This is a genomic window from Brevibacillus sp. M2.1A (genome assembly GCF_013284355.2).
Taxonomy (GTDB): Bacteria; Bacillota; Bacilli; order Brevibacillales; family Brevibacillaceae; genus Brevibacillus.
The window spans coordinates 1,705,001-1,761,181 of sequence record NZ_JABSUY020000001.1 but is presented as its reverse complement, the minus strand read 5'-3'; the positions used below and the strand labels follow the sequence as shown (position 1 = coordinate 1,761,181).

Below are 56,181 nucleotides of genomic sequence, written 5' to 3'. Positions count from 1 at the left end.
CTTGCTGTGTGAAAAAGCCTTCTGATTTGACATGCAGCTCGGCAACGGCTCTGCCGAATCGTTCGCTCAGTTCCTCGGTATCGATCTCCTGCTCCTTGCCACAGGCAAAAGTGAACAACACACCAAAGCGATTGCCCTCTGCTGCTTGCAGTCTCAAGACATGGTTTCCTGAACCGTCCGCAATTGGCACAGATACAGATACTCCTTGTCTTTTCAAATAGAGCAAGAGCTCCATCTCGAATGCGACAGCTGCTTCCTCTGTTCGCCAATCACTGCGATACAGCCTGAAGATTCGTTTTTGATCGATCGTCTGCACGAGGTACGTATCGTTCATGCCTCGAAGCATGTAGTGAACCGATTGTATTTGTTCGGTTGGATATGCTTCCTGAAGTACTTTCTGTAATGCTTTTTCACAGATGGTTGAGTAGACGACGGGTAAATGCATAGTCATGCTGCTCCTTTTTGCTAAGTATTGGTAAGTTATTATGGAAGACGTGTGAATGGGGAAAAGGACACAGCAAGAAAAAAAGACCTGGAAGGGCTAAAGGCCGATCAAGGTCTGACACAGGTTACAACGATTTGTCCCCTTTCATGAATAAGCTGTTCAAGGGATTGGGCAACATAAAGTCAAAAAGCGTTATTTCCTCACTTTTCCCTTGATTTCTCGCAATTCCTCGAGGATCAAATCATATTTGTCGCTGTATTTGTCCAGCAAGTCCTGCAAACGCCCCTCGCGTTCTCGATTTGCCTTCATAATATAAAACAACAACCAGACAAACAAAGCAGCAAATGGCCCTTGCTGAAGTAATACGGTTGTTACTTGGTCTTCCATGTTTGATCTCCCCTTTTGTCACTGTACAGAACGAGTGTTCCCGCATCGTCCTTATCAGTATTTTGTACAAAAGGCTTGTACATAATTCGTTGAAAACAAAATTTATATCCATACTTTTCTTTTTCCTTCTCATTTAGTACAATAAATTTGTACATCCTCACAGGAAGGACTGGCACGCTCATGCTATCTCAGCGCTTACGCACAGCTCGTAAGACAAAAGGTCTGACCCAGGAAGAGTTGGCAGAGCATGTCTGCACGACCAAGGGGACGATCAGTAACTACGAGAACAATCACAGCACACCACCGAATGACATGCTGCGGCAATTGGCTGATGTGCTGGACGTCACGACTGATTGGTTGTTGGGCCGCACAGATGAAGTCACGGCCTATATTCTCCCCGCATCAGGAGAGACAAATCAACGTTCGTTGGACGAGCTCTTGCAGGAAAAGATCGATGACCCGGACGACTACTATTTCCTAGACGGGTACCTAGACGCTTCAGAAGAGGAGAAAAAAGAAATTCGCCGCTACTGGTACGACTTGAAGAAACAGTGGAAAGTCCGTAGAGTACGCGAAGAAAGACCTCCGTCTTTGTTTGACATCACGGAAGACATCAAAAAAAAATAACCCCAGTGCGGGTTTTTCTTTTCAGCAAAAAACAGAACGTACGTTCCTTACTATTCATTTAGGAGGTCCTTGATGCTTCACTCCCTTTTGCAAGAAATCTGCGAACCGCAAACATGGCTCGAGAGTCGCGTGTACTTATTGCTTCAGCATCACGGCATCGATTCGCCTGAACAAATCGATCTGCATCTGCTGTGCGAGACGTACGGCATCGAGGTCCATCGTATTTGCGGCAGGAGTCGTGCACACGCGCATCCGTTTTCGCCAGGACGTTATATCATTGCGGTGGACGAGCGACTTGATCTGGCTACCCAGCGGGTAAAAATCGCGCACGAACTCGGACATTTGCTCCTTCATGAAGGCATTCAGCCCCAAAGCAGCGAATGGATGATTGACTGGCAAGAATCGCAGGCGAATCATTTTGCCGAGCATTTGCTGCTACCCATTTACATGATGAGCCCCCTTTTGGCCGATTGCTCGCGATACAACGCACCGGCGATGTTGGCTCAGCGCTTTCAGGTGCCGATGCCTCTTGCCCGTGCCCGTTTTGAGCGCATACTTAGCCGTATGTATGCCAAAGGTTTTCCCGTCTATGGGTAAATTACGACGCTATTTTTATGCAGGAGGGATACCTGATGAAACGAGTCTTTATTGCCGGTGATGCATACACGACTCATTTTTTTGATCTCGCCTTGGACCAAGACGAGGAGCTGTCGCTGTTGCCCTCTTTGCAGGTAGCCAGCTATCACGTGGCCCGCTTTGCCCTCATCATGCGAGATGACGGTCTTAGTGGTCTCGGTATTTTTCCTGGAGACGCCCTATTGATCTCAGACTTTTCGATGGAGCCCGTAAAAGACAGACCTGTGTTGATCCGACAAGAGGGGCAGTTCCTTGTGCGCATCGCAGCAGACGTCAATCCATTGGAATGTTTGTTTACAACCACACGCGAGCAAGATACGCCTATGCTGCTCCCCTCGGAAAACATTCGCATTACAGGTGTTGTATCCGGTATTATTCCACGTTCATCATCATGACATCATTAAGCAGCCAATCCTTGATTGCTGCCACCGTTTGCTGCCACTGCTCCTGAGGAGTAATGGCAGCGGGCTTGTCGCCCTCCTGCGATCCATAGCTTCCGAACTGGGAGTGGTTTCCCCCTTCTATGGACATGTACACCGTACGCTCCGGCAAATATTGCTTGCTCTCCAAAAACTTTTCCATATTAATCACTCCATCGCGAGATCCGAGTAAAGACAGCACCGGCAAATTCACCTTCTTCAAGTTCCCCTGACTGTTCGGATACGCTCCCAGTAAAAACACACCGTTGATTCGGTCCGGATGGTTAGCTGCGAATTCAGCTGCCATGGTACCACCGAGCGAATGTCCTCCGATGACAAACGTTTTATTTGGGTAGGCCTTCAATACTTGTGTCGCTCGCGTCATATCGCTTACGGCCAAATTCAGCGGCATTCGCGCGAGAAAAACATGGTAGCCGTAGCCTGCCAAGGCACGGGCAATCGGAGCATAGCTCTCCGGTTTGACCAGTGCTCCCGGATATAAGATGAGTCCCGGTTCGCGTGATTCCCCGCCTTGGAAGATAATCCAGTCATTCGTATCCATGACCGTAATCCCTTCACCGCCTTGCATGGCCGTTAACGCTGCCTGATCGGGCTGATATGGCTGCAAATACCATATAGCCAGACAAATCGCCCCTAGTGTCACCAATACCAGTGCCTGTAACCATTTTTTGCGTGTTTGACTCATCCTACCCACCTCATTTCCGTTCCCACGTATGATGCTACTTATTATGTCTCAAACACTCTGCACATGTGCATAACTTGTGAATCTCGACATTTTCGTGGTGTTGACGAACTAATCCTTTCATAGTAGTATTCAAACATACTACTTAATTTCTCGTGCAGCATATCGAGACTGAGACTGATTTTGGTCCTGAACTTGCTGAAAAGTATGGAAACCATTATGGAAACTACTCGATTTTTACCAAAAAGAGAAGGGATGAGAATTGTTATGAATCTACAAGATGTGCAATTTTGCGAGGAACTGGTAAGAAGTGTTGGAAAGGAGCTGCTAGTGGAATTTGAAAAAGGCGCGCCCTGCCACAGCAAGGAAGCAATGGCTAAACGCTTTGAAGAGGTAAATGCCGTGGTTGAAGCTCGATTGAAGCAATCATTATCCGAGCGTTTTCCCACCTATGAATTCTCTGACGCGGAATTCGATCTGGCTGCACAGGAACAGCCTGAATTCGCAAGTCCTTACTGGGTGATGGATGCAATCGATGGAGCAGTTCATTTTCTGCAAAATATGCCGATGTGGGCTACTTCCCTCTGCCTGATTGACGGAGGACGCACAGTTGTTTCTTTTGTCTATGATCCATGCCGTGATGAACTGTTTACAGCAATTGACGGGGGTGGAGCTTTTCTAAACGGACAAAAAATCAGTACCTCAGCCAAATCGCAGCTGAGTGAGTGCATTTTAGGTACACTCTTTGCTTCCTCCGAGCCAATGAACCACTTGGTCGGTAAGTATACAGCAAATTCCTTGACAAGAGTGATGCCAGAGGCTTTTGCCATCCGCATGCAAGGCGCAGTATCACTCCATCTGGCCTATGTGGCGTGCGGGCGACTCGACGGTTACTGGGAATATGGTGAAGGGGTGTATGATTGGCTGGCTGGTGCACTTTTGGTTCAGGAAGCCGGAGGCAAAATTACTGATACACAAGGAAACGATTTTTGCTGGAAAAGCTCAGGCATCGTAGCAGCAGGTTCGTCCATCTACCCTAAGCTGGTCCAATTGACCCCAGCTTCATAAATGAACAGATAAAAAGGGTGAGCTTTAGCGCTTCACCCTTTTTCCTTTTTCCGTTCACGAAAACGGCGGACCTTCATCAAGTTTCCGCACATTTTGTCATCACACCAGCGGCGCACCCGGTTGCGGCTTTCATCATAAAACACCCAGCGGCAATCCTCGTTGTCACATATTTTGATTCGCTCAAGATGCTGTGGGGCAAGCAACTCCGCGAAAGAAGCAGCAATTTGTGCCATCACGAGCGGCCAGCCCTCTGTTGAGCTAGATTGCTTTTGCCTGTAGCCGCCCTCCTCCTCTACAAACAACACCTGCCTATGAAATGGGGCGAGGGCCAATACTTTGTTCAATTCCACAAGGTCCTCCTCTTGGAATCGGTCCCCATGCACAACGGTTTCCAGCATACGTCTCAAACGTTCGCGCAACTGCAAAAGAGACGCGGCATACTCCTCATCCATAGGTAGCGGAGCGGTTAGCTTGTATGTTTGCAAAAAGGATGACAGCCATTCCTGGTTCTCCAGACGATTTTCCCAACGACCAGAACCGCGCCAATCCCTCCAATCACTATTTAAAAAATCGATACAAAGCCAGTCCATGGCATCATCTCTCCTGACGAAACCCTTCATTTTTCTCTCTTGTATGACCATACAGGATATGGTAATCTCTATTTGTAACCACCGTAATTAAATTAACTGGTTACACACTCATTTCTTACTGTTATTATAGCGTTTCATCAATCTGTTTCACAGACGAGGAGGAAGCGTATGAATCGGAAGGAATTGCTTTTGCACGGATGGGAATGTGCGTATGACAAGGAAGACTGGTATCCCCCCTTAAAAGAAGTGCTTTCCGGAGTATCAGCAGCGGAGGCTAGCTGGCGCCCTGTAGGAGAAGCAGCTAACACAATCTGGGAAAACGTCAGTCATCTTCTGTATTACAAAGAACGTCTGTTGCATCGTCTTTTGGACACCGAATTTCATGGCTCTGCCGAGACGAACGATGATACCTTCACCCCATCCGGCGGTCCTGATGACGAAGAAGCTTGGCAAGCTACCCTTTTGCGAATGGAAAGCGTCCATCGCAACATTCATGAACAGCTTTCCTTGCTGACGGATGAAGAGTTAAACCAGAAGGCTACCTATACACCGATTTACCAAAACGTCATGAGTCTTGTCTTGCATGATGCGTTTCATACGGGACAAATTGTCCAAATTCGCAAGCTGCAAGGCTCTTGGCCTGCCAGACGCTCATTTGAATAACAAAATTTCACATTGATTAATCCCGAACAATCCTTTATATTTGATGAATCACATAATTTCATACATGTTATCCTCATCTTTCACGGTGAGGATAGAGGTCGCGGCTTTTATATCATCCTGTACGAGATTCAGAGAAAATCAATGACTCCAGGTAAGGAAAATCCGCCGAAACTCATATCGCGTCTCTGTGCGATTGGGTTGGGGCTGTACTCGAAAGGGGCAGAACTGTCACGTTTGCATGCCAAGCAAACGTGGTGAGCTATCTTCAGTGAAGGCTTGGTGGGGATTGGATGATACCGCCCTATGCCATTTTTTGGCTATGGCGGTTTTTTAATTTCCGACCTTCCTTCTCAAAAATCAAGAAAGGTCGTGCAAGCAGCTTATGTCACAAAATCAATTGCAACGTGGTTTAAAAGCCCGACACCTGACGATGATCGCCATTGGCGGGTCGATTGGGACGGGATTGTTTCTCGCGAGCGGAGGCTCGATTCATTCCGCCGGGCCAGGTGGAGCGTTAGTCGCCTATCTCGCCATTAGTATCATGGTTTACTTTTTAATGACTAGCTTGGGGGAAATGGCCGCCTTCATGCCTGTTTCCGGTTCATTTTCGACGTATGCCACACGGTTCGTCGATCCATCTCTCGGCTTTGCTCTCGGTTGGAACTACTGGTACAACTGGGCCATTACCATTGCCGTCGAGCTGTCAGCTTCCGCACTCATTATGAAATATTGGTTCCCGGATACCCCAGCGATAGTGTGGAGCGCTTTGTTCCTCGGATTGCTGTTCGCCTTGAATCTCCTGTCTGTGAAAGCCTATGGAGAATCTGAATATTGGTTCGCCTTGATTAAAGTAATAACGGTTATCATCTTTATTATTGTCGGTGTGTTGATGATTTTTGGCATTATGGGCGGTCAAGCAGTTGGCTTCCAAAACTTCACCAAAGGCGACGCGCCATTCAATGGCGGCTTCATGGCCCTGCTCGGTGTCTTTATGATTGCCGGATTCTCTTTCCAAGGGACGGAGCTGGTTGGTGTCGCAGCTGGAGAGAGCGAAGACCCCGCCCGCAACATTCCGAAGGCCATCCGTCAAATTTTTTGGCGCATCCTGCTCTTCTACATCCTCGCTATTTTGATCATCGGGTTGTTGGTTCCATACGATAATCCAAATCTGATCAGTGGCGACCTGACGGATATTGCGATCAGTCCGTTTACGATTGTATTTGAAAATGCCGGATTTGCTTTTGCAGCATCCGTCATGAATGCCGTTATTCTCACGTCTGTATTGTCTGCTGGTAACTCTGGCATGTACGCATCTACACGCATGCTGTGGAACTTGGCGAAGGAAGGAAAAGCACCAAAATGGTTCGCAAAAGTAACAAGTAATGGCGTACCTATCAATGCCTTGATCTTGACTGCGCTCATCGGCGCCCTTGCTTTTCTGTCCTCTCTGTTTGGGGAAGGCGAAGTGTACGTATGGCTTTTGAATGCGTCTGGTATGTCAGGCTTCATCGCTTGGCTGGGAATTGCCATTAGTCACTACCGTTTCCGCAAAGCGTTTATCGCTCAGGGCCGTGACTTAAGCGAATTGCCTTATCGGGCAAAGTGGTTCCCGTTTGGACCGATTTTTGCCTTCATCATTTGCTGTATCGTTATTTTGGGGCAAAATTACTCCGCATTCTTGGGTGGAACGATCGACTGGTATGGCGTCGCGGTCTCTTACATTGGTTTGCCTCTGTTCTTAATCATTTGGCTCGCTTATAAAGTCACGCAAAAGACAAAGCTCGTCCCTCTTGAACAAGTTGACTTCAGCATGGATGAATACACGAAATAATCGAAGAAAAAATACGGACTTCCGTTATCTGAACGGGAGTCCTTTTTCATGCTAAACAGTATATTAATAATTGCCCGAAAAGAGCCGATAGTATAGAAAAGAAGCAATAGAGATCCGTTTCCTTCCGTTCTCGCAACTCATACTAGTCATCTGATAAAAGGTAACCATGATCTCCTGCCTTCACGACTGAACATGAATCCATGTGAGGAGAGTAGAACATGCACATCCAATCGAATAACCGCTACCTACCCCCCCAGCTATCCACTAACCAACTTGCACCCCAAATGGTGACAGGAACTCGTTTAGAATTGCCCAGATTGCCCGAGTACGATACAGTAGATCTTCGTTCTCACAAAGCACGCGAGCTCCCTGCTGATGCCATCGAACACCACAGCGTCCAATTTTTCTTTAGCACAGAGATTAACCAGCGCTTGGATAAAATTTTCGCAGATAAACCACCTGAAGCTCGTAAGGCCTTTGATCAGATCCTCGAACGTAATTTTTTCAACTCCCAATCCACCTACACGGATGAAGAAAGAGCTGCTTTGGTAGAGGTCGGATTAACCCAAGGCAAATATTTGGCAGACCAATACATGGCTGATGAAAAAAATGCTGCTGAATTTTTGGATACCCTCCATCTGCTCGCTAGCGTTGCCAAAACACGAAAAGTTGACCCTGCGACTGGCAGTGTCAGCTACGTAGAGCTTCCGCAAAAACCACATGGGGCGCCGGACGACTATGTCAATCCGTCCAAACTGATGGAACGATATGACCCGGAAGCCTACAAAAAAATGCAAGCGGCTACCACCAATCAAACAGAGAAAGTAAGCATGCTGATTCAATTCGTCAAAAAGCTGCAACATCGTCCAGACTGGATCGCACAATACCGGAACGAACAAGCTACACTTCTCTCTGATTTAAAAAATACTAAAATCACTAACCGTTTTGAGAATGTAAATACAAAGGACACCACGGAATTTGTTCGTCAAATGAATACGCTCGCTGAAAATGCTTCCTTTTCTTCCTTTACACCATTGCTTCAAACGAATCTTGCCTCTTTTATGAAGATCCTGTCCAAGAAAACGAGTTAACTGCACAAAGATGATCTACAGCCTCTGCCCGAGCTTCTCTGGGACTGGGGCTGTTTTTGTGTGCCGTTTCCTTTTCCAGTTTAGGAAATTGACAGGCAGATGGTGGACATACTAACCCGTAAAGGAGGAGACGAACATGGATGACAATCGCGAAAACGACCTGCCTGATTTTAAGCAACTGGATGACAGACTGATCGCTCAACCTCCAACTAGTCCAATCCTCGCGATCCGTACCAATCTGGACAAGGAACCAAATGACATCGACAATCCGTATGTGCAGCAAGACTCTACACCCACTGGACAAAATAAGGGGGAAGCAAATGACTGATCGTATCTCAAAAGAAAAGCCTGACATGGGTTATAACGGAAGCAATATGCATGGTTATTCCCTTACACCAAAGGAAGGGACATTGAACCAAACTGCCAAGTCGGCTGCGGAAAACAAAGAAAACAGGGACAAAGAATAGTTCTTTTCCCATTAGAAAAACAAATCCCCTTCTGGGAAACAGGCAGATGCTCCTTTTGCCTTTTCCGGAAGGGGATTCCTTTTGATTTCGACCAAGAACATGGTGAAAAACATTTTTTTATTGACGAAATTCAGTTGGAAATATATACTTTTCATGGATTTGATAATGAGAATCGTTATCAAATTCTTTTATATATGATCAGGAGGTTGCCCCATGAAATCCAGGCTCTTCAAACACATTTACAGTACAACATTAGTCACTTCTCTCCTCACAGGTGGCGCCCATTTGGCTCTGGCTGCTCCACTTGTGGCCACTGCTGAACAGACGGATGTTTCCCCTTTGTCGCTAGATTTCGCAGTCGAACAGGCAATAAAGAACAGCGTCGATCTGGAGCTGCTTCGGCTTGAATTAGATATTACGAAGTACGAAACCTCCATTACACTGAGAGAAAAAGAAGAAATCAAAAAAGCTGACATCATGACTCTGGCTGATGCCAAAAAGAAATTCGAAGACGCTGCCAAAGCGGTCAAAGAAGTGGTTGTCGATGAAGTCGCCCTGAATACGCAAAAAAACACCGTTCAATTGCAAGTGCAAAAAGCATTCTTCGAAGTCCAATCATTAGACGCCAAAATCAAAGCGCAAAAGAAAAGCTTGCAAAGACAGTACTGGTTGGACTCCCAAGAAACAGAAGCTCACAAAAATCTCGCTGCCCTTGAAGCCAGCTACAAACAAACATTGGCCAAGCTCAACGATTTATTGAACGAAAAAGCAGACAGACAATGGAAAATGATCTCCACTGATCTGACTCAGGACGAGCTGCTTTCCCTGGAGCAATGGCAAGCAAAAGCTTTTGAAAAACGTCCTGAGATGATCAAGGCACAAGCAGAAATAGACTTTGCCCAAGTTAGAATTGATTACACGGCAGAGTATTCCGCTCTCAGCACACATAAAGGTACAATCGCAAAAAATGAGCACAAAAAAGCAGAACTGCAAAAACAAAAAACACAGAAGAAAATCGGTCAAGAGGTAAGTGACAACTATACGAAGCTACTCGCAGCGAAAAAGGCATTAGAGGAAAGTACAACAAAGAAAGAAACCGCATTGGAGCGCTATCAGGCAACAATCGATCAATATAGATTAGGGAAAGCATCGATGAAAGAATTGATGGAAGACGAAGCAAACCTGTTTGACTCTGAAACAAAAGCAATCGAATCGGTTTACCAATACAATCTCGCTGCTGCCACCTTGAATCAGTCAACTGGCTATTAATATTTCGTATCACGAAAAATCTCATTTATTCATTTAAAATAAAGAAGGCTTCATCCCACAGGGTGAAGCCTTTACTCATTTAACAGCCTCTCAAAAACTCTCGGCATCACTAAACGCCCACCGTCTGCACCAAAATCCTCTATGAACCACCAAGCTGACAGCACACTGTGGCAATACGCCCATGCTAACACTCTCTCTTTTTGCAAGGACAGCGCCTTCGTCAGCCCATCGACCCGCTGTTTCATTACCTCTTCTAGCCCATCCTCTGGCAAATGGTTCAGCAAAAACGGAATCACCTCGTATTCCGTCTCCCCAATCAGTCCTTTCGGATCAATTGCCAGCCACGGCTCTCTTTCTGCACGCAAAATATTTTCATGATGAAGATCACCATGCAGCAAGCACGGTTCTTTTTGTGTGGGGAGAAGCTTTTTGTACCATTGCATGGCCTGCTCCACCATTTGCTCAGGAATTAGTCCTGTCCCCCCTTGGAAATGGGGGCGAATCTGTTCCAGTCCCACAGCCCAGTCTGCTATCGTCGGGAATCTCGACGCAAGCTTGCCAACCCTCGAAATGGGTGTATGCATTCTTTTGATTACGTCCGCCAAGCATTGAATTCGCTCGTCTTCGCTACTCAGCTTGTCCAGTGTCTCTCCTGGCATGATGCGCTCCAAAAGCATCATCCCTTTTTCCTCGTCAGCATCGAGAAGCTGCACCATTCCCCGCCCTGCAAAACCCCGAATCGCTGCCAGCTCTCTTTGCCATTCCACGCCAGGCACTCCCAGCTTCAGTACTGCGTTTGTTCCATCCTTCAACACAACTGGTGCGACAAAATTATAGGAGAGTGGAAATGGCTCTAGCACTTTTAATGACCACCGTGCTTCGCAATCTGCAATCAACTCATGAAAGGAATCCAGCCAGAGACGCCCCGCTTCTTTATGTACGCCCGTAATTATTTTGGTAAAATGGGTTGGCAGTGAAATCATTAGGAAAACCCTCCTCGAACAACCTTCAAAACATCCTTTTGCATTTGCTTTCAAGCTGTTCCCTTCCCACAGCCGCGTAAGAAGAAGCGCATTTCCAGTCAAGCGCCTCTGGAGCCCATCCCAGCCTTGGAAAAAATGGTAGGGAATTTCAGCTTCACCTATGAAACACTTCATCGAAACTTCTACGTTTGAAGCGCTCCCACCATTTTTTCCGAGGCGGCCAGTGAATCCCCCCTTGCGGGGCGTAGGCCGAAGCGTAGACTGGAAATGCGCTTCTTCCCCACCACAACCACTCGTAAAAAAAGGAGCAGCTTGAAAGCCGCCCCCCCTTTATTTCCCGGAAAATGTTAGGACAGTCGTCCCATCAAGCGCTCCATACGTTCCAGCGCCTTCTTCAACTGCTCCATCGATGTCGCATAAGAGCAACGGATATGTCCCTTTCCGCTTTCGCCGAACACATCTCCAGGTACAACAGCTACCTTTTCCTCCATCAGCAGCTTCTCCGCAAACTCAGAAGAGCTGAGACCTGTAGAAACAACAGACGGAAATGCGTAGAATGCTCCATCCGGTTCATGGCAAGTCAATCCGATATGACGGAATCCATCTACTACATAATTGCGGCGCTGACGGTAGCTCTCGATCATTCGTTCCATATCCGACCGTCCATGACGCAGGGCTTCCAATGCAGCCATCTGAGCCATTGTCGGAGCACACAGCATGGTGTACTGATGGATTTTCAGCATGCCTGCGAGCAAATCAGGTGACGCGCAGACATATCCCAAACGCCAGCCGGTCATCGCGAATGCTTTGGAAAAACCGGAGATCAGGATCGTCCGATCTTTCATCCCTGGCAGAGCTGCGATACTATCGTGCATGCGACCGTAGGTAAGCTCGGCATAAATCTCATCGGAGATCACCATGAGGTCGTGCTTTTCGATGATCGGCAAAAGTGTTTTCCACTCTTCAGCCGTCATAGTCCCCCCGGTCGGGTTATTTGGATAGCAGAAAATAATTGCTTTTGTACGTGCGGTAATGTGCGTCTCCAGCTCTTGCGGTGTCAGCTTGAACTGGTTTTCCATCGTCGTTTTCAGGAAAACCGGCACACCACCAGCCAAGCGAATAACTGGTTCATAGGAGACATAGCAAGGCTCCACGACCAATACTTCATCACCCGGATCGAGAATAGCACGCAGTGCGATATCAATCGCTTCGCTGGCACCGACCGTCACGAGAATTTCTGTCTCTGGATGATAGCTGACAGAAAAACGTTCTTCCAAGTATTTCTGAATTTCCACACGCAATGGCAGCATACCTGCATTGGATGTATAAGCTGTATGCCCACGCTCCAGCGAAGAAATCGAAGCTTCTCTCATGCGCCAAGGAGTAACGAAATCAGGCTCCCCAACCCCTAAAGAAATGACTCCCTCCATCGATGCTGCCAAATCGAAAAAGCGGCGAATGCCCGATGGCTTCAACGATTGAACTGTACTGGATAAACGGTTTTTGACTTTGACTTGTGTACTCACGGCGTAACCACCATCCTGTGATCTTCGTCACGATCTTCCAGCTCAATGCCATCGTGCTTGTAACGTTTCAAAATAAAATGTGTAGCTGTTGAGACAACCGAATCAAGAGTGGACAGCTTTTGCGAAACAAAAGTAGCTACCTCTTTCATCGTTTTGCCTTCCAAAATAATCGACAAGTCATAGCTTGCACCAGACATCAAGTAAACAGCCTTCACTTCTGGGAAACGGCAAATTCGCTCCGCCACTTCATCAAAGCCGACGTCGCGCTTCGGCGTCACTTTTACATCAATCATGGCGTTTACGTACGGATGATCGTCCACACGCTCCCAGTTCACCAGCGCTGGATATTTGACAATGACCTTTTCGGCTTCCAATGCTGCAATCGTCAGCTCAACGACCTCGGTTGGCTCACCGATCATTTTTCCGATTTGCTCAGCGCTCATGCGACTGTCTTCTTCCAACAGGTGCAACAGCTCTCTTTGCTTCAAGCGATCCATGCCCCACCACTCCAGTTTTCTCTTTATTTTTGTACATAAGTGCGTGTTCAAGTAGTCGACTTTTTGAACAACGTCATAAAAGCAAAAAACCCCAGCAACCAGACTCATGATTTCCATGAATCCGGTTGCTGAGGCGAAGGTATCGCGGTACCACTCAGCTTTTTTGCCTATCTCACAAAAGGCAAACTCGTGCTGTCTACGTAGACATGCGCCCCATAACGTGGGCCATCCGCTGCTTTCTACTTGGCATTTTCAAAAGCAGAGCTCCAAGGTGGCTTTCAAAAAGAGTTCGCGGCTGCCCTCTCAGCTAACAGGCAACTCTCTGGACGTCAAAATCCCTTTTTTACTTTCCTTTTCACGGCTGTGTTGGTTGTTTTATTGAATGTCTCAGATTATAAATGACGTTTTCTCTCATTGTCAACCAACAACTTCTGTCTTCTGAACCTCTTTCAAACCGTTAGGCAACCAGACGCGAAACACCGTGCCTATTCCCAAGCTGCTTTGGACGTCAATTTTACCCCGATGATTTTCTACGATGGATTGGGTGATCGACAGCCCCAGTCCAGCACCTCCGCTTTTGCGTGCGCGAGAGGATTCAATCCGGTAGAAACGGTCGAATACATGCAGGACATGCTCCGGTGCGATTCCGGCCCCATTATCCCTGATCGTCAGTTCAATCCCATTGGCAATCTTGCTCAATGTAAGCTCGATTTCACCGTTCACAGGGTCAGTATGCTGAACCGCATTTTGAAACAGATTGAGAATAACTTGCTTCATTCCGTCACAGTCGAAAGCAACCGTAACATTCGGTTCTACGCGGAAATGAACGTTTCGGTCACCGGCCAGCACCATGAGCTGCGATTCCATACTGTGCACGACCGCGTCCAGCTGCCCCTCTTGCAGAAGGAAAGCCGGTTCCCGATCCATCCGAGCCAGGTACAGCAAATCGTTGACGAGTTTGTTCAGTCGCTCTGTCTCGCCGTGCATGCTTTTCAATGCTTTTTGCAAATGTTCGGGATTTGCCGCCGCACCGCGCAACAACACCTCCAAAAAGCCATGGATGGATGTCAACGGTGTTCGCAACTCGTGCGAAGCGTCCGCTACAAAGCGCCTCATCCGCTCCCCTGCTTCCTGCTCAGTTTTAAAGGAGGTTTCCAACCGCTCCAGCATTCCGTTAAAGACCGCCGATAATTGATCAATCTCCATTTGGCCTTGATCCATCGGCAGTCGCTCATCCAAGTTACCCGCATTAATCCGCTCAATTGTAACCTCAATACGCGAAAGTGGGTTCAGCGTACGGCGGAGCACAGGCACATACGTTAACAAACCGATAAGCAAGGCGAGTGCAGATGCAGAAAAGAAAATGATCAACTGTGGAAACAGCACTTCTCGCATCGGGCCGACAGGGGTGCTCAGCTGTACAATTCCTTGCAGCTGATCAGGAGAACGAATGGGTGCCAGTACGACCAAATAATCCGTACCAGTACTGCCTTCCAAAATTTTGTATTTAAAAGTACATACGCCACTAGCCAAGATCTCACGGTATAGACTCTCCGGAAAGCGCGGGGAATACCCTTCGCTCGGATTCGCAAACAGCTCCGTCACGTTCGCGTCGTTGTCAATAAAGGCATACTTGATATCGGGTGTGCGCAAGGAGAGCAACGCGCTGACATACTGATCGTATTTCGGCAGTGTTTCCGTCTCCTCCAAGACTTGATAAGGAACAGTGACAGCCAGATTTAACAAACTTTCCGCTTTGCTGCGATACAAGAACTGCTCCATCAATAAGTATTGAATCATGCCGATTAGAAGTAGCAACCCGGATAAGATAAATAACGAACGAGACAACAGTTGATAACGCAAAGAGTTCGGTTCTAGGAAAGGAGCCCATTGATTGTTTCGATTCATCTTCATACAAAATCAACCCGATAGCCCGCACCGCGCAATGTGCGAATAATCCGATGCTGACGATCATTCAATTTATCACGCAGGGAGCGAATATACACCTCGACAATGTTCTCCTCCCCACCGAAATCATAGCCCCACACGTTATCCAAAATCATTGGTTTACTCAGCACCAAGCCGTGATTCGTCACCAAATATTTCAGCAACGAGTATTCCGTTGGCGATAGCTCCAGAAGCGTGTCCTCATAGGTAATTTCCTTTCGCCTGTCATCGATCTGGAATGGGCCGAGGTGTACCTTGGAGAGCAGATGTGGGTAATGATTACGAATGCGCGCCTGGATACGGGCAAGCAGCTCTTCAAAGCTAAACGGCTTGATCATATAATCATCGGCACCGAGCGTCAGCCCTTTTACCCGATCCTCCACGTCTTCCCTGGCTGTCAGCATGATCGTTGCTACATTCCGAATCTTTTTCAGCATCCGGCATACCTCGAAGCCATCCATGCCAGGCATCATCACATCGAGAATGACGACATGCGGCTGATGCTCCTTTACCATGGTCACCGCAGTCATCCCATCTTGTGCCGTCATTACTTGGAAGCCTTCATTTTCAAGACCCATCTCCAAAAACTGCAGGATGGTCGGTTCATCATCGACAAGCAATATTTTAATGCCTTTGTTTAGGCTCATTTCTTTCACCTCACCTCTATTTTACCTGAACAGGCCAAACGTAGCTGAATGTTTGCTGAATATGCCCTGAGTACGAGCTGAAAGCTTTTTGCAAAATAATAAACCAAAAAATGTAAATCGAATATATAAAACGTTGATAATTCTCTTACCATTGCGCTTTCAACAAACTTTCAGCCAGCTTTCAAGGCCCACTCAGCTTCCTCGCTCATAATGATCCTGCGAAGCCAAATACATACGACCAAGTCTGAACACTTCAAAAACATGGAGGTTATCCAATAATGAAAAAAAATTCGGTTATCCTAACTGCCTCAGTTGCCACACTCGTGGTTGGTATCGGAGGTTACATGCTCTATGACTATTTTGTGGGAAACCATGTAGAGATCCAGCCTGCAGCTGCGGCAACCACAGCCTCATCTACCGCTTCCTCAACGCCTTTGACAGCAGATCAACTGAATAAAAAATGGACGATCAATGACCAGTCCAAGGTCTATTTCTCCGTAACCACGTCAAAAGAAACGGTTAACTTTGAAATGGACGGTATTACTGGCAGTTGGGATGTGAACCTCTCTGCACCCGACCAAATGAAAGCAACGGCTTCCGCTGACTTGAATAATCTAAACTCCGGTAATGTAAAGCGCGACACCCATATCAAATCTCCTGATTACTTTGATACAGCCGTCCATCCAGCTGCTACCTTTGAAGCGAAATCCTTTGAGAACTGGCCATCCACATGGACAGAAGGACAAAAAGCTTCGTTCACCATCAATGGCGTCCTGACCGTAAGAGGAATTGCCAAAGACGTGAAAATTGATGCTGATGCGATTTATTCCCAAGGCAAGCTGCAATTGGAAGGAACATCTGTCGTTACGTTTGGTGACTTCGGTTTGACTAGCCCTCATACGATCGTGGCCAAAACGGAAGAAAACATTAACATTACATTGCGACTTGCGCTGGATGCTGTTTAATCCTTTTCGCGCGAGCTGCTTCGAGAGACGTCTGATACTCAAAGACGTCTTTTTTCACAGATTTTTACATTGTAATATTGACATTGTTAAAACGATACCATAATATAAAAGTATGAGAACAGACTCGAGCAAACGGAAAGGATGATTTTGTGAGTACGTCTCCCCTTCGAGCCAAACGTATCCACTTTCGGACCAAAAAGTACCGCTCGCCGGATGGACTTCCTACAGATATTTGCCTCTTTACGATCCTTTCCATCCCGCGCCAAACGAAAACCAAATCGCTCCCACTCAAGCAATTGGCCGTTCTTCTGATCAAGCGAAAAAGCGATACATTTGCAGAGCAATGGGCATTGCCTGGCGGTTTTTCCCATGAATCGGAGACACTGGATGAATGTGCCTATCGTGAGTTGAAAGAAGAGACGAATATTGACCGTGACGTACACATCGAACAGCTGAAGACCTACTACAAGCCGGGAAGAGACCCTCGTGGTTGGATCCCGAGTGTTGCCTATGTCTCCCTCGTTCATGAAGATTTATTGAAGCACGCACAGGCAAATGACGATGCATCAGACGCGCAGCTGTTTCCAATCGAGGAAGCTTTTGCCCTCAACCTTGCTTTTGATCATCGTGAAATTTTGACTGACGCCTTACAGCGCGTTCGGGAGCAAATGCTGCAAACGACAATCGCCAAAGCGTTTTTACCAGATGAGTTTACCTTGAGTGAACTGCTGCAAGTGATCGAGACCGTCGTTCCATCCTTTTCAGCAAAGGATCGCGGTAATTTTGAGCGGCGCCTGCTTGCGACAACCAGACGGCAAGGACTTCTCGAGCCAGTTCTATCTGCTGACGGACAGCCTGTCTACTCGACCGAGTTTTCGAATTCGCCAGCCAAGCTCTATCGCTTTACCGGCTTTACGCCAACTGCCATGATTTACTGATGAAATCCACATTCAGGAGGTTTATGCCATGAAAGCTTTGATTGTGATCGACTACACGAATGATTTTGTCGCGACAGATGGTGCATTGACTTGTGGAGAGCCTGGTCAGGCTATTGAGGGACGCATTGGAGAGTTAATCCGCGACTTCCTTGCAGAAGGCGACTTTGTCGTCATGGCAGTCGACGCTCATCGCGAGCAGGACCCGTACCATCCTGAGACTGGACTCTACCCACCACACAACATTATCGGTACGGCTGGCCGGAATTTGTATGGCAGCATTCAGGAGATTTACGAGGAATTCGAAGATACGATTCACTGGATGGATAAGACGCGCTACAGCGCTTTCCAAGGCACCGACCTTGCCCTATTGTTGCGCACAAGAGGTATTACCGAGATTCATCTGGTAGGTGTCTGCACAGACATTTGTGTGCTGCACACAGCAATTGAAGGCTTCTATAACGGCTTTTCTGTCGTCATCCACGAGGATGCTGTAGCGAGCTTTCTTCCCGAAGGTCACAAATGGGCTCTCGGTCATTTTCAAAACCAGCTTGGCATGACTGTTCAAAAGAAATAACAGGTTCATGACGATAGGAGGCAATTTTTATGCGAATCGGCATTTATGGCAGCAGCTTTGATCCCATCACGTACAGCCATTTGTTCACGGCTGCGACCGTCGCTCACCGAAGACGACTGGACAAAGTCATTTTCGTACCATGCTCTTCAAAGCGTCATGACAAAAAATTGCAGACAGAGGACGTCCATCGCTTGCATATGCTCAAACTGGCTTTGGCTGGCAGTACACACAAAACAAACAAAGATGGCGAACCTCTTTTCGAGATTTCAACAGTTGAAATGGATGCCTTGCCAGGTGAAACCTATACGTACGATACGATGATGCACATGAAAAGGAAGTACCCGAACGATGAGCTCTTTTTCATCATGGGATCGGATTTGTTAGAGGGACTCTCGAACTGGGGCAACGCTGAAAAGCTGGTCGCAGGCTTCAACTTCATCGTGATGTCGCGCGAAGGCTATCCGACCGCTGACCTGATTGCAGAGGACGCGCTGCTGCGCAATCATGACGAGCATTTCCTCATCATGAGCAAGGGCATCAACATGGGAATCAGCTCTACCTACATCCGAGACGAAATCCGCAAAGGTGGCGACCCCAGCTTCCTGTTGCCTGATGCTTGCCTTCAGTACATTTATGAAAATGGAATCTACAAAGAGCCTTACCTATAATCCCAAAAAGGAAAACAGCCGCAACTGTGAAGTGTCGGCTGTTTTCTTTGTCGTTTCCATCAGCGATTGAGATGATTGGCAATTGCAGGCTGTCGTATCTTTTTCTGATAGTTCACCAAGCAAATACTGCACACGATCAATACCAGTCCGGCGATGAGCGAATACGTAACCGGCTCGTCCATAAAAATAGTGCCAGTGACGACTGCGATGAGCGGCACGAGAAACGTAAAGGCGGCCACCTTGCTTGCTTCGCCTGCATTCACAAGCCCAAAGTAAATGACAATGGCAATCGGCACACCAAATGTAGCACCGTAGCTGAGGCCGATCAAATAAGGTACATTCCAGACAATGTCGGACCAGCTTTCTACGCCTGTCCCCAAAAGAGTTAAGGCCGCGCCACCAATGATGCATTGCATGGCAACCATCCAAAGCGAATCTACCTTGGCACTGACTTTTTTCACATAGATCACGCCCATCGCCCACGTCAGAGCCGTCAACAAGCCTAAAATGACGCCCACGATGGAAACCTGTCCAGTCAGACCATCTGCACTGACCGCAAGTATCCCGAAGAATCCCATGATCAGCCCAATGATTTTGAGCACTGTCATGCTCTCACCCAGCCACAACCAGGCAAAGAGTCCAATCAGGATTGGCTGGAAGTACACCAACACAGAGAATAATCCACCTGGCAAATACACGAGTCCAACCGTCTGAATGCCGTAAAAGCACAATGTATTCAGAAAGGCAGATATACAATAGCTCAACCAGTTTTCACGCCAGTTGATCTTTTTCCATTTCGGTAAAATGAATAAAGCTAGCAGAAGTCCGCCAATCAGCGAACGCATTCCTGCGAATAAAATCGGTGGAGTATAAGCGAGTGACATTTTGTAAATCGACCAGCTTAATCCCCACATCAACACCAAACTTGCAATAGCGACTACAGTCTTACCCGAAAACTTTCCCACGAGGGGCCTCCCTTTCTAGCTGCACACTTGCACTTATGTTTTTGTCCGCCTCCTATAGTACCACACAAAAGAAACAGCCGGATGTTCTCACCCGGCTTTGCTTCCTGCCATTTTATTGCTGTTCTTGACGCAGGAACTGATCGAAATCATCTGTCGGAAGCGGTTTGCTGAACAAATAGCCTTGACCGTGGTCACAGCCATTTTCCTTCAATGCCGCTACTTGATCATGGAGTTCAATTCCCTCAGCGATGACATTCATATTGAGACTTTGTGCGATCGTGACAATCGCTTTTACAATCGCTTGACTCTCCTGATTGTGATGAATGTCGCGAATAAATGAGGCGTCAATTTTGATTGTATCGACTGGCAAGCTTTTAATATAACTAAACGAGCTATAGCCTGTCCCAAAATCATCAATCGAAATTTGGATGCCGATTTCCCGAATCTGTTGCAGGACTGCCGTCGCCTCTTCCATTTTGACAAATATGCTCTCCGTAATCTCGAGCTCCAGCCAATTAGGAGATAGCTTTGTTTCCTGAAGAATATCCTTGATCATCTCGACCAGATCTTTTTGATAGATCTGTCTCGCTGACAAATTCACAGAGACCTTCAGCGTATATCCTTCATCGTGCCAGATTTTATTTTGTTTGCACGCCTGTTTCAAAATCCATTCCCCAAGCGCCAGGATCATCCCTGTCTCTTCTGCGATTGGAATAAAGCGATTCGGCGGAATGATACCCAGTTCTGGATGCACCCATCTGACGAGCGCCTCCATGCCTGTCATCTCGCTTGTCGCGATATCAATTTTGGGCTGGTAGTAAATTTGGAACTGCTCTTGTTCAATGGCTTTCCGCATCTCATTTTCCATCAAGATACGCTCCAGCGACTTCGCCTCCATCGTAGGATCGAAAAAGTCATAGCCATTCTTCCCGCGTGATTTCACGGTATACAACGCTGTATCGGCCCGTTTCAACAAATCTTCTGGATTGTCCCCATCCTGTGGATACAAGGCGATGCCGATGCTGCACGACACGTTGAACACATGACCATCCAATTCAAACGGCCGCTGCAGCTGATACATGATCTGCTCCGCCAGCGCAGTTGCTTCATTGCGATCTTGCAGCTGGTTCTGCATAATTGTAAATTCGTCTCCACCCAACCTGGCCACGACATCTCCTGGCTTCAGACATGCCTGTAGACGCTTTGCTGCTTCGATCAGCAACATATCCCCTACATCATGACCGAACGAATCGTTCACATCCTTGAAACGATCCAAATCTAAAAACAGCACTGCCAGATTCGATTGGAAACGCTTGGCCTGCATCATTTCCTTGCTGAGCTGTTGGACATACATCCGTCGGTTCGGCAGATCTGTCAACGCATCGTGATAAGCCAAATGGTGAATCGTCTCTTCGGACTGTTTCCGGTCTGTGACGTCACGGGTAACGAGGAGGAGCTTGGTCACATTTCCTTCTTCATCCACAATCGGATTGATTTTACTCTCAGTCCAGATCACATCGTTTCTTTGGGTATTAATCCGGCATTCTACCATGTACTCTTTGCGCGTAGAGAAGGCATGCTGAATCGCATAAGCAAAAATATCCCGGTCATCCTCCACAATCCACTCGAACAGGTTATGGATTTCCTCATCCGGAACGGTATGCTCCCATACACGCTTGTGAGACGGGGACAAGTAAAGAAATTCCCCATCCAGGTTGATGATGCTGATGATATCCGACGTGTTTTCCGCGATGATACGATACTTTTCTTCACTCCGCTTTAGCTCATCTTCCATCTGCTTGCGAGCTGTGATATCACTGCGAATGGAAAGGTATTGATAGATTTCGCCCGCTTGGTTCTTAAATGGCACAATGGTGGTATCAACCCAATAATAGCTGCCATCTTTTGCGCGATTGCGAATTTCCCCCCGCCAAACCTGGCCAGATCGAATACAGGACCACATTTCTTTAAAAAAGCCTTTCGGATGGTAACCCGAATTAAGAATACGATGGTCCTTTCCAATCAATTCGCTTCGTTCGTATTTCGATATGCGGCAAAATTGTTCATTTGCCCGCAAAATAATCCCCTTATGGTCCGTAATTGCCAAGATCGTGGATTGGTCCAAAGCGTATTTGACATCTGCCAGCTCATTCACAACCATGTTCAGCTCACCATCTTTTTCGCGTAGTAGACCAGCCCAATCTTGGGGTGTCAGTGAAGATATCATTTGGTTTTTCATTTTCCATCACCTGCTTTGAATACAGTCAAAAAAAATGATCCTTACAGAAGGATCGTAACGTTCTGAATACAAGTTCGTTCCATTTTACCATGTTTTACCGAAAGATCAACGAGAACAACTGCGATAGATACAACATTTTTGCGAAAAAAATGAACCAGTGCATGTAGCCTGGCTCACTTTTTTAACAATGGATATGAACCGGCTGCTTTGCTTACAACCGGGCAAGAATGCTGCGATTGAGGTCTGCGACAGAATTGCTGCCAGACAGTGCCATTGCGACGTCAAATTCATGGATGAGTGTATCTAACACACTCGCTACGCCTTGCTCTCCGGCAACAGCCAGTCCATACAGAAATGGGCGACCAATCAAAATGGCATTGGCCCCTAAAGCAATCGCTTTAACGACATCTGCTCCTGTACGCACGCCGCTATCGAGCAATACAGGTATTTTGCCAGCTACTACCTCGGCAATCGCCGGCAATGCATCCAGCGTAGAAATAGCGCCATCCATCTGCCGCCCACCGTGATTGGAGACGATGATTCCATCTACACCATGCTCTAAAGCAAGGCGCGCATCATCCGGATGCAAAATGCCTTTTACCAAAATCGGCAGACGAGTATGCTCACGCAAAAAGGCGATGTCGTTCCAATTCAGCGCTGGATGATAAATGTTTTTCAACACTTCCTCCACTGCATTCTCCGGCGTTACCTCAGGGAGTCGCGAACAAAAAACAGGGTCTGTCAAGTAATTCGCCAGTCCTCTTCCTTCGCGCAGTGGCGAATACCCGTTGCGGAAGTCTCTGCGCTTCCACCCTAGCATGACGGTATCTACCGTGAGGACAATGGCAGAATAACCAGACTTTTCCGCTCGTCTGACCATGCTCGCAGAAACCTCTCGATCATTCGACCAATAGAGCTGGAACCAGCGATAGGCATCGCCCATCACTTCGGCAATCTGTTCGAGTGAATGAGCAGATACCGTACTGGCTACGAAAGGCACTCCGGCTGCTGCTGCCGCCTTGGCAGACGCCAGCTCTCCATCGGGATGTGAAATCGTCTGCATGCCTACAGGAGCCAAGAAAATCGGTGTGCGCAACGCTTGATTGTACATCGAAATACCGAGCGTGCGATTCGTCACATCCCGCATCATCCGCGGAATGATTGCCCAACGGGAAAAAGCTGTCCGGTTTTCTACGAGCGTTTCCTCTGCCCCTGATCCCCCGGCAACGTAATCAAATGGCCCATCAGGCAAAACCTCTCGCGCCTTTTTCTCCCAGTCTTCAATGGAAATCGGCAGTGCCTGCGTATCCTTGTTCACACGAGTAAATAAGAGTGATTCCTGATTTGTTTTCGTCATTTGGTTTGCTTCCTTTCTGCGATCGTCTTTCATCTTTTTTATCTCAATTCACATAAATTCGCAATAGTCTTAATCTCAACTCTATTATCGAGCTTGTCCACTTTCACACATGGCCTTTTTCAAGGCTACTTTTTCTTTTTGCCTTTTCGGGCTGCACGACGGACCCGTTTCTTTGCCTTTACTGTCTTCATCGTCTTCATTCCAGCGGCTCCTGAACCCACCCATGTATTGGTTTGGCTATTTTCATTGATGACCTTCACTACGTTGCCGCTATTGTTTCCACCCGAACCGGAGAACGATTTGGTTACGCTTTTCGGAGAGTTGTTTGCCGTATCGCCAAAGTTGATATTCCCGACATTATTGGTAATGGTCACCTTGCCCACAAAAGTCGGCAAAACTCCTCCCTCCCCGTTGCGTAGTCGCTTATTCCCATCCTATTCGAACGGTTTTGCGCCCGCTTGGACGATGGTGTAGGGCATTTGTCCGATGTGGTCTTGCAAAAAAAATCTCCCCGTGTAGACAATTCTACGCGAGGAGAAAGACATTTTATTGCGCGGTATAACCGCCATCGACCAGCAAGCTTGTCCCTGTGACGAAGGAAGCATCGTCGCTGGCAAGGAACAGAACAGCCTTGGCGACTTCTTCTGGTTTGCCCAAGCGTCCCATTGGATGCAACCCAATCAGGTGCTCATTCAAAGCTTCATTGCGCCCAGCAATCAAGGGTGTATCGATATAGCCCGGGCAGACCGCATTGACACGTATCCCTTGCTTGGCATACGTCAGTCCCAGTGTCTGGGTCAGGAGCTTCACGCCACCTTTGGCGGAAGAGTATGCTGTCACGCCCGCTTTTCCGGCATGGCTATGAATCGAGCCGCAGTTGACAATCGCGCCGCCAGTCCCTTGCGCTAGCATTTGCTCGATGACGTATTTATCACACAAGAACACTCCAGTCAGATTGATATCAATCGTTCTTTGCCAGTCATCCACGCTCAACAGATGACCAGGTGCGTCTTTCGCGATACCTGCGTTGGCAAACAAAATGTCTACCTTTCCGTACTTTTCTACAGTGGCGCTCACCATGTTTTTCACTTCGTCTTCTTTCGTTACGTCTGTTTTCACGAACAACGCGTCGAAGCCCGCTTGCTTCAGCTCTTCCGCCAATTCAGTTCCATGTGGGGAAAAGTCTGCAATCACTATTTTCGCCCCTTCTTTTGCGAAGAGACGGACAGTCGTTTCTCCGATTCCGCTTGCTCCACCTGTTACGATCGCTACTTTATTTTCCAATCTCATGGATAACTCCTCCTATTTTCGAAAATGGTATTTGTACCGTTTTATCGCGCTGTTGCGCCGCCATCGATGACGAATTCCGCCCCTGTGACATGGGAAGATTCGTCAGAAGCAAGGAACAGCACCATATTGGCTACATCCTCGACAGTTCCAAGTCGACCTGTTGGAGTCGCCTGTGCCAACTCTGCTTTTGAATGCTTTGTCGTTTCCGAAGCATAGGACACCATGTTTGTATCGATATACCCAGGGTGAATCGAATTCACACGCACACCTTGTGCTGCGTACTCCATAGCTGCATCCTTGGTCATGATGCGAACCGCTCCCTTGCTCGCTCCGTACAAGACGTGACCCGGCGCACCAAAAAGCCCGGCGATGGAAGACGCATTGATAACAGAACCACCTTGTTGTTTTGCCATGAGTGGCATCACATGCTTCATTCCCAAAAAGACACCCGTTACGTTAATCGCCATGAGACGATTCCATTCTTCAACGGTAATCTCCGCCAACGGTTTAATGATATAAATGCCTGCGTTGTTGAACAGGATATCTACTTTCTCGTATTGTTTTACGGTGGTTGTCACTACTTGCTGCCATTGCTCTTCACGGCTTACATCATGCGCAATCGCGATGGCTTCTCCACCGGCATCCTTGATTTCGGCTACCGTCTGGGAGGCACTTTCCAGATTGATATCCGTAACGACTACCTTGGCACCTTCCTTGGCGAAACGAATCGCCGTTGTTTTCCCGATTCCTGTTCCGCCACCGGAAATGATCGCTACTTTCCCTTCGAGTCTCGCCACGGTAAACGCCTCCATTGATGATGTCTCTTGTACCTGATCTCTTGCCTTGCTTTCATTATAGGACTCTTTTATATTTAAAAATATGTAAACATACTTACCCTTCCTTAAGCACGACTAAAGGATGTGCTGTTACCAAATGCATCTGGAACAACTGGAATATATCGTAGAAATAGCAAAGGCAGGCTCCTTGACCAAAGCCGCTCAGAACAAGCATGTCACACTCTCGGCGATCAGCCAGTCGCTCTCGAGTCTGGAAGCAGAGCTGGGCGTTACTCTGTTTACACGTTCGCGTCTTGGCGCAGTACCGACCCCTGAAGGGCGCATTATCATCAAAAAAGCGTTTGAAGCCTTGGGAAAGATCCAGGAAATTTGGGAGGAAGCACAAAACTATACGAACACGTTGAGTGGAGAGCTGCGACTGGCGACCATTCCCGGTCCCATGAATCTTCTGGTCGATGCCGTCGCGAGCTTTAAAAAAGATTATCCTTACATCCGTACCGAAATTGCAGAAAAAGGCACACAGGAAATATTAGAGGACATTCTTCAGGACAAGCTGGACATTGGTCTGGTCATTATCCATGAGAACCTGCTCAAAAAGAGCGAAGGCCTCGGATTAGTGTTCGAACCGTTACTAGAGGGAAAAATGGTTGTAGGTGTAGGCAAAAACTCGCCACTTGCCTATCAGGATTCCGTCACACCTGAAGAGCTTCGCAAGCAATCCTTCGTCCTGTACAACGACGACTACGTCAAATGGTTCGTAGAGGATTTTGCCGCGACTTATGGTCCCGTCGACATTTTGTTTACGTCGAACAACACAGAAGCGCTCCGCAATGCAATCCGGCAAAATCTCGCGGTAACCATCGGACTGGACTACTCTTTTGTTCATGAACCTCATTTGCAGGACTCCGATTCAATTACGCTTGATTTGGATATTCCTTATCAACAACCCGTCTATTATGGGTGGGTTCGCTCGGAGGAACGGCATTATTCCCGTATTTCCATGAATTTCATCAATCGACTTCAATACGATTTGAAAAGCAAGAAATACCCACTCACTCCTTAGAAGAAAAAAGGCTGCCGCTTCATTTTCGCGGACAGCCTTTTTCAAATCGTTCTTACTGCGCTGGAGCAAAGAAGGTTTGTTTATCGTTTCCGTTCTTAATCAGCGCTGATCTGGCCTTCACCACTTGCCCCTCGTACGTGAAATCTTGCTTAGAGAAATTGACGATCACTTGCAGATCATCCCCGTAAACCGACTTCTGCACGAGCCTGTCTTCGGACAACACGCGATAATCCGTCATTTCCTGTTGCACAGCTTTTTTATGGAAAGGAGACCATACCTTCAAATAGTTTGTGATCAATGATTGGTTTGCATCCCACATCTTTTTATCCAAATGATAGAGCGGCGGTACATTGTAAAGCAGCTCCTTGAGCATACGAGTGCCGACTTCCCCCTTGATCTTCAGGCTGCTCCACTCCCAATGATGGCTCGTGATTACCGCGTTATTGTACACCAGCTTGTACAGTGGCAACGAATAGGCAGGATCAATGTATACATGACGATACTCTTCCTTGATCGGAACCTGTTTGGCATATCGTTCTGGGATCTCTCCCGCCGGGGACCAGTAGCCTCCTACATAATACGGGCTTTGCTTGTTTTTTCGCATGTCCGAATCTGCCCACTTGATGACAGGCGTTTCAATGCCATGGGCAAAGGCGATACTCCGGCTGGCAAAGTCATTTCCAGTCTCAGACCCGATGACCAATTTCTTTTCATCGCGAATGTAGTCCATACGCGCAAGCTTCGCCTTCATATCCTCTGCCTCAGTCGTCGTGTGCTGCGGCGAATAATCATCGTTGAAATCCCCTGCTGCATCCACGTCAATAAACCACGAATTAAAAGCGACATCGTTACTCATAATGTCATCCATGCGCTGTTTGACACTTGGTAGTGAGAGCGTTGGATTCAGCAATCTCCCCTGCTGGAGAAAACCAGCTTTTTTCTCTCCATTTTTCTTCGAGATCGTCGCGTTCTCATACAAGCTCTTATCCTTGAAAATAGCCGTATTCCAATCCGGATTTTCCTCCTGATGAATCGAGTGGTAGGAATCGTAGCTGGCGATCAAATAGCCTGTCTCATTCGCCTCTTGAATGAATGCTGGCTTCATGTAGGCAGCCGTCCAATCCGGCAAACCGATCCATGCCTGATCAATCCCAGCCGCTTTCATTTCTTTCAAGAGATCAGTAGAGTCGACATTCCCCCATTGTTCCACAGGTGGAACAACATCCTGCAGCACACTTTTCAGCAGCTTTTTATTCAAGTCGTACAGCTGTGATTCCGTCAACGAGTCGATCCCTTTTCCAAACGATTTTTTTACCTCTTCATCGACATGTGGAAATCGCTGCGGATTGTAAAACTCACGGGAACGCAAAGCGTCATTCAACCCGCTGAGTATCGCTTTCTTTTGATAATCTGCGACGTAATCCTGCTTCTGAATCTCGCGGAATTGCTGGATGCTCTCTTTTCCGTCCACTCCATTGGAAGTCAAGATTTTCTCAAGTGCCCCGATGAAGTTCTCGTTTAGTTTCGTTTTCAGCGCGTTCCAACTCACATCGTCGACCGATAGGAAGCTCTTATTCCACAAGTAAAAATGAGGAGCACCGTAAAGCTTTTCGATATTCGGATTGGCTCTGGCTTTTTCAGCCAGGGTTAGCAGTTCTCCCTGCTCCTTGACATATTGCTTGTAAACATCTGCTACGCTAACCGGATCGTTGTCTGTGACGTACAAGCGGAACCCGTAGGTCTTGTCCGGATTAATCGTCGGGAACTCGTGCGAAAACGTAAACGCAATCGTTGGATCAACGGCAAAATCGACAGTGTTGTTAAACAAATTGTCCACGACGTACATCAGCGCATACTTGCTCTTGTTCACAGCAAAAAAGCGCATGGCAAAAGACTCCGCAAAGCTAAGACTCTCTTCTTTTAAAAATGACTGCCACTTGCTGTCATCCGCAGGAATCCATTTTCCTTCTCCCAAGGGCACCATGTAGCTTGCTCCTTTTACTGTCGGCCAGGAAAAGCTATCTGTTCCTGTGGAAGTCAGGGTGATTTGCAAATGATCCTCTTTCTTTGTGATCGAGACATCCAGCTGATCGTCCGGATAGCTCCAGGCAATCTCTTGTTCACCTTTCCGTACATTCATTACCTTGCGCGCAGGCATCGGCTCCGAAGCACTTTCCTTCACACCGTCTCTCTCGACAAATACTTCGAAGGTCTCCGGCTTCACATCAAAAGTAAAATCTGCATGCTGCTTTGGCTGCACCTGCTCGATAGCAAGGTTGTTCTCACAACCAACGACTACTTGGAGCATCAGTACAAATACCAGTAGTAAAATTCCTGTTTGTTTCATGAAATCCCCCTAAATTGAATCACTATGTATATCGTATCACGATGTTTTTGTGTAAAAAAAGCCAAAGCCTTTGCCAAGGCCGCCTCACATCTGTGCGACCTCGCTAAATCAGAAGGCTTTTTCGACTCTGATTCTGTTGTTACGACGTTGCAGACAAATCATCATCGTATGGGATGCTTTTCCGTCGCCTGTAGATGAGAGCCGCTCCTAATCGGAACATTCCGTAGCCAATGAGTCCCCCGAGTACGTTTAGCAGCAGATCATCGACATCAAAACTGCCTAACGATAACAATAGTTGCAGAGTTTCAATGATGAGACTGACAAAGAGCGTGAGAAAAAATACGCGATGAATGTTTTGGAATCTAAGGAAAAGCAGTGGTACCAGCAACCCAAGCGGCACGAACAAGATGACATTTCCAGCCAGATTGAACACCAATATATCAATGTTGTATTTGTCATAACGGTATACGTAATCCACCAATGTATGAAATAGGTTCGTGTTTAGAAACGGCTGACTGTACTGCGGAGCGCCATATGCAAGCATCCTTTCCTTCCATTCAACCATAAAAGCTCTGCTTTCCCATCGCTCAGGCGACAACAACAAGTAATAGCTGAGGACGGCTACATACATACAGAATAAGCTCATGACCCATTTGCGGAAATATTTATCAATGAGCGGCATGGATTCAGACAGTTGCCGACTGATTGCTCCCGTAGGCCCGAATCGTTGAAGGGTCAAAGATACTGCTTCCTTTTCTTCATAGCCTTCTTCAACGAGCTCACTTTTCATGCTGTTCAAATGATCCATCAGCTCATCTTTGACATCCCGCTTTTCCCATTTCGAGCACGGCAAGCGACTGACAACCTGCTCTGCATATTCTTCGAGCTTCATTTGTTTACTCACTTCCCTTATTGCACAGCATAATGAGTCGGCTTAAGCTCTGCCAATCCTTCATCTTGTCTTGAAGAAGGCCCTGGCCGGTCTTGGTAATCCGATAATATTTGCGGCGTCCGCCTTCGTTGGCTTCCCCCCAGTAAGACTCCACTGCCTTTTGCGTCTCCAGTCGCTTTAGGGCAGGGTATAGTGTGCCTTCACCGATTTCATACAGTTCATCGCTTTTATCGCGAATCTTCTTGGCCAACTCATAGCCGTACTGATCTTTCTGTGCGATCAGCGAAAGAAGCAATAGATCAATGCTTCCTTTCAACAACTCCTTGTTCATAAAAGCATCTCCTTCCCGTGACATGCCTAGAGATTATCACACTATACCTCGTGATACAAGGTAATTTAAAAAAGAAATTCGCGGAATGTCATTTTGGTTCTATGTAATTATTGACAATAATAAAATAGGTAATATAGACTATATTCGACAACGTTTTTCATGAAATTACATACTTTCGGATGATCGTTTTTTCTATACGCATCCAGATGATAGGCCCATAGAACGAAGCAAAAAGAAGATTTTCACTTTTTTGGAGCGGGTTACTTTCAATTCGTGACTTCATTCTCTCTAACAGGAGGCACTTACATGCTTGCCGACTTTTCGATGATCGTTCTGAATACGGTTCTCTTAGCCTATTTTGCAATCGGTGTGCTATTTTTGTATTCCGAATCCAAATTTTTGCGTAAAATGAAGACTCGTAGAAATAGATAAGCCGATTTTTAGATAAAGGAGTTTGCAGATACATTGAGATCTTTTTTCCGCCAATTTCTGCCACGTCAGAATCACCCCCAAGAAATTACCTACAAGGAACTGGATTCGAAATTGATCAAAGCTGCTCGGTACGATCTGGCTGCAAGCCACCTCTACATCCGTTTTCACGATGGACGCGAGCTCGTTTACTGTCGGGTCACTCCTTACGCCTACAATGCGTTTTTAAATGCTGACTCGTTCAGCGATCATTTTCATTCGTTCATCAGCCAACGGTACTTGAACTACCAGGTGATGTAGCCTGTCTATACAAAATGCCCTCAGTCTGTCTTCTCGACACTGAGGGCATTTATTGTTGATCATACTATTTTAAGGCGCGATGCAAAAAGGATTTGGTCCGCTCAAATTTAGCGTTTGTAAACAATTGCTCAGGTGTCCCCGACTCTACGAATTCCCCTTTGTCCATAAACATGATTTGGTTTGCCACCTCGCGTGCGAATCCCATCTCATGCGTCACCACCATCATCGTCATATGCTCCTGGGCAAGCTGCTTGATGACTTGCAGGACCTCACCCGTCAGTTCGGGGTCGAGAGCAGACGTAGGCTCGTCAAACAACAAAATTTGGGGGTTCATCATCAGTGCTCTGGCGATCGCCACACGCTGCTTCTGTCCGCCTGAGAGCTTCGCCGGATACGCGTCAGCCTTATCAGACAGGCCGACCTTTTCCAAGAGCTCTGCACTCTTTCTTTGGATGTCCTGTGCCGCCTCACCTTTGACTACGCGTGGCGCGATCTCCAGATTTTCCTTCACCGTTAGATGAGGGAACAGATTAAAATGCTGAAAGACCATGCCCATTCTCGCTGTGATCTGCTTGATTTCCTGGTTGCTGGCATAAACGCCGTCCTTCACCAAATAATCATCCTGTACACGAATACTGCCACCATTCACCTGCTCCAGATTGACCAAGCTGCGTAGCATCGTGCTTTTGCCGGAGCCAGAAGGCCCGATTACTGCCACGACTTCGTTCTTTTTCACCGAAAACGAGACATCTCGCAAAACTTCTTGATTGCCAAACGATTTCTTTAGATTCGATACTTGAATGATATCCATAATGCGCCAGCCCTTTATTCGAATTTAAACCTTTTTTCCAGCCACTTAAAGAACAATGTCAACAATAGCGTCATTAACAAATAAATGATTCCGGCAATAAAAAACGGAACGATGGTAAAGTCGCGATTCACGGCCGTCTGTGCAAAGTGAAGCAATTCTGGGACAGCAACCGCATAGAGCAGCGCTGTGTCTTTTACAAGGGTGATTGATTCATTTGCGACGGCAGGCAAAGCCACGCGAAACATTTGCGGCAAAATAATCTTGCTGGTTGTCTGCCATTTGCTAAAGCCGAGGACCTGCGCCGCCTCGTACTGTCCTTTGTCGATCGACAGCAGTCCCCCACGGAAAATCTCGGCGAAATACGCTGCGTAGTTCAGCACGAAGCCGACACATGCAGCGACGAACCGATCCATCACCAAATACTCTCCCACTACGGGCAAGAGAGGCAGCCCGAAGCAAATAAACAACAACTGCAATAGAAGAGGCGTCCCACGCATCACATACACATACGTATGCGCGCACCAGGACAGCGCCTTATTACTGCTCTTTGCCAGTAAAGTGATCAAAAAACCTAATGGAATGGAAAGCAGAATGGCGATGATAAACAACAGCACCGTCATCTGTGCCCCTTCTAGCATGGGCTTCGTAATGGAGAGAATGTAGTCTACGCTCATCTTGGTATGCTCCTAATCCTGAAAATAAAAGCGTGGCTTCGCCAATCAAGCGGCGAAGCCATCGCTGTTCTTCTTATTTCAATACACGATTTTCGCCAAACCATTTTTCCGATATTTTTGCAGCTGTACCATCCTGATTCAACGCATCCAGTGCCTTTTGCAGCTCATTCAGCAATGCCTCGTTGCCTTTTTTGACGCCTATTCCATATTCCTCAGGGGACAGCGATTCTTCCAACTCTTTAAATGTTCCCGGCTCTTTTGTCATATAGTAATCGGCCACAACCTGGTCGATGACGACTGCTTCTACACGACCAATTTTCAAATCACTCAGTGCCAGCACGTTATCAGGGAACTCGGTAATCGATGTGACCTGATTTTTGATATCACTCGCATTAATCGCGTCAGCTGCGGAAGACAGCTTTTGCAAACCAATTGCTTTACCGGCCAAGTCTGACAGCTTGGTCAAGTTGCTATTTGCCATGGTGACCACTACTTGTGCGTTTTTCAGATAAGGCTTGGTAAAGAGAACCTTCCCTTTTCGCTCATCTGTAATCGTATATCCATTCCAGATTAAATCAATACGACCGCTGTTTAGTTCAGACTCTTTTGCACTCCAATCGATTGGTTGAAACTCGACTTGTTTCCCCATTTTTTCGCCGGCTGCACGCGCATAATCAATATCAAAACCAACAAGTTCATTTTTCTCATCCCGGAATCCCATTGGTGCGAACTTATCATCAATTCCGATAATCAGCTTGTTCGCGTCAGCGCCAGTGTTTGCGCTGGAACAGCCCACTACCAATGAAACCATCGCACTCAACAACAATGACATCCATGCTATTTTCTTCATCGTGATGATCCCCCTCGTTTCCCTACTCTATATTTTACTCTGATAAAGTGGTAATACGTTAACAAGGTATCATGATAGCACATTAGCAAAGAATAGTCGATACTTTAGTAAACAAAAGCACCCTAGAAATATACGCCAAATGATTGAGAAAAATGCCCGACTAGCAAATGCACGTCTTTTTCTTTTTTCCGACACTCCCTCGTTCCTCTATCTTTTTGATATACTCCGTAGCCAACGGAACCTTGCACGCTGTCTGTCCGACGTCCACATGTACTTTGCCAATCGCTGCTGCCACTTCCAGCGCTTCCTGATGAAGTTCCCGTACATATGCGCCTACTGAAATAACGAATTGATTCATGGTGTACCGTACGCGGTTCTGTTCCTGATGAATTGTCTCCTTCACTCTCATGAGGAGCCGTTTGATTTCTTCCTTATCTAGTTGTTCATCAGGAGTAATCGACAAGTAGTTCGAATACGTGTTCCACCCACATGTGGCTACCATTTCTTCTTTTGACTCGATCCATTCTCGAGCCAACTCCATGGCAAAATGGCTCTCAGCGGCTACACTCGCAACCGTATATTCGGCGGGCGCGTACCAAGACGCTTCCTGAACCCAAGCCTGCAGCCGCTCTTTTGTCATGCTCTTTGGGTCAACTGTCAATCCGGCCAAGTACATGGCGTCGTAGTTTCCCGTATCGTACAGCGCCTGGACGAGCTGCTGATCATGCTTTACCTCCTTGACCAGCTTTTTCATATCGCCGACTCGCACGCCGAATAAAGGCTCTTTTGCCCCATGCCGCAATAACGTTTTTTTCGTCTGTTCTGTCCCCATCGCTTCGAGCTTCTGCATGACTTCTTCCAGCGTCATCTTGCCGCCCTCCCTTTTCTTCTATTAATAGGATAACCAGCAGCCCTACCCCCAACACGAAAAAGCCCTCCTCATTCAAAGGAGAGCTTTTTCGTGTTGGAGCTTGACGCTCTTTTCTTATCCTACGCCTGATTGCGAACTTTGATATACGAAACATTTCTTACGTTGATGACAACATCATCATACTGGAGCCATCCGTTGTTTTGATTAGCGACCATTTGAATGATCTCTTCCGGTTCCGTCGATTCGATGCTAATCGTTTCACCGCCTCCGGAAAAGTAAAATTGAATCACCTTTACTTCCTTCATAAAATCCCCTCCTATTCCTTCTAGTTATCGGATGGTTGGAAAATTTTTGTTATGGGTGATTTTTATGTATACTTTTACCATTACTGCGATAAGGAGTTTGTTGAAATGCCAGATTCGGTACACACGAGAAAAGGAGCAAGTAAAGCCTCACTCATCCCTGACAATGTATTAGCACTCCTTCATGCTGGAGAATTAGAAAGCGTCAATTTGACTGAATGGCAGGCTGTTGATCATATGCATTTGTTACGAATCGTTCTGCCTCATGTTACGTTAGGTGCGTATGTCCCTCAACTTGTTGGTCAATTAGAAGAGACCGGATCAACGAGCGGAATGAAAGCTATCCGTCTGATTGGACAAGAACTGCTTGCGATCTTACACAAATCGGGTGAACCCACAGCTACGTCTTCTGTTTTCCTATCGTTGGCCAACCACAAGTCAGACAGTGTACGTTGCTGGAGTGCCTATATTATCGGCCTGGACAACACCTTATCTTTAGAAGAAAAACTAGCCCAAATAAGAAAATTCGCGGCTGATCATCATTTTGGGGTGAGAGAGATCGCATGGATGGCGATTCGAGATTCTCTCTTGCATGATCTGAACCATTCCATTCAACTCCTGAGTGAATGGGTACTTGATACCGACCAAAATATTCGCCGTTTTGCGGTAGAAGCCACACGCCCGCGTGGTGTCTGGTGTAAGCATATTGACGCATTGAAAAATGAGCCCGCTCGCTGCCTGCCTTTGCTCACACCAGTGAAGTCAGATCCAGCCAAATATGTTCAAGATTCTGTAGGGAATTGGTTGAACGATGCGAGTAAATCACAACCAGACTGGGTGACACAACTTTGTGACGAGTGGCTAAAAACCTCTGATACAAAGGAAACAAAAAGAATTATCACCAAAGCGAAAAGAACGATCCTGAAAAGTCGCACTGAACAGAAATGATGAACCGAATCACACATTTATCCCAATTTTATTTGTTGAATTCATTATCCGAGGATAGTTTGCGCTTAATTGATCAATTAACCTCTCTAACCCCTTTCCCCAAAAATACGTGCATTCAAACACCAGAAACTTTTTCAGAAGGCTTCTACTTCATCAAACAGGGAAAGGTACGCTTATATAAAGTAAATCGGGATGGTCGGCAGTTCACATTCGATATCCTCGGGGAAGGCAATGTGTTTGGAGAAGTGGATCTCCTCTCATTAGGTACAAGGGAGATGTATATAGAAGCCATCGAAGACTGCCTCATTTGTAAAATGAGCAAAGCAAAATTTGAAAGCTACATCATCGAACATCCGCAACTGATGATGAAGATCATGAAGGTCATTAGCGATAGAATGGTTTCGATCAGCCAAGCAGCCGAAAATCTTGCCCTTCTCCCTTTACAAGATCGCATTATTTCCACGTTGGTAAAGCTTGCCGATCAATTTGGCAATCCTAACAGTTCGGCGTTTCAACAAATTGACTTACCTCTTTCCCATCAAGAAATCGCCAATTTTGTTGGGGCATCCAGGGAAGCTGTGACGGTAGCATTACGTGCTTTAGCAAGAGAAGAACTGATTCAAACAGGCTTTAAATCTATTTCTATTCAGCGGGACAGGATTTTGAAGAAAATGTAATCCAGTTTACATCTTTCGCTCAAAAAGAAAGATATCGTAAAGCCATGGCTTCTACTATTCTTTCGAAAAAGAGGGGAACGACATATGGATAAACCACATTTTCAGAGCCTGCGCGAAGAGCTAGATTTTACAACCATTCAAATAGCAGACTTCCTCACCCGTGAAGTAACAGATGCATTTACAAGATCAATTGAGGAGCTGCGGACCTCTGAACTGGCAAAGGGCTTGCCGATTGGTTCGATTGCGCCTGATTTCACGTTGAACGATCACACTAGCAAGAATATTACCTTGTCGGAAGAAATCATAAAAGGTCCTGTCGTCCTCACATTTTTCCGTGGATCATGGTGCCCCTACTGCAATTTGGAGATGCAAGCGTACCAAAAACAGCTCGATACGATAACCTCTCTGGGTGCTCAATTGTTTGCCATTAGTCCACAATCTCCTGCACACTCTCTTACTATGCAAGAGAACAATCGTCTGAGCTTCCCCGTGTTATGCGATACCAATAATCAGGTAGCAGAAAAATATAGACTCATATTCAGACTGCCTGAGTATTTACATGATACCTACCGATCATTGGATATCGATCTCAATCATTTTAATAGCGACGATTCCTGGACACTCCCCATACCGGCTACTTATATCCTCGATGAACAGGGCGTAATCCGGTCAGTATTCTTAGATCCTGACTACAAAAAGCGAATGGAGCCTACTGAAGTTATAGACATTCTGCGCACCCTAACCTAACGCCCTACTCCCTATTTAATGAAGAACCAGTTGATACGGCAACTGGTTTTTTCGTACGTTCATATATTATGAACAATTAGTTACTTCTTCCTACCAAAACTTGACAAAGCTAATACAAATGGCTTATATTTTGCATGATTATGTCTAGCAAAATTCGACACAGTTTTACAATTTTTGCTAAAAAATGAAAAAGGCAAAGTCATCGAAAGGTGGCGACGCAAAACCACGGGTCTACAGTCTTTGACCATGATAGCCGGGTTGCCATCATCTTGAGACTATTTTTCGATGTTGGTAGCTTCGGTTGTTCCATTTCGATGGAACGGCCTTTTTTTGTGTTTCGTTTTTTGAAAGGAGGATGAAAGCACTTTCATTTTTGTAACAGATGGAAAAACATAACTTTTGAGACGTCAAACATACACAACACGGTAATCAGAAAATGATGGAGTGGAGAAGTTATGTACAAACAAGTAGAAACCGTACAAGAGTTAGCCAAATTTCATGAAATCAAAGAAACAGTATGGACAAGCATGGGCTTCGAGATGGAGTACGCGAAAGAAGGCTCGGCTCAGTTCCTCTTAATCGCCGAAGATGGTGAAGCAGGTGGAACATTTGAAATGACGCCCTTTTCCAAATCAAGTGCTTATATGAAATCACTTTTTCAGGATGTTGTTACAGAAGATATGAAAGTAATGGAGGTAGACAGTCTCGCTGTTCTGCCGAAATACCGCGGACAACTGGGGCAAAAAGGAATTTGCCTGATGATAGATTACGCTGAAAAGCATGGTTATACCCACGCAATCGGGGTAGCAGATCCGACCTTTTTTAAATTTATTAACACGAAGTATCAAGTAAAAGCAACTCAGACCAAAGATATCGTCTTTTACAAAGGGGCCGATGCGATTCCGACCCTTTTCCATCTAAAAGATGTCTATGACAATAAGCACGATCCGAAATATTCCTGGTACAATACGTCGTCATCCAACCAAGTAAAAGTCGAGGTAGGTGGGTAACATGGATAACATGGATAAAATTGATTTATTGAGAAGAAGAAACAATTGGGTCGTAATCGTATTCGCAAGTATTATTACGGTTGTTCAGGTCTTAAACCTCTTTCTAGGCGTTTCGTACACATTCGTTTTCACAATTCTGGGTATTTTGTATGGCGTACTGGCACCTTTTGCTTACATCTCTAATCGCCCGAGCTTCCGTGAAAAAGCAGCGCCCTTCATGAAGTTCTTTAACTTCGCCGTAATCGGGATCTTCATGTTCATCGTAGTCGGACTGGACCCGCATATGATCAATATCATGACCATTATGTTCTTCGTAGCAGTCATGGGGATTTATCAAGACCGACTCATCAATATTTTGACGATTGTATCGACATTGGGCATTGTCTCTTACTACTTCCTGACACAAAGAGAAACGATTTTCCATTCGACAAGCAATCTCGATCTGATGTACTTCCTGCTCACCTTCTGCTTTGTCTCTATCACGAGCATGATGCATGCTGTATTCAATAACAAGTTGCAAGAGGAAAGTGAGCAACAGAAGCAAGAAGCGATTGCCTCGAAGGAATCGTTGCAACGTGTTCTGGATAAGATCAATGAATCACTCACCTCTATGCAAGACTATCAAGAGAATTTGAACAAGGTAACGGACGGTGTCAATGTTCGCGCTGTCGAAACCGTCGCTTCCCTGCAAGACATCATGGAGTCCTTTACTGTCCAGACCAGCAATACAGACGAGCTGCGTCGGGAAATGAGCTCGACGAATTTGCAAGTTGAGGACATGACCCGCTCTGTTACAGAGATGCATGAGTACGTAGAATCGACCAAGGAAGCCACTAGCGAGAGTGGAAAACGCATTGGCAACATCGGTAATGACTTTGAACGATTCATCAAGGACATCCAAGGTACGAACCAGCTAATCCAAGAGCTCAATAAAGAAACCGAATCGATTGGAAAAATCATCCAAACCATTTCCGAGATTTCTGCACAAACCAATCTGTTGGCACTCAATGCCACGATTGAAGCGTCTCGCGCAGGCGAACACGGCCGAGGATTTGCTGTCGTCGCAGATGAAGTACGCAAGCTGGCAGAGTCCTCCAAGCTATCGTCCGAGTCGATCTCGAGCCTGCTCATGACCATCCGCGAAAAAATGAAACTCGTATCGGATATGATTTCCGAGTCGCAGACTTCTTTTGAGAAAAATAGCGAGGGCATTCTCGAAGTACAAGAAATGTTCACCAATGTAGACAACTACATGCAAAACTTCGCAGATAAAACGAAAAACCTGCAAGAGTTCATCGTCCATGTTCACAGCATGATTCAGGAAGTCGGCGCAAAAGTAGAAGTCAACGCAGATATTACCGACAAGAACAAAGAGAGCCTGGAAGAAGTGCTTGTGCTCGTTTCTGAGCAAAAAGACGAAGTCGTTAAGGTTTCTGGCGGCTTTGAGAAAATTGAACAGCAGATGCGTGGTCTCCATATGTAATCTTCCTGCAACCGCCTTTCACTGGCGGTTGTTTTCTTTTCTCATTTTGTAACCGAACAGGCATATAATAGAAATATTCTGATATTTTTACTTTGAAAGGAGGCACATCATTGATGGATGCAAGAATCGAAACCAAAACGATTCAGACCGATCGATTGCTCGTTTCCTACCTGACAGCAGGCGTACCGGAAGGAGAACCGCTTCTCCTCATTCACGGCAATGCATCAGCCAACCTGTTCTGGGATGATACCATTGCGGCTCTATGTGACCAGTACCGTCTGTATGCACCTGATATGCGTGGCTATGGAGCAAGTGAAGCATTGCCCATTGATGCGACACGCGGTTTGCGAGACTGGTCGGATGACCTTCATTCGTTTATTCGGGCATTGGACTTGCCAACGCCCATCCATCTTGCCGGCTGGTCGTTGGGTGGCGGGATCGCGATGCAGTTTGCCATCGATCACCCGCAGGAAGTCCGCTCTCTGATTCTCATCGCCCCCATGTCCCCTTACGGCTTTGGTGGAACCAAAGATATAGCTGGTACCCCGTGCTACAGCAGTTTCTCAGGCTCGGGTGGGGGAGCCGCCAACTCTGAGCTGGTCAAAAGGATTGCAGCCAAAGATATAGGCAATGAATCTCCCTCCAGTCCTCGCAATGTCATGAATCAGCTTTATTTCAAGCCCCCATTCCAAGTTGGCCCAGAGCAGGAAGACCGTTATGTGAACGCAATACTCTCTACGAGAATAGGAGAGGACTTTTACCCCGGTGCCTTTGAATACGTAAACGATTGGCCCGGTGTTGCTCCCGGAACGACAGGGATTACGAATGCGATTTCTCCCAAATACGTAAATTTGTCCGGTATTGTCCAGATGGAGCCGAAGTGTCCGATTTTATGGATTCGCGGTGCGGATGATGCCATTGTCTCGGATCAGTCGCTGGCTGATTTCGGTACGCTGGGCAAGCTTGGCTATGTCCCCGGATGGCCGGGGGAAGATGAATATCCCCCGCAGCCGATGGTCTCCCAAATTCGTGACGTGCTTGAACAATATCAGCGCGCTGGTGGTTCTTATCAGGAGATTGTCATGGAAAATGTGGGGCACGCTCCACACATCGAGAAAGCAGAGGAGTTTATCGAGCTCATTCGAAAAACCGTCAGGGCATGACCGTGACGGTTTTATTTTATGAAACATTGGTTCCCCCAGCCTTGCCTCCTTTAGGCGCATCTGGGGCGAAATTTTAGCAGAGTGAAAGGGAGAATTTTGAAAGAGATCAAGTTTATCGCCGCAAACGTGAATATTATGCAAATCGGCTAACCCCATTCTACTTCCTATCTTCCTATGCCATTCACACAAAAGATTGCAAATAATGATTTTGCCTGATTTGCTGCTGGAACCCCCGCATTCCGGCATGAATAGATTGAAAGTGCTAGGAAATTATGAAAAAAGGAAGTGCAACAATTGGGACAAAGTTCAAGCCCAGCAAGTGAAAAGTACGATTATATCGTGATTGGCGCCGGAACTGCCGGAGGAGTAATCGCCAAGGAATTGACAGATGACAAGAAGACTTCTGTACTTGTTCTGGAAGCAGGTACAAATATGCCGAACCCAAGCGCTTCTCTAGAGGCAGCAGTGAATATGGCAGATGATAACAAACTATCCTTCATTGCTGTCTCGAAAATCGAACAAGCAATTGGACGCCAGCTTCCGCTATGGAGTGGGAGAGTAATTGGTGGAAGCTCCGAACATAATTTTATGTATGCTGTCCGCGGAAGCCGCCAGCTATATGATCAGTGGGCAAAACTCGTCGGAGATCAGTGGGGCTACGATCATCTCCGCTCCCTATTCAAAAAAAACGAAACCTATACGGGAGATACACAAAGCCCAAAAGAACGCGGTAAAAAAGGCCCTATTTTTGTCAGGCAGCAACTGATTCCGAATAGTGGGCTTATCCAAACTTTGGCTGAAGCAACCTCTCAGGTTTTGGGTATCCCCATCGTGGAAGATTACAATACAGGTATCCGAGACTGTACCTTCTATCAATCACAGTATATTCAACAAGAAGTAGATGGGAAGTTTATTCGTTCCTCCACGAGAGCCGGGTATTTAAATAACCAAATCGTGACACAGGGCAATGAATTCCAGCCAGATGAGTTCGGGATTGGAGGCAGAAAGTTAGTCATTTTCGGAAAAACAACCGTAAATAAAATTCTCTTTGCATCAAAAAAGAACGTGCAGACTGCCGTTGGGGTCGAATTCGTTCGAAACGGCGTGACACAAATCGCTTATGCGAAAAAAGGAATTATTGTCTCTGCCGGTACCTACTCCTCGGTTATCCTGCAACGATCAGGGATTGGCAGAACGACGGATTTAGCTCAAGCAGGGATAGCAACATTGGTAGAGAGTCCAAATGTCGGTCACAATCTTCAGTCGCAATACAGTATTGGCATGGGCATCGAGGTAAAAACAGACCGACTCCTTCCAGTATTTGCTGCTGACCCTGATCAGCCTGTGGCACTTGGTGCATTTAAAAAAGAAAACGGACCGAGTCGCCGCCTGCAAATATTAGGTCTTCCCGTACCGTTCTTTATCCCTGTTCAAGACGTCCTTATCAATGGTTGGCAATTTGTTCCCACAAAGGAAAGCAATATCATGAGTATTGGCCTAGCAGACTTGAACCCCAAAAGTAAAGGTACGATTACGGTTGCACATAGTGATCCGGAAGCCTATCCATCGATTAGATTCAATGTCTTTGAAAATCCTGATGACCTAAACTTTTTGGTAGACCAATATATCGAAATGTTCAAGGTGATTACGAAGGCTCGTGAACTCGATCCAGAGGGCATTTACAAAGTAGTATATCCTCCCGAGCCCCTATCCCAAGTACCGGATGAAGCAGAAAAACGAAGCTTGCTCGCTGCTTATGTGAGAGCATCTTGCAGCATTTTCGCTCACTATGGTGGGCAATGTAGAATGGGGAAAAGCATTTCCGAAGGTGTTGTGGATAGGTACCTGAATGTATTTGGCACGAAAAATCTCAAAGTCGCTGATCTATCCATCTCCCCTATTTTACCTGACGGCAACACTTCCACGGCGGCACAGATGATCGGTTTGAATGCGGCCCGGATTATTCGCGAAGAAGCGGAAAAACATCGAGACGATGATGGTGACGACGATGATGATTAATTTACTCCATCCTATGTTGTAGAAGTCTGACCGTTACAATTCCCGAGGTTCTACCTCTTCCTTACAAATAACCCATGATTGATCCCTTGCTCAATGAACCGTTGTGAATTCATTTGACATAAGAATCAATCATGGGTTTGCTTTATCTACCATTCGTCCATATGTAACCAGGCTATTTCGGCGTGTCTTTCTCCGCTTTTGATACCTTCAAGTTAAATTCTCTTTCCTGCTCCTCAATAATCGCTCGATCCTCTGCATTATCTCTCACTACTTTTTGCGTCAAAATCGATCCAACTGCTACCAGAAGCATGCACGCGATATAATACCCCTTTTCGTGCAGCTGAAGACCTGATGCATTGTATAAACCGATGGAAAATAGCAGCACACCTGCGCCCAATGTAAAGTACGCCAAGAAAGTGAAGGCTCCCGTGTTGCGCATCCGATGCTTTTGTGGATACATAGTAACACCCCTCACATTATGTTCATGTGGCTCATGCAAACACTAACAAATATAAGTCAACCGGACGATTTCTCGCCCGGTTGCTTTTAAAGATTACTTCACAGCCTCTTTCTTGCCAAAGAAAGTACGCAACGCCTTGTATACCTCGCCCTTTTCCCGAATGACACAATGCATGAATTTCGGCTCTTTGATGTGGCGATACGCTGACATAAGGGTGCTGTGCCTATTATACTGATTGACCTCACCATAGCCAAACATATTGCATCTCTCCATGAGCTCTTTCACCAGCTTTACGCAACGCTCATTGTCAGATGTGAGATTGTCGCCATCGGAAAAATGGAACGGGTAAATATTGTACTGCGAAGTTGGGTAACGGCTATCGATGATCTCCAACGCTTTTTTGTAAGCAGAGGAGCAGATCGTCCCCCCGCTTTCCCCTTTCGAGAAAAAGGTGTCCTCCGTTACCTCCTTCGCATCCGTATGATGGGCAATGAAGACGATCTCGACTTTTTCGTACTTGGTACGCAGAAAACGTACCATCCAGAAGAAAAAGCTGCGGGCGATATACTTTTCAAACACACCCATCGATCCAGATGTATCCATCATCGCAATAATGACAGCATTGGAATGAGGCTTGATGATCTCTTCCCACGTCTTGAAGCGCAGGTCATCATCGGTGATCCCCAGCTCCATATCACTGTAGCCTGCCAGCGCATTTCGGCGGATGGCCGCGATCAGCGTGCGTTTTTTGTCAATGTTGCCCATCAAGCCTTTTTTCCTGACATCATTGAACCGCGTCTCTTCCACGACGATTTGTTCCTCGTCTTTTTGTTGAAGGTTCGGCAGCTCCAGCTCGGCGAAAAGCATCTCCTGCAATTCTTCTACGCTGATTTCAGCCTCGTAGTAGTCTACACCTGGCTGATCACCCGCTCCCTGACCTTTTCCTGGCCCTTGCGCCGGATCGCCGTCACGGGCTACGACATCGCCTACTTTACTGTTTCCTTTACCTTGACCGCCATGTTTTCCCTTTTGGAAGTTAAAACGCAATCGGTATTCATCCAGGGAGCGAATAGGGATCTTAATGACTTCCCGACCATTCGACATGATGATGTTTTCTTCGCTGACGAGATCGGGCAGATTTTTTTTGATCGCTTCTTTCACTTTTTCCTGGTGTCGATTTTGGTCCTGGTACCCTTTGCGGTGCAGCGACCAGTCTTCCCGGGAGACAATGAACGATGATTCATCTTTCATGCCGTCTCCTCCTAGCAACTGGCGCAATCTGCGCCGAATATGACGTGCCCCTTATGTCGCCAACGTTCTGTCATCTGTTCAACAGGCTTCCCACGTAGCGCAGCAGCTCATTTGCGCAAACCGGGCAATATTGATGCTCTTCGATAAGACGCTTGGTAACCTCATTAATTTTCTTGAGCTGATGCTCATCCGGTGTTTTATTCGAGGTCGTAATCTTGACGACATCCTTCAGATCAGCAAACAGCTTCTTCTCGATAGCTTCCCGCAGACGGTCATGCGTGCTGTAGTCAAAACGCTTCCCTTTACGCGCGTAGGCCGAGATACGGATGAGAATTTCTTCACGGAAGGCCCGCTTGGCATTTTCCGAGATGCCGATTTGCTCCTCGATGGAACGCATCAGGCGCTCATCTGGATCCATCTCCTCACCTGTAACGGGGTCACGGATTTTGTTCATGTTGCAATAAGCTTCCACATTGTCCAAATAGTTATCCATGAGCGTTTTTGCCGACTCTTCGTAGCTGTAGACAAACGCCTTCTGCACCTCTTTTTTCGCCAGCTCGTCGTATTCCTTACGCGCGATAGAGATAAAGTTCATATACCTCTCCCGCTGCTCCTTGGTGATGGACGGATGCTGGTCAAAGCCTTCTTTTAGCGCCCGAAGAATATCAAGCGCATTGATGCACTCCGTGTCGCGTCGGATCAGTGCACTGGAGATACGGTTGATGACATACCGCGGATCAATACCGGACATTCCTTCATCGGCATGCTCGTTACGCAGCTCTTCCAGATCGGCTCCCTTGAAGCCTTCCACCGATTCACCATCATATAACCGCATCTTTTTCAGCAGATCGGCCCCTTGCTTTTTCGATTCCTTCAGGCGGGTCATAATGGAAAAGACTGCTGCTGACCGGAGCGCATGCGGTGAAATATGCACATGCCCCAAGTCGGATTGCTTGATTAATTTCGCGTATATTTTTTCTTCGTCACTGACACGCAGATTATACGGCATCGGCATGACGATAATCCGAGATTGCAGTGCCTCATTTTTCTTATTTGAAATAAAAGCCTTGTACTCCGATTCGTTCGTATGCGCAACAATCAGCTCATCTGCAGAAATGAGGGCAAAACGACCTGCCTTGAAGTTTCCTTCCTGTGTCAGCGACAGGAGATGCCACAAAAATTTCTCGTCGCATTTCAACATTTCCTGAAACTCCATCAATCCACGATTGGCTTTGTTCAGCTCACCATCAAATCGATAAGCACGGGGATCGGACTCAGAGCCGTACTTCGTAATCGTCGAGAAGTCGATGCTCCCCGTCAAATCAGCAATATCCTGTGACTTTGGATCGGAAGGGCTAAATGTACCGATCCCCACCCGATTGGCTTCGGAAAACAAAATCCGACGAACAGGGAAATCCTCAATGCACCCTCCATATTCGGTCTCCAACCTCATCCGGTTATAGGGCGTCAGTTCTCCTTCAATCTTGATTCCCAGCTCTTCTTCTACCTCTGGACGCAGCTCGTGCGGGATGAGATGAAGTGGTTCTTCGTGCATGGGGCAACCATCAAGTGCATAGATCGCTCCGGCTTCCGTCCGTGAATACTCTTCCAGTCCTCGCTTGAGCATCGTCACGAGCGTAGACTTACCGCCACTGACAGGTCCCATCAAGAGCAAGATGCGCTTGCGGACATCCAGACGCCGTGCAGCCGAGTGGAAATATTCCTCCACTAGGCGCTCTACTGAACGGTCCAATCCGAAAATTTCGCGACTAAAAAATTGATACGAACGTGAACCGTCCTCGTTCTCTTCAACCCCCGCACTTTTAATCATGTTGTAGACGCGTGAGTGCGCAGTCTGGGCAATTTGCGGATTTTTACGTACCAATTCCAAATATTCGGCGAATGTTCCTCTCCACATCAAGTTTTCTTCGCGGGCCCGGTGCTCAGCGATCCGTTTTAAAATGTCCATGTTCGACACTCCTCCCTCTTAAGCCCCTCTCTCTTCCCAACGACAATGTACTCTCATGTATATGTCCGCCTGCGGTCACGCATTCACGTGCAAGCCGTTTTCTCCGGTTGCCAACAGGCTCTTACAGCCTTTACATATGTGTATGCGCGACATCAGCACAAGTTTCAGCAATCTTCCCATAAAAATTAAGGCAGACTGCTTTTTTACGGCTTGGAAGATTACGGAATTGTAAGGTTTAACGAGCGTAGCTGTAAGCTGATTCGATGGTTTGTAATCCCTACTCCCCTGTAAAATACAAACATAAGCAACATACACGGAAAGCCAATACGGATTGGCTTAAAAATAGCGGGAGGAACGAATATGGACATCCAAACAGAACGCATTCAAGTGAAAAAAGGACTTTATTTGACCGGCATCGCAACCTTGGTGATTCTTTCGGTATTTATTTACCAAGCAGTGACAGGAATGGAACTTGATACAGGAGAAATACTGAGTGTGCCCATTGCGATTAGTGCCTTCTTGAAACTCGTGAATGATCATCGAAAATTGTCACTTACGTAAGGGCGCAACAGCTTTAATTCGTTTGCAAAGTGGGCAGGCTACGCTATAATGGGAGTAGTTTGTTTACGAAAGGAGCTGTCAAACGTGGGTACATTTATCGTGGCATTGGTCTTCGGAGCTTTTCTGTTTTTCATTCTGACAGCTGGCTACAACGAGGACAAAACCTGGAACATGTAAGAATCATCCAGGGAAAAAAGCAGGCCGCCTACTGTGGCAACCTGCTTTTTTTGTTTTCTTGTTATTTTTTATTCTCTTTCTTTTCTGCTTTCTTCGCTTCGATTTCTGCCTTGATTTCTTTTGTGCTCTTGCCTGCTGTGTCAACGCCCCACTTGGCAGCCTTTTCTTTCAGGTTCGCGAGCTGTTCTTGCTTCTTCACTTGTTTTGCTGCCTTTTTCTCAGCATTTTCTGCTTTTTTTGCTACTTTTGCTTCTTTTATAGCCGCTTTTACTTCTTTCGCTGTTTTACCTGCTGTGTCAACGCCCAGCTTTACAGCCTTATCGTTTAGCTTGGCGAGTCGTTCTTGCTTCTTCGCTTCTTTTGCCGCTTTTTTTGCTGCTTTTTTCTCAGCGTTTTCTGCCTTCTTTGCTGCTTTTGCTTCTTGAATCGCTGCTTTTACTTCCTTATTTGTTTGATCCGTGGTTTCGACGCCCCACTTGGCAGCCTTCGCGTTCAGCTTTGCTCTGTTTTCTTCCTTTTTCTCCGCTTTCGAGTGCGTAACTGTAGAATCCGCTGCTGTATCCGCAGCAGCCACAACAGAGATACCACTAAACAGCAAGGTAGCCATTACCAGAGACGAAACAAGTTTTTTCATGCAAGATTTCCTCCTTTATGATGTAAACCGTAGTCGTACACACCTAGCCTACCTGATGATTTTGGGATAAGTATGTGAAAAAGCAGCTTGGCCATTTTTTCAAACGGACAACCTGCTTCTCGCTTATACTTTCATAGTCATTTCTTAACCTGCAAACACACCGCTTTTTTCAGAAATCGCCGTAAACAGCTCTTCTAATGATCCCCGCTGATCCACCTGATACTGAGGCTCACCACGGTCTTCCATCCAATTGGTTACCAGAAACGTTTTCATTCCCAGCTTGGATGCGACCATGTCCTCCTGCATGTGATTCCCGACCATGATACAGTCTGTTGGCTCAACCCCAAGCTTTTGGCAAATCTCCTTGTAATAACCAGGATTCGGCTTCGTGAAATGCGATTCCTCGTAGACAGTGACCAGCTCGAAATCATCCGGGGACATCCCGATCCAAGCGAGGCGATGGTGAATGGCATCCCGCGGGAAAACCGGATTCGTCGCTACTGCAACCCGAAACCCTTGCTCTTTGGCGGCAGCAACAATCTGCTTTGCCCATGGCGAAGGATACGTCAGGTGAGAAAGTGTCGGAAACACATCCCGATAAAACGAATCAAACAGTGGCCATATTTCCTCCCGATCCCACTCACTATGTTCCGTAAAATGTTCGATAAAAACTTGCTCATTCGTCTTGTCAGGCTCTTGATTCATGATCATTGCTTTGGTCGCATCCCAAACCAGCGCCAACAGCTTTTCGGTATCGTACTTATCTCCGACATGACGACCTACTTCAACCAAGTAACTTTTGACAAAGGGTTCTGTCTGCATCTCTAATAATGTACCGTCCAAATCAAACAGGATGGTATTCACAGTCATAATGGATCTCTCCCTCCCAAATGCCTTACGATAACGCTGGAAAACCTAACTGGCGAAGTCCCTCAAACAAGACAATAGCTGCACAATTGGACAGGTTCACAGAACGGGTCGCACCACTCATCGGGATACGAATAGTCTGCTCCCGATATTTTTCTGTCAGCTCTTCCGGTAAACCCGTCGTCTCCTTGCCCAAGATAATGTAGTCGCCATCCCGGAAAGAAACGTCCGTATACAGCTTTTCCCCCCAGGTCTCCACAAAATAAAAAGTGCCCGCACCTTCTCCTTGAGCCGCAGCAAAGTGCTCAAAGCTCTCATGATGGTGAACGTTAACCGCATGCCAATAATCGAGACCAGCCCGCTTCAGGTAACGATCGTCCGTTGAAAATCCGAGTGGGTGAATCAAATGCAGATGCGCTCCTGTCGCTGCACATGATCGGGCGATATTTCCCGTATTAGCAGGGATGAGCGGCTCATGCAAAACAATATGTAACGGCATATCTGAAAATCTCCTTGTAATTTGCGAACTTGGTACCTGTACACGACCTATTATACCACCGTGCCCAGCTTCTGTAACAAATGGAGTGCCTGCTGCATCTAATCAGAAAACTTTAGCTATCAAAGGAGTGATGATTAGATGGGGACACCCATTTCATTTTGGCGACGCCTTATCGCACATGTGAGCATCCTGAGTTTGATCCTGTTAGGTGCCAGTTGGATGTGGGTTGATTTTTCTTCGTTTCCCGTCCTAGAAACATGGAGCATGCTTCTCGGCTATCTCTCATTTATTTTGATTGGCTGCACCTTATTGATTGGCTCACTCCAGTCCTTGCTCCCTGCTGGCTGGTTGACTATCAGCTCGTCCATCCGTCGAGATATCGGGATATGGGCTGGGCTAACTGGACTTCTGCACGTCATTCTTGTGCTCGTCCTTTTTGAAAATGAGCCTCGCCTAATGATCATTCAAGAAAACCGTTCCGAAAAGGCTGATGGCTGGCTGGGTCTGTTCTTTTTCGCTTCTTCTGATCCAACCATGTGGCCATCTCCCAACTGGACCCTTACAGGCGTTGCGAACTACCTTGGGTTGCTTGCCTTTTTCATTCTACTAGCCCTGTTGCTGACATCTTCTGCACGCGCAGAAAAATGGCTGGGTGGCTCCAGTTGGAAAAGGCTTCATCTCGCCAATCCATGGCTTTTTGTCATCGTCTTGTTCCATGGCTTGATTTACACCCAATCCATCAAAGGAGAACCGCATACCTTTTCAGACATGCTCGTTTTCGCAGCAATGATTTGGGTGATTCGCAGCATCTCTTTTATGCGAAGAGCTCTTTATCGCAAGCGGTAATTAGACTCCTCTTATATGAAAGAAGGCATAGCGCATTTTGGGCGTATAGGCTGTGGAATCCTCATATGCCCAATAACGCATGCTGCTATCTGTCGTATGGGCATTCACTAGCGGCATTTGATTCGCGTCTTTTGCGACCACAATCGTATTGTGCTGAAAACGCCCATCCCCGTTAAAATCATAACAAATGATATCACCTGGTACCAATTCCGCCGCGGAGCTTTTCGTAACCGCCCGCATAGGTGGTCCGCCCGATTTCAAGAGTAAATATAAGCTATGGGCCACCGTCCAGCTATAGCTCCAAGAGGCGCCTTTTCCCGTACGAATCCACCAGCCCTTGCCCATCTCTTTCGACATCAGCATAGGGATTCCGCCAGCATGTAAACATTGCGAGATAAAATTCGTGCAGTCATCCGTAAAACGAGGATATATCGGATTGGTCGTATTCCAGTAACGTTCCGCATACGCGACTGCATTTGCAGCGTTGTAGCCTCCAGCTCCATGCACAACCAGCATAGGTTGGTCAATGGCATCCTCGACGCCTGACACAACGATGACAGGCTCCTCCTCTTCCTCGACCACCAATTTTTGATCACCATTCGACTCCCTTGCCCCGATGATCGACCACTTTTCATTCGTTTTGAGCAACTGGAGCTGGAACAGTCTTTTGTTTACCTCTGTATACTTGGTTTGCTTGATCCCCAGCGTTTTATTTTCTTGCCATTGAACCGTTATTTCCATGGTGGCATCAGTGTCTACCCAGCACATAGGCGTTACTTGTCCCTGGACAGCCAATAATTTGGCTCCCCGCTCCTCAGCTCTCCGCTTCTCCCGTTTCAGTCGATCCCATTCTTCCTGCACACCTGCCTCTCCTGCGCAATAAAAAGGCAGCAGCCGCTCATACTTTCCGTCCATAGATGACTGGTGAACTGCTTGAAAGTATTGCTGAACAAATTCACGCCACTCCACTTTCCCCTCCTCCTTTCCGCCTCCAGACTGCGACAAAGCCCATGAACTGTTCATCTCAATGAAGAATATGTCGCTCGTGGAGCATTCAGAAGAAAAAGAAAAGCTGTCCGAGCAAGCAGACAGCTTATTAGGAAGAAGCGTGAGCAAAAAGTGGTCCTTCTTCTAGTGACAGCAAATATTCTTTAATGGATAAGCCACCGCCGTACCCGACCAAGGCACCATTCGAGCCAATGACGCGATGGCACGGTATAATGACAGGAATCGGATTACGATTGTTTGCACCGCCAATGGCCCGAACAGCTTTCGCCACTCCAATCGCCAAGGCAATATCTTTGTAAGAACGAGTTTCTCCATAGGGAATGTTCGATAGCTCATTCCATACAGCCTTTTGAAAGGGAGTTCCGTACAATACGGTTGGAACATCAAACGACTTACGCTTGCCTGCAAAATACTCTTCTAGCTGTATTTTTGCAGACTCATTGATCGCATCGTTACGCGTTGGGGTAATCCCTAAGAACGTTTTTTTGCACCAGCGCACAAGCGGCGCCAATCCGTCTTGTTCATTGGCAAACTGAATGTAGCACAGCCCTTCTTCTGTTGAAGCCAAGAGCAATGGTCCAATCGGTGAATCCATCATGGTATAGCCTAATTCCTTTGCCATTTAACGTCCTCCCTCTCTTGTTCAAACTAACCCTGTGCACGAAGCATGCTTATGCCTTTTTCTATCTCTTCCACCACTTCTGGTGACGCCTCTTTTGCTTTTGCGGTAATGAGTGCTTCTTGTGCCTGCTCTCCCCCGATTTTTCCAAGCGCCCATGCAGCAGTTCCCCGGATGACTGGACGAGGGTCTTCGAACAATAGACGCTCCAAATGAGGAATAGCTGTCCGATCCTTGAAATGTGCAAGCGCTAGTATTGCATTACGTTGAATTGGTTTTTTGCCTCTCCAAGATGAAGAGGATAGCCCAAACTTCTCCTTGAACTCCTTATTGCTCATCTGAAGCAGAGGAATTAACAAAGGCTTGGCAATCTCCGGATCAGGCTGAAATTCAGCATGATGGTCGTTGTCAATGCGCCGATTCTTAGGACATACCGTCTGACAAGTGTCGCAACCGTACAGCCGATTCCCGATTTTTCCGCGGAATTCATCTGGAATAAAGTCTTTCACCTGTGTCAAATAAGCTACACATCGCTGTGCGTCAAGCTGCCCCCCCTGAATCAAGGCTCCGGTCGGACAAGCGTCTACACATATATTGCAGTCGCCACAGCCTTCTTCGATTGGTTGGTCGCTTGGCAACGGAAGATTCGTTACCAGCTCCCCCAAGTACACCCATGATCCGAACTCCGGCGTTATGATGGCGCAGTTTTTACCTACAAACCCAATCCCGGCCCGCTCGGCTACCGCACGATCGGACAATGCTCCCGTGTCTACCATGGATTCGATCCGAGCCCCTGGCTCGAGCTCCATAATGAATCGCGTCAGCTTGTCCAGCTTGTCGCGCAGAACGTGATGATAATCGGTTCCCCATGCTGCACGGCATAAGATTCCCCGATACGCACCAGGCTCTGACTTTGGTGGATTTTTGAGCTTGGATGGATAAGCCAATGCTATCGAAATCAGCGAGCGTGCCCCGTCCAACAACAGTTCCGGGTTCGTCCTCTTTTCTAAATCTGGCTCTTCAAATCCAGATTCGTAGCCCTTTTCCCGATGTACAAGTAGTCGTTCCTTTAAGGTCGTGAATGGATCGGCACTGGCAAACCCGATCTTATCGATTCCGATTTCCTTGGCATAGTCAATGATGGACTGCTTTGTCTGCTCCCAGTACAGCAAGTCGTTCACAGTTGTCTAATCGCTCCTGTCGCCAATTCGTCGCAGCGGTTGTTCCATTTGTTGTCGGCGTGTCCTTTGACTTTTACATACTCTACCTTGTGGGTGTCCATCAATTGCAACAGTTCTTTCCATAAGTCCTGATTTTCCACCTGCTGGCCTTTGCTGTTTTTCCAGCCGTTTTTCAGCCAGCCTTTATACCAGCCTTGCTTGAAACAGTTGACCAAGTATGCACTATCACTGTACAGCGTCACCTTACAAGGCTCCTTCAATGTAGAGAGCGCCTTGATGGCCGCCAACAGCTCCATTCTGTTATTCGTTGTATGTGGTTCGGCACCGGACATTTCCTTGATGTGTTGGCCATACATCAGTACAGCTCCCCAACCACCTGGTCCTGGATTGCCGGAACATGCTCCGTCTGTATAAATATCAACCTCACGCATTGTCATCGTCAGGGGTTCCCTCCTCTGTTCTCTTCTATTGTATCGAAGCTTAGTCGCTTCCACAAAATTTTTTTGTTATACTACCAAAAATAGAATTAATAAGGAGTGTCTATTGATGAAAGTTCAGCTAGATTCTTCCGTGTCCGAGCGTTTGCCGCAATTTTCTCTCGGCATTTTACAATACAGCAATGCTTCCGTCAGTGACTCCCCCAAAATGCTGCAGGGACGTATCAATTATTATGTGGAGAGCTTGCGGCTCGATCATGACACCGCAAAGCTGACAGAAATCGAAGGCGTCCGCGAGTGGAGAGCTTGCTTTAAGCAAGTTGGCATTGATCCGTCTAGGTACCGCCCTTCCTCCGAAGCATTGCTGCGTCGACTGCTGCAGGGAAATCCTTTTTTCTGGATTAATAGCGCTGTTGATGTTAATAATTTTTTCTCTGTTTTGCACGCACTTCCTTTTGGGATTTATGACGTTAATCATCTAACGGGTGATATCACTTGTCGTCTTGGCCACGCCGATGATGTCTATGAAGGATTAAATGGACGAGAAGTCAACATGGAAGGGAAATTGCTGCTCGCTGATGGTAACGGCGCATTTGGGAGTCCCATTGTCGACTCCAAGCGCTCATGTGTAACGGAACAAAGCAGCACGCTCCTCCAAGTCATCTTTTTCCATGAAAAAATGGAACAATCTAAAAAAGAAGAAATTGTAGGTTCAGTTGGTCGCATGTTTACGGAAATCAACGGCGGCGAGCTGACTCACTCCTCTATTGTTACTGCCTAAGAAAAAAAGACGGCCCGTCATGCAGCCTGGCCGTCTTTTTTTACGCTATCTTCTTCCTTTTTTCTAAAAACGATATGTTCCAGGACCAGACACACAATAACTCCGAGCAATAAGCCATTGCCGAATAAGAAGCTTGCTAATGCAGGCAGTTTCTGCCAAGCTACAGCCGGTACGAACATAACTCCGATCCCAACCAATAGCGAGCTACCCCCAATAATAATCGTACGTTCGTCCATCTTCACATTCACGTAATCCTTCAACCCGAAGCCCAGCAGTTGCGTATAGGAAATGAACATCGCCGCATATGCCACTGGAGTAGGCAAAGCCGCCAAAAAATGGGCAACAGTGGGAATCAGCCCAATCAGCATCATCCCTAGCATTGCTATCACAAATGGCAGGCGCGAAGCCATTTTTGTGGTTTGAATAACCGCTGCGGCCAAGGAAAGTGGAATCATACCTACCACACCGCTCAAGCCTGACAGAAAATGGGATACCCCTGTAAAAATACCACCGCGATTGTACTGCTTTTCAGTAGGCACTGTATCTGTCGCTTTTCCCATGACCGACAAACTCGTCATGAGGTTTGTCAACAGAACGAATCCTGTCAGCATACTCGTTAATACAACGCCCCAATCCCAACGTGGAGGTCCCCAAAAGAAAATAGAAGGCCATGAAAGCAATTGTTCAGTAGGTCGAACTGGTTCTGTCCATCCAAGAAGCGCGTACACGATCCAGCCTCCAACCATACCAAACAAAACGGCAAAACTGGAGAATCGCTTCGTCCGCATAATGAAGACAACAAGGGCTACAATCCCTATGGACACAAGTGCTACTCCCGGCTGTACCTCTTTTGAATGCTGAAAACCAATACCAAGCATGCCCGTGAGAATGTTACTACACAAAGAAACAGCAAGCAAAATCATATACGTACCTGAAACCAACGGCGTAAACCACTTCTGTAATTTGCCAATCCAGCCTAATAAGCCAAAAATGAAAAAGAGTAGACCAGCTAATATCATACCTACTTGAAAGGATTGACCAATTTCTTGTGGATGAAGACCCATGCTCGTTCCGAGCTGAGCCAAAATGATAAAGATCCCCCACCATAGTCCAGCCGGACCTTCAATCATCGGATAGCGGTGTCCAATCCATACTTGCAGTAGTGACGCGAGTCCGATGTAAAACATGGTCTGCTGCATCAGCTTTCCAATTTCATCAGCCTGCAAGCCGTACATATCTCCAATCATTAATGGTACCGCCACACTGCTGGAAACAGTTACGATCATCCATTGTAATACGGATAGCGTCGTAACCCCCATTGGCGGCTTGTCTTGTAGCTTATAAAACACCTCAACCACCTCGACCTGTTACTTACACAAGTTGTCTATTTCCCCTCTACACTATGCTCATATCAAAGCAGAAAAAAACCCCAATCATCAAGAAATCTTGACATTCAGGGTTAGCTTGTAAATGTATGGTGCCGGTGAAGGGACTTGAACCCCCACGGTTTCCCTCACGATTTTGAGTCGCGCGCGTCTGCCATTCCGCCACACCGGCAAATATTTTGGAGGAGGCACCCGGATTTGAACCGGGGGTGAGGGTTTTGCAGACCCGTGCCTTACCACTTGGCTATGCCTCCATGATATAAGGTAAAACAATTTGAGAAATGGAGCGGACGAAGGGTCTCGAACCCTCGACCTTCGCCTTGGCAAGGCGACGCTCTACCAATTGAGCTACGTCCGCATTTTAATGGCTGGGGTACTAGGATTTGAACCTAGGAATGACGGAGTCAAAGTCCGTTGCCTTACCGCTTGGCTATACCCCAATAAGTAATCCCCAACTATGAATTTATGGGGCGATCGATGGGACTTGAACCCACGAGTGCCGGAGCCACAATCCGGTGCGTTAACCCCTTCGCCACGACCGCCATGATTACTACTATTTTTTTGAAAAATGGCAGGGGCAGTAGGAATCGAACCCACACCAAAGGTTTTGGAGACCTTCGTTCTACCGTTAAACTATGCCCCTATAAAGGTGGCTCGGGACGGAATCGAACCGCCGACACGAGGATTTTCAGTCCTCTGCTCTACCGACTGAGCTACCGAGCCTTATATCCATGCTTTACGCGCCAATTTCATTTGATTAGAAATGGCGGAGCTGACGGGACTCGAACCCGCGACCTCCGGTGTGACAGACCGGCGTGAACTCCAACTTCACCACAGCTCCATATTTGGTTGCACCCACTGGGTACTCTAATCCTACTTGATCAAGAAGATTACTCGACGTAGAACAAGTAGAAAATTTGGTTGCGGGAGCAGGATTTGAACCTGCGACCTTCGGGTTATGAGCCCGACGAGCTACCGAGCTGCTCCATCCCGCGATAGT

At 46.9% G+C, this 56,181-nt stretch carries 60 protein-coding genes, 9 tRNA genes, 2 riboswitches and 1 other annotated feature (1 of these 72 running past the window's edge); of the genes, 26 read left to right on the top strand and 43 right to left on the bottom strand.

Features of this window, described 5'->3' with window-relative positions:
- Window positions 1–445, bottom strand: partial view of a homoserine kinase gene (locus HP567_RS08725; RefSeq protein WP_173609062.1) — the beginning only. Its footprint begins 533 nt before the window's first position; 445 of the gene's 978 nt are visible here — the first part of the coding sequence; it begins with the start codon at window positions 443–445; the stop codon falls past the left edge of the window.
- A gap of 192 nt (window positions 446–637) precedes the next feature.
- Window positions 638–832: a BhlA/UviB family holin-like peptide gene (locus HP567_RS08720; protein ID WP_012684855.1), complete on the bottom strand. Its 195-nt coding sequence runs from the start codon at window positions 830–832 to the stop codon at window positions 638–640.
- 180 nt (window positions 833–1,012) lie between these two features.
- On the opposite strand from HP567_RS08720, the gene HP567_RS08715 reads away from it, so the two are divergent.
- The 3 genes from HP567_RS08715 (at window position 1,013) to HP567_RS08705 (ending at window position 2,490) form a co-directional block, all read left to right on the top strand.
- Window positions 1,013–1,459, top strand: a complete 447-nt coding sequence (locus HP567_RS08715; RefSeq protein ID WP_173609063.1) for a helix-turn-helix domain-containing protein — start codon at window positions 1,013–1,015, stop codon at window positions 1,457–1,459.
- Between the two features lie 72 nt (window positions 1,460–1,531).
- Window positions 1,532–2,056, top strand: a complete 525-nt coding sequence (locus HP567_RS08710) for an ImmA/IrrE family metallo-endopeptidase (protein WP_173609064.1) — start codon at window positions 1,532–1,534, stop codon at window positions 2,054–2,056.
- 35 nt (window positions 2,057–2,091) lie between these two features.
- Window positions 2,092–2,490, top strand: a complete 399-nt coding sequence (locus tag HP567_RS08705) for a hypothetical protein (protein ID WP_106841359.1) — start codon at window positions 2,092–2,094, stop codon at window positions 2,488–2,490.
- Here the strand turns inward: HP567_RS08705 and HP567_RS08700 are convergent.
- Window positions 2,468–3,220, bottom strand: a complete 753-nt coding sequence (locus HP567_RS08700; protein ID WP_173609065.1) for an alpha/beta fold hydrolase — start codon at window positions 3,218–3,220, stop codon at window positions 2,468–2,470. The genes HP567_RS08705 and HP567_RS08700 overlap by 23 nt on opposite strands.
- Window positions 3,221–3,484: 264 nt before the next feature.
- On the opposite strand from HP567_RS08700, the gene HP567_RS08695 reads away from it, so the two are divergent.
- Window positions 3,485–4,285 carry an inositol monophosphatase family protein gene (locus HP567_RS08695; RefSeq protein WP_173609066.1) on the top strand — a complete coding sequence of 267 codons (801 nt, stop codon included), beginning with the start codon at window positions 3,485–3,487 and terminating at the stop codon, window positions 4,283–4,285.
- 32 nt (window positions 4,286–4,317) lie between these two features.
- On the opposite strand, the gene HP567_RS08690 is transcribed toward HP567_RS08695, so the two are convergent.
- The gene (locus HP567_RS08690; protein ID WP_173609067.1) at window positions 4,318–4,875 is read right to left on the bottom strand and encodes a CGNR zinc finger domain-containing protein; all 558 of its coding nucleotides are present in this window, start codon (window positions 4,873–4,875) and stop codon (window positions 4,318–4,320) included.
- A 168-nt stretch (window positions 4,876–5,043) separates the two neighbouring features.
- Between HP567_RS08690 and HP567_RS08685 the strand changes: the two genes are divergently transcribed.
- From HP567_RS08685 to HP567_RS08660, 6 genes are all read left to right on the top strand, one after another.
- Complete coding sequence (locus tag HP567_RS08685; protein ID WP_173609068.1) at window positions 5,044–5,538, top strand: DinB family protein; 495 nt, start codon at window positions 5,044–5,046, stop codon at window positions 5,536–5,538.
- An 84-nt stretch (window positions 5,539–5,622) separates the two neighbouring features.
- Window positions 5,623–5,808, top strand: a riboswitch (Lysine riboswitch).
- A gap of 112 nt (window positions 5,809–5,920) precedes the next feature.
- On the top strand, window positions 5,921–7,369 hold the full coding sequence (locus tag HP567_RS08680) for an amino acid permease (RefSeq protein WP_173609069.1): 1,449 nt from the start codon (window positions 5,921–5,923) through the stop codon (window positions 7,367–7,369).
- 218 nt (window positions 7,370–7,587) lie between these two features.
- Window positions 7,588–8,460, top strand: coding sequence for a hypothetical protein (locus HP567_RS08675; RefSeq protein ID WP_173609070.1), 873 nt, complete (start codon window positions 7,588–7,590; stop codon window positions 8,458–8,460).
- A gap of 136 nt (window positions 8,461–8,596) precedes the next feature.
- A complete protein-coding gene (locus HP567_RS08670; RefSeq protein WP_173609071.1) occupies window positions 8,597–8,788 on the top strand; it encodes a hypothetical protein in 192 nt (63 codons plus the stop codon).
- Window positions 8,781–8,927 carry a hypothetical protein gene (locus tag HP567_RS08665; protein WP_173609072.1) on the top strand — a complete coding sequence of 49 codons (147 nt, stop codon included), beginning with the start codon at window positions 8,781–8,783 and terminating at the stop codon, window positions 8,925–8,927. Before HP567_RS08670 ends, HP567_RS08665 begins: the two co-directional genes overlap by 8 nt.
- 213 nt (window positions 8,928–9,140) lie before the next feature.
- Entirely contained in the window at window positions 9,141–10,196 is a 1,056-nt protein-coding gene (locus tag HP567_RS08660) for a TolC family protein (RefSeq protein WP_173609073.1), read from the top strand.
- 71 nt (window positions 10,197–10,267) lie between these two features.
- On the opposite strand, the gene HP567_RS08655 is transcribed toward HP567_RS08660, so the two are convergent.
- The 5 genes from HP567_RS08655 to HP567_RS08635 all read right to left on the bottom strand — a co-directional run bounded on the left by HP567_RS08655 (window position 10,268) and on the right by HP567_RS08635 (window position 15,796).
- On the bottom strand, window positions 10,268–11,179 hold the full coding sequence (locus HP567_RS08655; RefSeq protein WP_173609074.1) for an aminoglycoside phosphotransferase family protein: 912 nt from the start codon (window positions 11,177–11,179) through the stop codon (window positions 10,268–10,270).
- 347 nt (window positions 11,180–11,526) lie between these two features.
- On the bottom strand, window positions 11,527–12,705 hold the full coding sequence (locus HP567_RS08650; protein ID WP_173609075.1) for an aminotransferase: 1,179 nt from the start codon (window positions 12,703–12,705) through the stop codon (window positions 11,527–11,529).
- On the bottom strand, window positions 12,702–13,202 hold the full coding sequence (locus tag HP567_RS08645; protein WP_173609076.1) for an Lrp/AsnC family transcriptional regulator: 501 nt from the start codon (window positions 13,200–13,202) through the stop codon (window positions 12,702–12,704). Before HP567_RS08645 ends, HP567_RS08650 begins: the two co-directional genes overlap by 4 nt.
- A gap of 126 nt (window positions 13,203–13,328) precedes the next feature.
- Window positions 13,329–13,570: a binding site (T-box leader), on the bottom strand.
- A 49-nt stretch (window positions 13,571–13,619) separates the two neighbouring features.
- Complete coding sequence (locus HP567_RS08640; RefSeq protein WP_173609077.1) at window positions 13,620–15,116, bottom strand: sensor histidine kinase; 1,497 nt, start codon at window positions 15,114–15,116, stop codon at window positions 13,620–13,622.
- The gene (locus HP567_RS08635; RefSeq protein WP_173609078.1) at window positions 15,113–15,796 is read right to left on the bottom strand and encodes a response regulator transcription factor; all 684 of its coding nucleotides are present in this window, start codon (window positions 15,794–15,796) and stop codon (window positions 15,113–15,115) included. Before HP567_RS08635 ends, HP567_RS08640 begins: the two co-directional genes overlap by 4 nt.
- A 278-nt stretch (window positions 15,797–16,074) precedes the next feature.
- On the opposite strand from HP567_RS08635, the gene HP567_RS08630 reads away from it, so the two are divergent.
- The 4 genes from HP567_RS08630 (at window position 16,075) to nadD (ending at window position 18,941) form a co-directional block, all read left to right on the top strand.
- Window positions 16,075–16,761 (top strand): YceI family protein, encoded by a 687-nt coding sequence (locus HP567_RS08630; RefSeq protein WP_173609079.1) that lies wholly within the window; start codon window positions 16,075–16,077, stop codon window positions 16,759–16,761.
- A 149-nt stretch (window positions 16,762–16,910) separates the two neighbouring features.
- The gene (locus HP567_RS08625; RefSeq protein ID WP_173609080.1) at window positions 16,911–17,699 is read left to right on the top strand and encodes an NUDIX hydrolase; all 789 of its coding nucleotides are present in this window, start codon (window positions 16,911–16,913) and stop codon (window positions 17,697–17,699) included.
- A gap of 28 nt (window positions 17,700–17,727) precedes the next feature.
- On the top strand, window positions 17,728–18,273 hold the full coding sequence (locus HP567_RS08620) for a cysteine hydrolase family protein (protein ID WP_173609081.1): 546 nt from the start codon (window positions 17,728–17,730) through the stop codon (window positions 18,271–18,273).
- A gap of 29 nt (window positions 18,274–18,302) precedes the next feature.
- Complete coding sequence (nadD, locus tag HP567_RS08615; RefSeq protein WP_173609082.1) at window positions 18,303–18,941, top strand: nicotinate-nucleotide adenylyltransferase; 639 nt, start codon at window positions 18,303–18,305, stop codon at window positions 18,939–18,941.
- A gap of 59 nt (window positions 18,942–19,000) precedes the next feature.
- On the opposite strand, the gene HP567_RS08610 is transcribed toward nadD, so the two are convergent.
- The 6 genes from HP567_RS08610 to HP567_RS08585 form a co-directional block, all read right to left on the bottom strand.
- A complete protein-coding gene (locus HP567_RS08610) occupies window positions 19,001–19,906 on the bottom strand; it encodes a DMT family transporter (protein ID WP_173609083.1) in 906 nt (301 codons plus the stop codon).
- A 112-nt stretch (window positions 19,907–20,018) separates the two neighbouring features.
- A complete protein-coding gene (locus HP567_RS08605) occupies window positions 20,019–22,145 on the bottom strand; it encodes a bifunctional diguanylate cyclase/phosphodiesterase (RefSeq protein WP_173609084.1) in 2,127 nt (708 codons plus the stop codon).
- Between the two features lie 211 nt (window positions 22,146–22,356).
- Window positions 22,357–23,502: an alpha-hydroxy-acid oxidizing protein gene (locus HP567_RS08600; protein ID WP_173609085.1), complete on the bottom strand. Its 1,146-nt coding sequence runs from the start codon at window positions 23,500–23,502 to the stop codon at window positions 22,357–22,359.
- Window positions 23,503–23,627: 125 nt separating this feature from the next.
- On the bottom strand, window positions 23,628–23,897 hold the full coding sequence (locus HP567_RS08595) for a spore germination protein (protein WP_173609086.1): 270 nt from the start codon (window positions 23,895–23,897) through the stop codon (window positions 23,628–23,630).
- 151 nt (window positions 23,898–24,048) lie between these two features.
- On the bottom strand, window positions 24,049–24,792 hold the full coding sequence (locus HP567_RS08590) for an SDR family NAD(P)-dependent oxidoreductase (RefSeq protein ID WP_173609087.1): 744 nt from the start codon (window positions 24,790–24,792) through the stop codon (window positions 24,049–24,051).
- 41 nt (window positions 24,793–24,833) lie between these two features.
- Window positions 24,834–25,589, bottom strand: a complete 756-nt coding sequence (locus HP567_RS08585) for an SDR family NAD(P)-dependent oxidoreductase (RefSeq protein ID WP_229087963.1) — start codon at window positions 25,587–25,589, stop codon at window positions 24,834–24,836.
- A 136-nt stretch (window positions 25,590–25,725) separates the two neighbouring features.
- On the opposite strand from HP567_RS08585, the gene HP567_RS08580 reads away from it, so the two are divergent.
- Window positions 25,726–26,652 carry a LysR family transcriptional regulator gene (locus HP567_RS08580; protein ID WP_173609089.1) on the top strand — a complete coding sequence of 309 codons (927 nt, stop codon included), beginning with the start codon at window positions 25,726–25,728 and terminating at the stop codon, window positions 26,650–26,652.
- A gap of 52 nt (window positions 26,653–26,704) precedes the next feature.
- Here HP567_RS08580 and HP567_RS08575 read toward each other — a convergent pair whose 3' ends face one another.
- From HP567_RS08575 to HP567_RS08565, 3 genes are all read right to left on the bottom strand, one after another.
- Complete coding sequence (locus HP567_RS08575; RefSeq protein ID WP_173609090.1) at window positions 26,705–28,999, bottom strand: glycoside hydrolase; 2,295 nt, start codon at window positions 28,997–28,999, stop codon at window positions 26,705–26,707.
- Window positions 29,000–29,138: 139 nt separating this feature from the next.
- Entirely contained in the window at window positions 29,139–29,891 is a 753-nt protein-coding gene (locus HP567_RS08570) for a VanZ family protein (protein ID WP_173609091.1), read from the bottom strand.
- 4 nt (window positions 29,892–29,895) lie between these two features.
- Window positions 29,896–30,222: a PadR family transcriptional regulator gene (locus HP567_RS08565; RefSeq protein WP_088906130.1), complete on the bottom strand. Its 327-nt coding sequence runs from the start codon at window positions 30,220–30,222 to the stop codon at window positions 29,896–29,898.
- Between the two features lie 465 nt (window positions 30,223–30,687).
- On the opposite strand from HP567_RS08565, the gene HP567_RS08560 reads away from it, so the two are divergent.
- Entirely contained in the window at window positions 30,688–30,951 is a 264-nt protein-coding gene (locus HP567_RS08560; RefSeq protein ID WP_173609092.1) for a KTSC domain-containing protein, read from the top strand.
- A gap of 64 nt (window positions 30,952–31,015) precedes the next feature.
- Here the strand turns inward: HP567_RS08560 and HP567_RS08555 are convergent, their stop codons facing one another.
- The 5 genes from HP567_RS08555 to HP567_RS08535 form a co-directional block, all read right to left on the bottom strand.
- Window positions 31,016–31,762 (bottom strand): amino acid ABC transporter ATP-binding protein, encoded by a 747-nt coding sequence (locus HP567_RS08555; protein WP_217366951.1) that lies wholly within the window; start codon window positions 31,760–31,762, stop codon window positions 31,016–31,018.
- Between the two features lie 14 nt (window positions 31,763–31,776).
- The gene (locus HP567_RS08550; protein WP_173609093.1) at window positions 31,777–32,436 is read right to left on the bottom strand and encodes an amino acid ABC transporter permease; all 660 of its coding nucleotides are present in this window, start codon (window positions 32,434–32,436) and stop codon (window positions 31,777–31,779) included.
- Window positions 32,437–32,509: 73 nt separating this feature from the next.
- A complete protein-coding gene (locus tag HP567_RS08545) occupies window positions 32,510–33,286 on the bottom strand; it encodes an amino acid ABC transporter substrate-binding protein (protein WP_173609094.1) in 777 nt (258 codons plus the stop codon).
- Window positions 33,287–33,446: 160 nt separating this feature from the next.
- A complete protein-coding gene (locus HP567_RS08540; protein WP_173609095.1) occupies window positions 33,447–34,154 on the bottom strand; it encodes a DNA alkylation repair protein in 708 nt (235 codons plus the stop codon).
- A 122-nt stretch (window positions 34,155–34,276) separates the two neighbouring features.
- Complete coding sequence (locus HP567_RS08535; RefSeq protein ID WP_173609096.1) at window positions 34,277–34,462, bottom strand: hypothetical protein; 186 nt, start codon at window positions 34,460–34,462, stop codon at window positions 34,277–34,279.
- 105 nt (window positions 34,463–34,567) lie between these two features.
- On the opposite strand from HP567_RS08535, the gene HP567_RS08530 reads away from it, so the two are divergent.
- The 7 genes from HP567_RS08530 to HP567_RS08500 all read left to right on the top strand — a co-directional run bounded on the left by HP567_RS08530 (window position 34,568) and on the right by HP567_RS08500 (window position 42,506).
- Window positions 34,568–35,407: a DNA alkylation repair protein gene (locus tag HP567_RS08530; protein WP_173609097.1), complete on the top strand. Its 840-nt coding sequence runs from the start codon at window positions 34,568–34,570 to the stop codon at window positions 35,405–35,407.
- Window positions 35,407–36,084, top strand: coding sequence for a Crp/Fnr family transcriptional regulator (locus HP567_RS08525; protein ID WP_173609151.1), 678 nt, complete (start codon window positions 35,407–35,409; stop codon window positions 36,082–36,084). Before HP567_RS08530 ends, HP567_RS08525 begins: the two co-directional genes overlap by 1 nt.
- Window positions 36,085–36,168: 84 nt before the next feature.
- Entirely contained in the window at window positions 36,169–36,831 is a 663-nt protein-coding gene (locus HP567_RS08520) for a peroxiredoxin-like family protein (RefSeq protein WP_173609098.1), read from the top strand.
- 182 nt (window positions 36,832–37,013) lie between these two features.
- A riboswitch (cyclic di-GMP riboswitch) is annotated at window positions 37,014–37,097 on the top strand.
- A gap of 189 nt (window positions 37,098–37,286) precedes the next feature.
- Window positions 37,287–37,841 carry a GNAT family N-acetyltransferase gene (locus tag HP567_RS08515; protein ID WP_173609099.1) on the top strand — a complete coding sequence of 185 codons (555 nt, stop codon included), beginning with the start codon at window positions 37,287–37,289 and terminating at the stop codon, window positions 37,839–37,841.
- Entirely contained in the window at window positions 37,834–39,324 is a 1,491-nt protein-coding gene (locus HP567_RS08510; RefSeq protein WP_173609100.1) for a methyl-accepting chemotaxis protein, read from the top strand. Before HP567_RS08515 ends, HP567_RS08510 begins: the two co-directional genes overlap by 8 nt.
- Before the next feature lie 113 nt (window positions 39,325–39,437).
- Window positions 39,438–40,487, top strand: coding sequence for an alpha/beta hydrolase (locus HP567_RS08505; protein ID WP_173609101.1), 1,050 nt, complete (start codon window positions 39,438–39,440; stop codon window positions 40,485–40,487).
- Between the two features lie 294 nt (window positions 40,488–40,781).
- The gene (locus HP567_RS08500) at window positions 40,782–42,506 is read left to right on the top strand and encodes a GMC family oxidoreductase (RefSeq protein ID WP_173609102.1); all 1,725 of its coding nucleotides are present in this window, start codon (window positions 40,782–40,784) and stop codon (window positions 42,504–42,506) included.
- A 172-nt stretch (window positions 42,507–42,678) separates the two neighbouring features.
- On the opposite strand, the gene HP567_RS08495 is transcribed toward HP567_RS08500, so the two are convergent.
- The 3 genes from HP567_RS08495 to HP567_RS08485 form a co-directional block, all read right to left on the bottom strand.
- A complete protein-coding gene (locus HP567_RS08495) occupies window positions 42,679–42,966 on the bottom strand; it encodes a YiaA/YiaB family inner membrane protein (protein WP_173609103.1) in 288 nt (95 codons plus the stop codon).
- A gap of 93 nt (window positions 42,967–43,059) precedes the next feature.
- A complete protein-coding gene (gene yhbH / locus HP567_RS08490) occupies window positions 43,060–44,217 on the bottom strand; it encodes a sporulation protein YhbH (RefSeq protein ID WP_017251936.1) in 1,158 nt (385 codons plus the stop codon).
- 70 nt (window positions 44,218–44,287) lie between these two features.
- Window positions 44,288–46,186, bottom strand: coding sequence for a PrkA family serine protein kinase (locus HP567_RS08485; protein WP_173609104.1), 1,899 nt, complete (start codon window positions 46,184–46,186; stop codon window positions 44,288–44,290).
- Window positions 46,187–46,546: 360 nt separating this feature from the next.
- Between HP567_RS08485 and HP567_RS08480 the strand changes: the two genes are divergently transcribed.
- On the top strand, window positions 46,547–46,747 hold the full coding sequence (locus HP567_RS08480; protein ID WP_173609105.1) for a hypothetical protein: 201 nt from the start codon (window positions 46,547–46,549) through the stop codon (window positions 46,745–46,747).
- A 238-nt stretch (window positions 46,748–46,985) separates the two neighbouring features.
- On the opposite strand, the gene HP567_RS08475 is transcribed toward HP567_RS08480, so the two are convergent.
- From HP567_RS08475 to trmL, 3 genes are all read right to left on the bottom strand, one after another.
- Window positions 46,986–47,558, bottom strand: coding sequence for a hypothetical protein (locus HP567_RS08475; protein WP_173609106.1), 573 nt, complete (start codon window positions 47,556–47,558; stop codon window positions 46,986–46,988).
- A gap of 144 nt (window positions 47,559–47,702) precedes the next feature.
- On the bottom strand, window positions 47,703–48,428 hold the full coding sequence (locus HP567_RS08470) for an HAD family hydrolase (RefSeq protein ID WP_173609107.1): 726 nt from the start codon (window positions 48,426–48,428) through the stop codon (window positions 47,703–47,705).
- Window positions 48,429–48,453: 25 nt separating this feature from the next.
- Window positions 48,454–48,924 carry a tRNA (uridine(34)/cytosine(34)/5-carboxymethylaminomethyluridine(34)-2'-O)-methyltransferase TrmL gene (trmL, locus tag HP567_RS08465; protein WP_173609108.1) on the bottom strand — a complete coding sequence of 157 codons (471 nt, stop codon included), beginning with the start codon at window positions 48,922–48,924 and terminating at the stop codon, window positions 48,454–48,456.
- Between the two features lie 138 nt (window positions 48,925–49,062).
- On the opposite strand from trmL, the gene HP567_RS08460 reads away from it, so the two are divergent.
- Window positions 49,063–49,770, top strand: a complete 708-nt coding sequence (locus tag HP567_RS08460; protein WP_173609109.1) for a ferric reductase-like transmembrane domain-containing protein — start codon at window positions 49,063–49,065, stop codon at window positions 49,768–49,770.
- On the opposite strand, the gene HP567_RS08455 is transcribed toward HP567_RS08460, so the two are convergent.
- The 4 genes from HP567_RS08455 to rnhA all read right to left on the bottom strand — a co-directional run bounded on the left by HP567_RS08455 (window position 49,771) and on the right by rnhA (window position 53,009).
- Window positions 49,771–50,739 carry an amidase domain-containing protein gene (locus tag HP567_RS08455; RefSeq protein WP_173609110.1) on the bottom strand — a complete coding sequence of 323 codons (969 nt, stop codon included), beginning with the start codon at window positions 50,737–50,739 and terminating at the stop codon, window positions 49,771–49,773. It abuts the gene before it with no gap.
- Between the two features lie 127 nt (window positions 50,740–50,866).
- Window positions 50,867–51,400, bottom strand: coding sequence for a methylated-DNA--[protein]-cysteine S-methyltransferase (locus tag HP567_RS08450; RefSeq protein WP_173609111.1), 534 nt, complete (start codon window positions 51,398–51,400; stop codon window positions 50,867–50,869).
- 26 nt (window positions 51,401–51,426) lie between these two features.
- Window positions 51,427–52,578 (bottom strand): tRNA epoxyqueuosine(34) reductase QueG, encoded by a 1,152-nt coding sequence (gene queG / locus HP567_RS08445; RefSeq protein ID WP_173609112.1) that lies wholly within the window; start codon window positions 52,576–52,578, stop codon window positions 51,427–51,429.
- Complete coding sequence (gene rnhA, locus HP567_RS08440; protein ID WP_173609152.1) at window positions 52,575–53,009, bottom strand: ribonuclease HI; 435 nt, start codon at window positions 53,007–53,009, stop codon at window positions 52,575–52,577. The genes queG and rnhA overlap by 4 nt, the downstream gene beginning before the upstream one ends.
- Window positions 53,010–53,124: 115 nt before the next feature.
- Here rnhA and HP567_RS08435 point away from each other — a divergent pair, with 115 nt between their 5' ends.
- Window positions 53,125–53,796, top strand: coding sequence for a B3/B4 domain-containing protein (locus HP567_RS08435; protein ID WP_173609113.1), 672 nt, complete (start codon window positions 53,125–53,127; stop codon window positions 53,794–53,796).
- A 17-nt stretch (window positions 53,797–53,813) separates the two neighbouring features.
- On the opposite strand, the gene HP567_RS08430 is transcribed toward HP567_RS08435, so the two are convergent.
- The 10 genes from HP567_RS08430 to HP567_RS08385 form a co-directional block, all read right to left on the bottom strand.
- Complete coding sequence (locus tag HP567_RS08430; RefSeq protein WP_173609114.1) at window positions 53,814–55,145, bottom strand: purine/pyrimidine permease; 1,332 nt, start codon at window positions 55,143–55,145, stop codon at window positions 53,814–53,816.
- A 126-nt stretch (window positions 55,146–55,271) separates the two neighbouring features.
- A tRNA-Leu gene (locus HP567_RS08425) sits at window positions 55,272–55,353 on the bottom strand.
- An 8-nt stretch (window positions 55,354–55,361) separates the two neighbouring features.
- A tRNA-Cys gene (locus HP567_RS08420) sits at window positions 55,362–55,435 on the bottom strand.
- Between the two features lie 28 nt (window positions 55,436–55,463).
- Window positions 55,464–55,539 (bottom strand) — tRNA-Gly (locus HP567_RS08415).
- Between the two features lie 7 nt (window positions 55,540–55,546).
- Window positions 55,547–55,621 (bottom strand) — tRNA-Gln (locus tag HP567_RS08410).
- A 26-nt stretch (window positions 55,622–55,647) separates the two neighbouring features.
- Window positions 55,648–55,723, bottom strand: a tRNA-His gene (locus HP567_RS08405).
- A 27-nt stretch (window positions 55,724–55,750) separates the two neighbouring features.
- A tRNA-Trp gene (locus tag HP567_RS08400) sits at window positions 55,751–55,824 on the bottom strand.
- A 7-nt stretch (window positions 55,825–55,831) separates the two neighbouring features.
- Window positions 55,832–55,904 (bottom strand) — tRNA-Phe (locus tag HP567_RS08395).
- Between the two features lie 41 nt (window positions 55,905–55,945).
- Window positions 55,946–56,022, bottom strand: a tRNA-Asp gene (locus HP567_RS08390).
- 77 nt (window positions 56,023–56,099) lie between these two features.
- Window positions 56,100–56,176 (bottom strand) — tRNA-Met (locus tag HP567_RS08385).
- Between the last annotated feature and the right edge of the window lie 5 nt (window positions 56,177–56,181).

Coding starts and splice junctions, on each gene's coding strand:
- HP567_RS08580 (WP_173609089.1), top strand. CDS start 25,726: ATGCATCTGGAACAACTGGAATATATCGTAGAAATAGCAAAGGCAGGC.
- HP567_RS08720 (WP_012684855.1), bottom strand. CDS start 832: ATGGAAGACCAAGTAACAACCGTATTACTTCAGCAAGGGCCATTTGCT.
- trmL (WP_173609108.1), bottom strand. CDS start 48,924: ATGCCGTTACATATTGTTTTGCATGAGCCGCTCATCCCTGCTAATACG.
- HP567_RS08575 (WP_173609090.1), bottom strand. CDS start 28,999: ATGAAACAAACAGGAATTTTACTACTGGTATTTGTACTGATGCTCCAA.
- HP567_RS08480 (WP_173609105.1), top strand. CDS start 46,547: ATGGACATCCAAACAGAACGCATTCAAGTGAAAAAAGGACTTTATTTG.
- rnhA (WP_173609152.1), bottom strand. CDS start 53,009: ATGCGTGAGGTTGATATTTATACAGACGGAGCATGTTCCGGCAATCCA.
- HP567_RS08450 (WP_173609111.1), bottom strand. CDS start 51,400: ATGGCAAAGGAATTAGGCTATACCATGATGGATTCACCGATTGGACCA.
- HP567_RS08715 (WP_173609063.1), top strand. CDS start 1,013: ATGCTATCTCAGCGCTTACGCACAGCTCGTAAGACAAAAGGTCTGACC.
- HP567_RS08460 (WP_173609109.1), top strand. CDS start 49,063: ATGGGGACACCCATTTCATTTTGGCGACGCCTTATCGCACATGTGAGC.
- HP567_RS08640 (WP_173609077.1), bottom strand. CDS start 15,116: ATGAAGATGAATCGAAACAATCAATGGGCTCCTTTCCTAGAACCGAAC.
- HP567_RS08555 (WP_217366951.1), bottom strand. CDS start 31,762: ATGGATATCATTCAAGTATCGAATCTAAAGAAATCGTTTGGCAATCAA.
- HP567_RS08435 (WP_173609113.1), top strand. CDS start 53,125: ATGAAAGTTCAGCTAGATTCTTCCGTGTCCGAGCGTTTGCCGCAATTT.
- HP567_RS08700 (WP_173609065.1), bottom strand. CDS start 3,220: ATGAGTCAAACACGCAAAAAATGGTTACAGGCACTGGTATTGGTGACA.
- HP567_RS08685 (WP_173609068.1), top strand. CDS start 5,044: ATGAATCGGAAGGAATTGCTTTTGCACGGATGGGAATGTGCGTATGAC.
- HP567_RS08525 (WP_173609151.1), top strand. CDS start 35,407: ATGAACCGAATCACACATTTATCCCAATTTTATTTGTTGAATTCATTA.
- HP567_RS08485 (WP_173609104.1), bottom strand. CDS start 46,186: ATGGACATTTTAAAACGGATCGCTGAGCACCGGGCCCGCGAAGAAAAC.
- HP567_RS08470 (WP_173609107.1), bottom strand. CDS start 48,428: ATGACTGTGAATACCATCCTGTTTGATTTGGACGGTACATTATTAGAG.
- HP567_RS08695 (WP_173609066.1), top strand. CDS start 3,485: ATGAATCTACAAGATGTGCAATTTTGCGAGGAACTGGTAAGAAGTGTT.
- HP567_RS08530 (WP_173609097.1), top strand. CDS start 34,568: ATGCCAGATTCGGTACACACGAGAAAAGGAGCAAGTAAAGCCTCACTC.
- HP567_RS08505 (WP_173609101.1), top strand. CDS start 39,438: ATGGATGCAAGAATCGAAACCAAAACGATTCAGACCGATCGATTGCTC.
- HP567_RS08705 (WP_106841359.1), top strand. CDS start 2,092: ATGAAACGAGTCTTTATTGCCGGTGATGCATACACGACTCATTTTTTT.
- HP567_RS08680 (WP_173609069.1), top strand. CDS start 5,921: ATGTCACAAAATCAATTGCAACGTGGTTTAAAAGCCCGACACCTGACG.
- HP567_RS08535 (WP_173609096.1), bottom strand. CDS start 34,462: ATGAAGGAAGTAAAGGTGATTCAATTTTACTTTTCCGGAGGCGGTGAA.
- nadD (WP_173609082.1), top strand. CDS start 18,303: ATGCGAATCGGCATTTATGGCAGCAGCTTTGATCCCATCACGTACAGC.
- HP567_RS08475 (WP_173609106.1), bottom strand. CDS start 47,558: ATGAAAAAACTTGTTTCGTCTCTGGTAATGGCTACCTTGCTGTTTAGT.
- HP567_RS08605 (WP_173609084.1), bottom strand. CDS start 22,145: ATGAAAAACCAAATGATATCTTCACTGACACCCCAAGATTGGGCTGGT.
- HP567_RS08655 (WP_173609074.1), bottom strand. CDS start 11,179: ATGATTTCACTGCCAACCCATTTTACCAAAATAATTACGGGCGTACAT.
- HP567_RS08590 (WP_173609087.1), bottom strand. CDS start 24,792: ATGAGATTGGAAAATAAAGTAGCGATCGTAACAGGTGGAGCAAGCGGA.
- HP567_RS08495 (WP_173609103.1), bottom strand. CDS start 42,966: ATGTATCCACAAAAGCATCGGATGCGCAACACGGGAGCCTTCACTTTC.
- HP567_RS08645 (WP_173609076.1), bottom strand. CDS start 13,202: ATGGATCGCTTGAAGCAAAGAGAGCTGTTGCACCTGTTGGAAGAAGAC.
- HP567_RS08670 (WP_173609071.1), top strand. CDS start 8,597: ATGGATGACAATCGCGAAAACGACCTGCCTGATTTTAAGCAACTGGAT.
- HP567_RS08545 (WP_173609094.1), bottom strand. CDS start 33,286: ATGAAGAAAATAGCATGGATGTCATTGTTGTTGAGTGCGATGGTTTCA.
- HP567_RS08540 (WP_173609095.1), bottom strand. CDS start 34,154: ATGACGCTGGAAGAAGTCATGCAGAAGCTCGAAGCGATGGGGACAGAA.
- HP567_RS08710 (WP_173609064.1), top strand. CDS start 1,532: ATGCTTCACTCCCTTTTGCAAGAAATCTGCGAACCGCAAACATGGCTC.
- HP567_RS08565 (WP_088906130.1), bottom strand. CDS start 30,222: ATGAACAAGGAGTTGTTGAAAGGAAGCATTGATCTATTGCTTCTTTCG.
- yhbH (WP_017251936.1), bottom strand. CDS start 44,217: ATGAAAGATGAATCATCGTTCATTGTCTCCCGGGAAGACTGGTCGCTG.
- HP567_RS08600 (WP_173609085.1), bottom strand. CDS start 23,502: ATGACGAAAACAAATCAGGAATCACTCTTATTTACTCGTGTGAACAAG.
- HP567_RS08570 (WP_173609091.1), bottom strand. CDS start 29,891: ATGAAGCTCGAAGAATATGCAGAGCAGGTTGTCAGTCGCTTGCCGTGC.
- HP567_RS08675 (WP_173609070.1), top strand. CDS start 7,588: ATGCACATCCAATCGAATAACCGCTACCTACCCCCCCAGCTATCCACT.
- HP567_RS08665 (WP_173609072.1), top strand. CDS start 8,781: ATGACTGATCGTATCTCAAAAGAAAAGCCTGACATGGGTTATAACGGA.
- HP567_RS08520 (WP_173609098.1), top strand. CDS start 36,169: ATGGATAAACCACATTTTCAGAGCCTGCGCGAAGAGCTAGATTTTACA.
- HP567_RS08620 (WP_173609081.1), top strand. CDS start 17,728: ATGAAAGCTTTGATTGTGATCGACTACACGAATGATTTTGTCGCGACA.
- HP567_RS08635 (WP_173609078.1), bottom strand. CDS start 15,796: ATGAGCCTAAACAAAGGCATTAAAATATTGCTTGTCGATGATGAACCG.
- HP567_RS08515 (WP_173609099.1), top strand. CDS start 37,287: ATGTACAAACAAGTAGAAACCGTACAAGAGTTAGCCAAATTTCATGAA.
- HP567_RS08550 (WP_173609093.1), bottom strand. CDS start 32,436: ATGAGCGTAGACTACATTCTCTCCATTACGAAGCCCATGCTAGAAGGG.
- HP567_RS08660 (WP_173609073.1), top strand. CDS start 9,141: ATGAAATCCAGGCTCTTCAAACACATTTACAGTACAACATTAGTCACT.
- HP567_RS08630 (WP_173609079.1), top strand. CDS start 16,075: ATGAAAAAAAATTCGGTTATCCTAACTGCCTCAGTTGCCACACTCGTG.
- HP567_RS08690 (WP_173609067.1), bottom strand. CDS start 4,875: ATGGACTGGCTTTGTATCGATTTTTTAAATAGTGATTGGAGGGATTGG.